This window comes from Paenibacillus mellifer (assembly GCF_023195895.1).
Classification (GTDB): Bacteria; Bacillota; Bacilli; order Paenibacillales; family Paenibacillaceae; genus Fontibacillus; species Fontibacillus mellifer.
On sequence record NZ_JALPRK010000010.1, the window covers coordinates 57,672 to 114,678 of the forward strand.

The 57,007-nt window shown below is 55.9% G+C and carries 57 protein-coding genes and 1 pseudogene (2 of these 58 only partly in view); 51 read left to right on the forward strand and 7 right to left on the reverse strand.

The window, feature by feature from the left end; genetic code table 11:
• Positions 1-17, forward strand: partial view of an oxalate decarboxylase family bicupin gene (locus tag M0651_RS12445; RefSeq protein WP_248552066.1) — the final stretch only. The gene continues 1,204 nt to the left of window position 1, outside the view; 17 of the gene's 1,221 nt are visible here — the last part of the coding sequence; its start codon lies beyond the left edge, outside the window; the stop codon is at positions 15-17.
• Here the strand turns inward: M0651_RS12445 and M0651_RS12450 are convergent.
• The 3 genes from M0651_RS12450 to M0651_RS12460 all read right to left on the reverse strand — a co-directional run bounded on the left by M0651_RS12450 (position 8) and on the right by M0651_RS12460 (position 1,456).
• Positions 8-382 (reverse strand): hypothetical protein, encoded by a 375-nt coding sequence (locus M0651_RS12450; protein WP_248552067.1) that lies wholly within the window; start codon positions 380-382, stop codon positions 8-10. The genes M0651_RS12445 and M0651_RS12450 overlap by 10 nt on opposite strands.
• Positions 383-384: 2 nt before the next feature.
• Positions 385-984, reverse strand: coding sequence for an ImmA/IrrE family metallo-endopeptidase (locus tag M0651_RS12455; protein ID WP_248552068.1), 600 nt, complete (start codon positions 982-984; stop codon positions 385-387).
• 118 nt (positions 985-1,102) lie between these two features.
• Positions 1,103-1,456, reverse strand: a complete 354-nt coding sequence (locus M0651_RS12460) for a helix-turn-helix domain-containing protein (RefSeq protein WP_059044468.1) — start codon at positions 1,454-1,456, stop codon at positions 1,103-1,105.
• Positions 1,457-1,761: 305 nt separating this feature from the next.
• On the opposite strand from M0651_RS12460, the gene M0651_RS12465 reads away from it, so the two are divergent.
• The 33 genes from M0651_RS12465 (at position 1,762) to M0651_RS12625 (ending at position 33,802) form a co-directional block, all read left to right on the forward strand.
• Positions 1,762-2,250, forward strand: a complete 489-nt coding sequence (locus tag M0651_RS12465) for an ArpU family phage packaging/lysis transcriptional regulator (RefSeq protein ID WP_248552069.1) — start codon at positions 1,762-1,764, stop codon at positions 2,248-2,250.
• A 199-nt stretch (positions 2,251-2,449) separates the two neighbouring features.
• A complete protein-coding gene (locus M0651_RS12470) occupies positions 2,450-2,608 on the forward strand; it encodes a hypothetical protein (RefSeq protein WP_248552070.1) in 159 nt (52 codons plus the stop codon).
• 65 nt (positions 2,609-2,673) lie between these two features.
• Positions 2,674-3,114, forward strand: a complete 441-nt coding sequence (locus M0651_RS12475; RefSeq protein ID WP_248552071.1) for a hypothetical protein — start codon at positions 2,674-2,676, stop codon at positions 3,112-3,114.
• Between the two features lie 5 nt (positions 3,115-3,119).
• Positions 3,120-3,344: a YqzN/YkzM domain-containing protein gene (locus M0651_RS12480; RefSeq protein ID WP_248552072.1), complete on the forward strand. Its 225-nt coding sequence runs from the start codon at positions 3,120-3,122 to the stop codon at positions 3,342-3,344.
• 3 nt (positions 3,345-3,347) lie between these two features.
• Positions 3,348-4,805, forward strand: coding sequence for a phage tail sheath family protein (locus M0651_RS12485; protein ID WP_248552073.1), 1,458 nt, complete (start codon positions 3,348-3,350; stop codon positions 4,803-4,805).
• A 29-nt stretch (positions 4,806-4,834) separates the two neighbouring features.
• Entirely contained in the window at positions 4,835-5,251 is a 417-nt protein-coding gene (locus M0651_RS12490; RefSeq protein ID WP_248552074.1) for a phage tail tube protein, read from the forward strand.
• Between the two features lie 329 nt (positions 5,252-5,580).
• Positions 5,581-6,045 carry a phage tail assembly chaperone gene (locus M0651_RS12495; RefSeq protein WP_248552173.1) on the forward strand — a complete coding sequence of 155 codons (465 nt, stop codon included), beginning with the start codon at positions 5,581-5,583 and terminating at the stop codon, positions 6,043-6,045.
• A 460-nt stretch (positions 6,046-6,505) separates the two neighbouring features.
• Positions 6,506-8,098 (forward strand): hypothetical protein, encoded by a 1,593-nt coding sequence (locus M0651_RS12500; protein WP_248552075.1) that lies wholly within the window; start codon positions 6,506-6,508, stop codon positions 8,096-8,098.
• Between the two features lie 19 nt (positions 8,099-8,117).
• Positions 8,118-8,759 (forward strand): LysM peptidoglycan-binding domain-containing protein, encoded by a 642-nt coding sequence (locus M0651_RS12505; protein ID WP_248552076.1) that lies wholly within the window; start codon positions 8,118-8,120, stop codon positions 8,757-8,759.
• A complete protein-coding gene (locus M0651_RS12510; protein WP_248552077.1) occupies positions 8,756-9,754 on the forward strand; it encodes an XkdQ/YqbQ family protein in 999 nt (332 codons plus the stop codon). Before M0651_RS12505 ends, M0651_RS12510 begins: the two co-directional genes overlap by 4 nt.
• Complete coding sequence (locus M0651_RS12515; RefSeq protein ID WP_248552078.1) at positions 9,744-10,145, forward strand: hypothetical protein; 402 nt, start codon at positions 9,744-9,746, stop codon at positions 10,143-10,145. Before M0651_RS12510 ends, M0651_RS12515 begins: the two co-directional genes overlap by 11 nt.
• The gene (locus tag M0651_RS12520; protein ID WP_248552079.1) at positions 10,138-10,599 is read left to right on the forward strand and encodes a DUF2634 domain-containing protein; all 462 of its coding nucleotides are present in this window, start codon (positions 10,138-10,140) and stop codon (positions 10,597-10,599) included. Before M0651_RS12515 ends, M0651_RS12520 begins: the two co-directional genes overlap by 8 nt.
• Complete coding sequence (locus M0651_RS12525; protein WP_248552080.1) at positions 10,599-11,717, forward strand: baseplate J/gp47 family protein; 1,119 nt, start codon at positions 10,599-10,601, stop codon at positions 11,715-11,717. Before M0651_RS12520 ends, M0651_RS12525 begins: the two co-directional genes overlap by 1 nt.
• 103 nt (positions 11,718-11,820) lie before the next feature.
• Positions 11,821-12,360: a YmfQ family protein gene (locus M0651_RS12530; protein ID WP_248552174.1), complete on the forward strand. Its 540-nt coding sequence runs from the start codon at positions 11,821-11,823 to the stop codon at positions 12,358-12,360.
• Positions 12,350-13,774 carry a tail fiber protein gene (locus M0651_RS12535; RefSeq protein ID WP_248552081.1) on the forward strand — a complete coding sequence of 475 codons (1,425 nt, stop codon included), beginning with the start codon at positions 12,350-12,352 and terminating at the stop codon, positions 13,772-13,774. Before M0651_RS12530 ends, M0651_RS12535 begins: the two co-directional genes overlap by 11 nt.
• Positions 13,775-13,845: 71 nt before the next feature.
• Positions 13,846-14,121 carry a hypothetical protein gene (locus M0651_RS12540; protein WP_248552082.1) on the forward strand — a complete coding sequence of 92 codons (276 nt, stop codon included), beginning with the start codon at positions 13,846-13,848 and terminating at the stop codon, positions 14,119-14,121.
• 375 nt (positions 14,122-14,496) lie between these two features.
• Entirely contained in the window at positions 14,497-14,784 is a 288-nt protein-coding gene (locus tag M0651_RS12545; protein ID WP_059044441.1) for a hypothetical protein, read from the forward strand.
• Between the two features lie 320 nt (positions 14,785-15,104).
• Positions 15,105-16,037, forward strand: coding sequence for a peptidoglycan recognition protein family protein (locus M0651_RS12550; protein ID WP_248552083.1), 933 nt, complete (start codon positions 15,105-15,107; stop codon positions 16,035-16,037).
• Positions 16,038-16,051: 14 nt separating this feature from the next.
• Positions 16,052-16,333 (forward strand): holin, encoded by a 282-nt coding sequence (locus M0651_RS12555; protein ID WP_240270325.1) that lies wholly within the window; start codon positions 16,052-16,054, stop codon positions 16,331-16,333.
• 93 nt (positions 16,334-16,426) lie between these two features.
• The gene (locus tag M0651_RS12560) at positions 16,427-16,639 is read left to right on the forward strand and encodes a hypothetical protein (protein WP_372490946.1); all 213 of its coding nucleotides are present in this window, start codon (positions 16,427-16,429) and stop codon (positions 16,637-16,639) included.
• Positions 16,640-16,818: 179 nt separating this feature from the next.
• Positions 16,819-18,408: a DUF4127 family protein gene (locus tag M0651_RS12565; RefSeq protein ID WP_248552084.1), complete on the forward strand. Its 1,590-nt coding sequence runs from the start codon at positions 16,819-16,821 to the stop codon at positions 18,406-18,408.
• A gap of 84 nt (positions 18,409-18,492) precedes the next feature.
• Positions 18,493-19,605, forward strand: a complete 1,113-nt coding sequence (locus tag M0651_RS12570; protein WP_248552085.1) for an amidohydrolase/deacetylase family metallohydrolase — start codon at positions 18,493-18,495, stop codon at positions 19,603-19,605.
• Positions 19,571-20,674, forward strand: a complete 1,104-nt coding sequence (locus tag M0651_RS12575) for a DgaE family pyridoxal phosphate-dependent ammonia lyase (RefSeq protein WP_248552086.1) — start codon at positions 19,571-19,573, stop codon at positions 20,672-20,674. Before M0651_RS12570 ends, M0651_RS12575 begins: the two co-directional genes overlap by 35 nt.
• Before the next feature lies 1 nt (position 20,675).
• A complete protein-coding gene (gene dagF, locus M0651_RS12580) occupies positions 20,676-21,431 on the forward strand; it encodes a 2-dehydro-3-deoxy-phosphogluconate aldolase (RefSeq protein WP_248552087.1) in 756 nt (251 codons plus the stop codon).
• Positions 21,424-22,443, forward strand: a complete 1,020-nt coding sequence (locus M0651_RS12585; protein ID WP_248552088.1) for a sugar kinase — start codon at positions 21,424-21,426, stop codon at positions 22,441-22,443. The genes dagF and M0651_RS12585 overlap by 8 nt, the downstream gene beginning before the upstream one ends.
• 11 nt (positions 22,444-22,454) lie before the next feature.
• Positions 22,455-23,168: a GntR family transcriptional regulator gene (locus M0651_RS12590; protein ID WP_248552089.1), complete on the forward strand. Its 714-nt coding sequence runs from the start codon at positions 22,455-22,457 to the stop codon at positions 23,166-23,168.
• A 253-nt stretch (positions 23,169-23,421) separates the two neighbouring features.
• Positions 23,422-24,441: a glycoside hydrolase family 130 protein gene (locus tag M0651_RS12595; RefSeq protein WP_248552091.1), complete on the forward strand. Its 1,020-nt coding sequence runs from the start codon at positions 23,422-23,424 to the stop codon at positions 24,439-24,441.
• Between the two features lie 325 nt (positions 24,442-24,766).
• Positions 24,767-26,095 carry an extracellular solute-binding protein gene (locus tag M0651_RS12600; RefSeq protein ID WP_248552092.1) on the forward strand — a complete coding sequence of 443 codons (1,329 nt, stop codon included), beginning with the start codon at positions 24,767-24,769 and terminating at the stop codon, positions 26,093-26,095.
• A gap of 141 nt (positions 26,096-26,236) precedes the next feature.
• Complete coding sequence (locus tag M0651_RS12605; RefSeq protein ID WP_178025032.1) at positions 26,237-27,112, forward strand: carbohydrate ABC transporter permease; 876 nt, start codon at positions 26,237-26,239, stop codon at positions 27,110-27,112.
• Between the two features lie 17 nt (positions 27,113-27,129).
• Complete coding sequence (locus tag M0651_RS12610) at positions 27,130-27,960, forward strand: carbohydrate ABC transporter permease (RefSeq protein WP_178025034.1); 831 nt, start codon at positions 27,130-27,132, stop codon at positions 27,958-27,960.
• A 29-nt stretch (positions 27,961-27,989) separates the two neighbouring features.
• On the forward strand, positions 27,990-29,792 hold the full coding sequence (locus tag M0651_RS12615) for a cache domain-containing sensor histidine kinase (RefSeq protein ID WP_248552093.1): 1,803 nt from the start codon (positions 27,990-27,992) through the stop codon (positions 29,790-29,792).
• Positions 29,782-31,440, forward strand: coding sequence for a response regulator transcription factor (locus M0651_RS12620; protein ID WP_248552094.1), 1,659 nt, complete (start codon positions 29,782-29,784; stop codon positions 31,438-31,440). Before M0651_RS12615 ends, M0651_RS12620 begins: the two co-directional genes overlap by 11 nt.
• Before the next feature lie 52 nt (positions 31,441-31,492).
• Positions 31,493-33,802, forward strand: coding sequence for a glycoside hydrolase family 3 C-terminal domain-containing protein (locus tag M0651_RS12625; protein WP_248552095.1), 2,310 nt, complete (start codon positions 31,493-31,495; stop codon positions 33,800-33,802).
• Positions 33,803-34,065: 263 nt separating this feature from the next.
• Here M0651_RS12625 and M0651_RS12630 read toward each other — a convergent pair whose 3' ends face one another.
• The gene (locus tag M0651_RS12630; protein WP_248552096.1) at positions 34,066-34,908 is read right to left on the reverse strand and encodes a helix-turn-helix domain-containing protein; all 843 of its coding nucleotides are present in this window, start codon (positions 34,906-34,908) and stop codon (positions 34,066-34,068) included.
• A gap of 207 nt (positions 34,909-35,115) precedes the next feature.
• Here M0651_RS12630 and M0651_RS12635 point away from each other — a divergent pair, with 207 nt between their 5' ends.
• The 7 genes from M0651_RS12635 to M0651_RS12665 all read left to right on the forward strand — a co-directional run bounded on the left by M0651_RS12635 (position 35,116) and on the right by M0651_RS12665 (position 42,153).
• A complete protein-coding gene (locus M0651_RS12635) occupies positions 35,116-36,906 on the forward strand; it encodes an L-fucose isomerase (protein ID WP_248552097.1) in 1,791 nt (596 codons plus the stop codon).
• Positions 36,907-36,940: 34 nt separating this feature from the next.
• On the forward strand, positions 36,941-37,600 hold the full coding sequence (locus M0651_RS12640) for a class II aldolase/adducin family protein (protein ID WP_248552098.1): 660 nt from the start codon (positions 36,941-36,943) through the stop codon (positions 37,598-37,600).
• Between the two features lie 18 nt (positions 37,601-37,618).
• The gene (locus M0651_RS12645; RefSeq protein ID WP_248552099.1) at positions 37,619-39,181 is read left to right on the forward strand and encodes a rhamnulokinase; all 1,563 of its coding nucleotides are present in this window, start codon (positions 37,619-37,621) and stop codon (positions 39,179-39,181) included.
• Positions 39,175-39,606: an L-fucose mutarotase gene (gene fucU / locus M0651_RS12650; RefSeq protein WP_248552100.1), complete on the forward strand. Its 432-nt coding sequence runs from the start codon at positions 39,175-39,177 to the stop codon at positions 39,604-39,606. Before M0651_RS12645 ends, fucU begins: the two co-directional genes overlap by 7 nt.
• Positions 39,607-39,750: 144 nt before the next feature.
• Positions 39,751-40,479, forward strand: a complete 729-nt coding sequence (locus M0651_RS12655) for an SDR family NAD(P)-dependent oxidoreductase (RefSeq protein ID WP_248552101.1) — start codon at positions 39,751-39,753, stop codon at positions 40,477-40,479.
• 39 nt (positions 40,480-40,518) lie between these two features.
• The gene (locus tag M0651_RS12660; protein WP_248552102.1) at positions 40,519-41,496 is read left to right on the forward strand and encodes an aldo/keto reductase; all 978 of its coding nucleotides are present in this window, start codon (positions 40,519-40,521) and stop codon (positions 41,494-41,496) included.
• 18 nt (positions 41,497-41,514) lie between these two features.
• Positions 41,515-42,153 carry a ThuA domain-containing protein gene (locus M0651_RS12665; RefSeq protein ID WP_248552103.1) on the forward strand — a complete coding sequence of 213 codons (639 nt, stop codon included), beginning with the start codon at positions 41,515-41,517 and terminating at the stop codon, positions 42,151-42,153.
• A gap of 359 nt (positions 42,154-42,512) precedes the next feature.
• Here the strand turns inward: M0651_RS12665 and M0651_RS12670 are convergent, their stop codons facing one another.
• Together M0651_RS12670 and M0651_RS24190 are read right to left on the reverse strand one after the other, a co-directional pair.
• Positions 42,513-43,184 carry a hypothetical protein gene (locus tag M0651_RS12670; RefSeq protein WP_248552183.1) on the reverse strand — a complete coding sequence of 224 codons (672 nt, stop codon included), beginning with the start codon at positions 43,182-43,184 and terminating at the stop codon, positions 42,513-42,515.
• A gap of 60 nt (positions 43,185-43,244) precedes the next feature.
• Positions 43,245-43,490, reverse strand: a pseudogene (locus M0651_RS24190) (transposase family protein); the annotation flags it as partial.
• 361 nt (positions 43,491-43,851) lie between these two features.
• On the opposite strand from M0651_RS24190, the gene M0651_RS12680 reads away from it, so the two are divergent.
• The 4 genes from M0651_RS12680 (at position 43,852) to M0651_RS12695 (ending at position 48,987) form a co-directional block, all read left to right on the forward strand.
• Positions 43,852-45,933 carry a bifunctional aldolase/short-chain dehydrogenase gene (locus M0651_RS12680; RefSeq protein WP_248552104.1) on the forward strand — a complete coding sequence of 694 codons (2,082 nt, stop codon included), beginning with the start codon at positions 43,852-43,854 and terminating at the stop codon, positions 45,931-45,933.
• 84 nt (positions 45,934-46,017) lie between these two features.
• The gene (locus M0651_RS12685; RefSeq protein WP_248552176.1) at positions 46,018-46,746 is read left to right on the forward strand and encodes a (Fe-S)-binding protein; all 729 of its coding nucleotides are present in this window, start codon (positions 46,018-46,020) and stop codon (positions 46,744-46,746) included.
• Positions 46,743-48,263 carry a LutB/LldF family L-lactate oxidation iron-sulfur protein gene (locus M0651_RS12690; RefSeq protein WP_248552105.1) on the forward strand — a complete coding sequence of 507 codons (1,521 nt, stop codon included), beginning with the start codon at positions 46,743-46,745 and terminating at the stop codon, positions 48,261-48,263. Before M0651_RS12685 ends, M0651_RS12690 begins: the two co-directional genes overlap by 4 nt.
• Positions 48,256-48,987: a LutC/YkgG family protein gene (locus M0651_RS12695; RefSeq protein WP_248552177.1), complete on the forward strand. Its 732-nt coding sequence runs from the start codon at positions 48,256-48,258 to the stop codon at positions 48,985-48,987. The genes M0651_RS12690 and M0651_RS12695 overlap by 8 nt, the downstream gene beginning before the upstream one ends.
• A 16-nt stretch (positions 48,988-49,003) precedes the next feature.
• On the opposite strand, the gene M0651_RS12700 is transcribed toward M0651_RS12695, so the two are convergent.
• Entirely contained in the window at positions 49,004-49,759 is a 756-nt protein-coding gene (locus tag M0651_RS12700; protein ID WP_248552178.1) for a DeoR/GlpR family DNA-binding transcription regulator, read from the reverse strand.
• A gap of 256 nt (positions 49,760-50,015) precedes the next feature.
• Between M0651_RS12700 and rhaB the strand changes: the two genes are divergently transcribed.
• The 6 genes from rhaB to araD all read left to right on the forward strand — a co-directional run.
• Positions 50,016-51,473: a rhamnulokinase gene (gene rhaB / locus M0651_RS12705; protein ID WP_248552106.1), complete on the forward strand. Its 1,458-nt coding sequence runs from the start codon at positions 50,016-50,018 to the stop codon at positions 51,471-51,473.
• A gap of 63 nt (positions 51,474-51,536) precedes the next feature.
• Entirely contained in the window at positions 51,537-52,793 is a 1,257-nt protein-coding gene (rhaA, locus tag M0651_RS12710; protein ID WP_248552107.1) for an L-rhamnose isomerase, read from the forward strand.
• A gap of 65 nt (positions 52,794-52,858) precedes the next feature.
• Positions 52,859-53,713 (forward strand): rhamnulose-1-phosphate aldolase, encoded by an 855-nt coding sequence (gene rhaD / locus M0651_RS12715; RefSeq protein WP_308195503.1) that lies wholly within the window; start codon positions 52,859-52,861, stop codon positions 53,711-53,713.
• 348 nt (positions 53,714-54,061) lie between these two features.
• Positions 54,062-55,549, forward strand: a complete 1,488-nt coding sequence (gene araA / locus M0651_RS12720; RefSeq protein WP_248552108.1) for an L-arabinose isomerase — start codon at positions 54,062-54,064, stop codon at positions 55,547-55,549.
• A gap of 108 nt (positions 55,550-55,657) precedes the next feature.
• On the forward strand, positions 55,658-56,755 hold the full coding sequence (locus tag M0651_RS12725) for a GntR family transcriptional regulator (RefSeq protein ID WP_248552109.1): 1,098 nt from the start codon (positions 55,658-55,660) through the stop codon (positions 56,753-56,755).
• Positions 56,756-56,895: 140 nt separating this feature from the next.
• On the forward strand, positions 56,896-57,007 hold the 5' end (the start) of the coding sequence (gene araD, locus M0651_RS12730) for an L-ribulose-5-phosphate 4-epimerase (RefSeq protein WP_248552110.1). Its footprint extends 584 nt past the window's final position; the window shows 112 of its 696 coding nt (coding positions 1-112); it begins with the start codon at positions 56,896-56,898; its stop codon lies beyond the right edge, outside the window.

The following is a 57,007-nucleotide window of genomic DNA, read 5'->3' on the forward strand; positions in this document are numbered from 1 at the left end:
TTAAACCTCACTCATAACCTAGGACTTCCTCCACATCGTCCATCTGCACCACCAGGCGCTGGATTTCGTCCAAATCGCCGCAGCGGGCGGCGATTTGCGGGAGACGAATGCCGAGAACCCGCAGGGATGGAACGGAAAGCGCTAGGCCGAGCTGCGAGCCGCCGGAAAACTCCGGCGGTTCTTTGGGCCGTACGAGGTCTTCCAGCAGGACGGATACGCCCGGCAAATCGCCGAAGTCTTCGGCAGCGAACGGCTCAAACGGGCCGGAAACCGGGATGTAGAGCGTCTTCGACCAATCCATTTCACCCGGCCGGGCATCGACAATCAGTTGCAACGGTCGGGTGGAATCCGTGTAAAAATCGCAATACGCCGCGATCCGCATCGTCACCGCCCTCCCTGTCCGCCGATTTGCCGCTCCAGCTGGGACAACATGCGCCGGGTCTCCGGCGACCAGCCCTTCTCCGCTTCGCGCTGGCGGCGGGTTGCTTCCTGGGCCGCCGCGATCAGGCTGCCGTGCAGCACCCGCCGCTGGATTTGATCCAGCCGCTGCTCCGCCAGCTCCGGCGGAACATGGAATTGCTCGGCGATATAAGCCACCGCCTCGCTGCGATGATCCGGCACCGGCAGCTTGGCGAACATATAAAAGGGGATGGCGGCGTAGAGCACGAACTGTTCGGCTTCGGTCTCCTGGGCATGCATGAACAGCTCCGTCATCCGGCGCTGATCCCCGGCATGGCGCAGCACATGGCATAACTCATGAAAGAAGACGACCCGGGCCTGAACCGTCTCCAACCCTTTGTTCAGAAAAATCACGTTCTCCTCGTTATCCGAAAAGGAAGGGTGATTCCCGTAAACCAGCCCGATGCCGAAGGCTTCGGCGATTCGCTCGATATCGAGATCGGCCGGAGCCGATATCCCATGGTTCAGATATTTGGCGTTCATCCATTGTTCCAGATGGGTCTCATGATAATAGGCATATAACATCCAAATCACCCCGAATCAGAATGTATGTTCGGTTCGTAGTCCGAAATAAGGGCCCTTCAGGAGCAGGGCCGTCGTTACTGGTTTTATATAAGTTAGTTAAACTTCGATCTGAATGGACCTACTTCGCTTCGTCCCCGTTCAGCAGCTTCTTTTTCTGCTCCCGGTACGCTTTCAAAGCGGCCTCCATCATGGCGATTTCATCCGCCGTATACGCTTCGGGACCGCCGAAAAAGGACAAGCTCATGCCTTTTTCCGCTGCAGGTGACGGGTCGGGCGTCCGGCCCAGCAAGTAATCGGCGCTGGTATCCAGAGCGTCGACGATATTGCGCAGCACCTCCGGATCCGGCTTGCGGTCGTTCGTCTCGTACCGGGACAATTGCACGACCGAAATGTCCGCTTGGGAGGCCAGGTCCTTTTGCGTGAGCTGACGTTGTTCACGAAGATATTTGATCCGATCGCCTAGCGTTTGCATGGTTACTCCTCTTCCTTGCCGTTTCATTTAGTGTAGCACAAGTTGCCAAATTGGTAAAGTGCCGGTGAGTTGAATGGAAACATTTTATATTGTCAAATTGGTAATAATGTGGCTTGACATTACCGAAATGGCAACTTATAATCAGGTTACAGTTACCAAATTGGTAAAAAAGAGGAGGTTATAATAGGGTTAAACGAGGCTCCAGGCTGATTCACGCTGATTCATGCATGGACAAGCAAGCGGATAGGGCGAAAGGAATACAACTAAATTGCCAAAATGGCAATAAACTATAGGAGGGACATCAGATGGGGAGAAGACGCATTCATGTGTATCATGCTTTATTCGATTCATTGCCGGTGGACGAAGCGGCAACCCGGGCTGCGGTGGAGAAGCGGCTGGAGGAAGTCAGGCGGTACCGGCAGGTCGGATGGATTCGCAAGGAAGCGTTCATCACTGCTGGATATGAACCCCGGTTGCATGGCGCAACCCACGTTGTCAGCCAACCGACGGAACGACTAGCGATCGGGAACGTGGATAAGGAAGCGGAGCTGATTCGCAAATCGGAACTGCTGGACCTCGCCATGGAGAGGCTGTCGGAAGAGCAGCGAGAGGTCATCCGGCGGAGTTATTTGGATCAGAAAGCCGAATACGATTTCATCAGCTGCGGCGAAATGGGCATCAGTGACCGAACGTACCGCCGCATCAAAGCCAGCGCCATCCGCCTCTTAGCGGCGGCCCTAAAGCTGGAGGTATACCAAGAAGAACCGCATACGTCAAAACACGGGGTCGGCTGATAGCCGGCTTTTTTTGCGACTGAAGTGAGTTTACGCTGTCCGATAGCTGTCCGGCGGGTGTCCGTCACTTGTCCGTTCGTTTGGTTTTACCCATGGTACATTGGTAGCGTGGAAAGGAAAAGGGATTGAACAACCGAATGACCGAAGAAAACCGCTGACGTTCCCGGCGGTTTTTTGCTTTAGGAAGGAGGGGGGGACGATGCGAGATAAGAAGAAAACGCCGCCGTATCCATTCGAACCCGAATGGGTGCAGCCGGCGCGTTGCCGGGGATGCATCTGGGGGCGGTTGGAGGGAACAAAGCAGTTTTGCAGTTTGCCGCGTTGTATGCATGGCGATTCCATGCTGGAAAGGGGGTGATTGCCATTGCAGAAGACGAGATGCTTTTAATTCCGGATCCGGCGCCGATCACGAGTGATTCATGGATGACGGAATTAGCCCAATGGTCGTTGGCGGTGCTAGGACCCGAGTGGAAAGCTTACTGCGGGGCGTGGCCGCCGGACGTAGCCGCTCCGGCCGTCATGTGGCGGATGATCGGCATGGATGTGCGGGCGTTGGGCCCGTCGTCTTTTGAGGTTCAAAAGCGGATGACGGCTTATCTATTAGCGGAAGACGCGGACCGGGAGCATACCGCGGTGCTGCGGTTGCTGGAAGCGCTGGGAACGGCGGTGAAAATCCCGCTGGACTCTGCGGCCAAACGGTATTTGCGGATTGCCGATCCGAAGATGAGCGTGCTGCCGGAGGGAACGGCGGAGGGTAAGCCGGCCCAGGGGCCGCTTACGGTCACGTTGATCCGGCGCACGTCAAAGCCGGCCGCGGAAGCGCCGTTGATGCGATCCGTTTTTTATCAATCGACAATGAGGTGAGTAACGTGGCAGGAAAGAAATCCAGGGCTAGTGATGCTGTACCGGCTTTAGCTGCGGCGGACGTTTCCACGGGATATCGAGTGGAGGAACTGTTGGCCTGCTCCGAGGCGGTGCTGGGCGTCAAACCGGAAATTCTGGCCGGGGCGATGTTGGGAAGGGAACGCAAGTTACTTCAAATGGGCGAAGCCAAACGGCTCGTCGATCAATTTCTAAGGAAGAAGGTGCTGTAAGTTATGGCAGGAGGAACTTGGAATGTAACGGATCAGCCGGTGTTGCCCGGGCTGTATATGAATTTCGTCAGCGCGGCGGGGAACGCGATCCAGGCGGGGGTGCGCGGCGTCGTTGTCGCCCCGGTGAAGGCCCATTGGGGACCGGTGGGACAATTCGTGGAAGTCGGAAATGAGGTGGCGATCCGGGAGTTGTTCGGGGCGGACGAATCGGATGGAGCTACGGCGTTTAGCACGCTGTACCTCGCTTTGTTGGGGGGGCCGAAAAAACTGCTGGCGTACCGGTTGGCCGGGGCTTCCGCAACGGAGGCGTCGTTAACGCTTCAGGATGCGTCGAACGTCGCAACGCTGCGGGTACAAGCGAAATATCCCGGCAAACGCGGAAACGGATTCACCGTGTCGGTTGGAGCCAGCTTGTCGCTGCCCGGCAGCAAGGAGTTGAAGCTCTATGAAGGTACGACGTTGCTGCGCACGTTCCCGTTGGGAGACGGTTCGGCCGTGCAAGCGGCCGCCGCCGTCAACGGCGATCCGGCCAATGCCTGGATCGTTGCCGAAGCGCTGGAGGGCGGCGCGCTGGCGGACGTATCCGGGGCGGCCCTGACCGGCGGGGACAGCGGGATCGCGGGGATCACGAACGCCGAATACGCTTCGGCATTGTCCGCGTTCGAGACGCAGGACTTCCACGTGCTCACGCTGGACGGCGTCTCGGACGCGGCCTTGCGGACCAGCGTCGCCGCTTGGGTGAAGCGCGTCCGCGGTGAAGGCAAAGGCGTCATCGCCGTGCTGGGCGGGTCCGCTGCCGACGATGCCGCTGCCGACGCCGTTGGGAAAGCGGTGGCGCGCAGCGCCGCCATCGATCATGAGGGCGTCGTGAACGTCGGCACCGGCGCGGTGCTGAACGGCCGGGCGTATTCGTCCGCGCAGGTGGCCGCCTGGGCCGCGGGCTTGATCGCCGGCCAACCGCTGAAGGCGTCGACGACGTACGCGGCCGCGCCGTTCGACGACGTGACGCGGCGCTGGACCCGCTCCGAGCAGGAGCAGGCGGTGCAAGGCGGGGTGTTCCTGCTCGTGCACGACGGCCGCCGGGTGAAGGCGCTGCGCGGCGTGAACAGCCTCGTCTCGCCTCGCGAGGGGCAGAACAAGGGCTGGAAGAAGATCCGCAAGATTCGCGTCATGGACCAAATCAACGCGGATCTGCAGCGAACTGCCGAGGATGCCTATATCGGCAAGGTGAACAACACCGAGGAAGGCCGTCTGGCGCTGATTGGCGCAGGGAAGCAGTATCTGCAAACGTTGGCCGCCGAGAACGTGATTGAGGCGAGCGGATTCGACGTGACGCTGGATCCGCGTTTTTATGGCAGCGCGCCGCAATATACGCCGGAGGACGATCAGGTCTTCTTGGCTTGGACGGCGGACGATACCGATGTGATGGAGCAAATTTTCGGCACGTTTTACGTGCAATAATGATTTCAAGTATGAGGAGGAGCTAACCGATGGCACAATTTTTGGATCCCGGCCGCGTGATGATGGGGACGTTTGGCCAGATTTTTATCGAAGGGGTATGGCAGTCGAACCTGAACCACCTGGAAGCGAGCGTTGAGGCGGAGAAGAAGGAGCTGAATCTCGTGGGCACCGATTATACGGTGTACAAGCTGGGGCGCAAAAAAGGCACCGGCACGATGAGCGGCTACAAAGTCACGTCCGATATGATCGCGCGCGGTTTTCAGAAGTTTTCGATCATTCATAAGCTTGACGATCCGGAAGCGTACGGTTTCGAACGAATCCAGCTGAACAATTGCATGGTTGACAAAATCGTGCTGGCCAACTGGACCGCCGGCGAAGAGGTGACGGAGGAAACGCCGTTTACGTTCGAATCGTACGAGCTGCTGGACCCGATCGTGGCGTCTTGATAGATGGTGGCCGTATGGCGAGGAGTCGTGGCTAACCTTAGGACGACGTCCTGGCCCTGACCGGTTCTATCTTCAATTAGCGGACATTTTGGGCGTTATTTCCGTTTATTTGCGCTTGGTGCATGAAATAGCGGACATTTATGGCTCTATTTTCTGCATAGCTGTGGGAAAACGCCTTGTTTGTGCTTATTTCCTTCAAATAAGGCCATGAAATGGTCTTATTTTTCGATTGAGCCTGATTGGAGACGGAATAACGCCCTTTTGTACCGCTATTTTCGAACTACACTTATCATCCGAAGGAGGAAGCGATCTTGGGAGATTATCCATCCATGGATCCGGTTCGTGAACAGGAAATTTTGGACGGGCTTTTCGAAACGGTGGCAAATTTGCCGGAGGAGGCCGTGTTTATCGGGCGATTGGGACTTCGCGTGACGCTGCGCGGACTGACGTCCAGCAAAGTGGACGCGATCCGCGAACGTTGCACCGTGCGCAAGACGAGCAAAGGTCAAGTGAGCGAGAAGATCGACAGCGAGCTGTTTAACGCGGCGTTGATCAAGGAAGCCACTTCGATGCTGGAAGTGGTGAAAAAAGCCGATGGCAGCGATCGCGGCGCGGAGGCGCATAGCGTGAAGCTGAGCGGCTGGGGCGACGAGCGGCTGACCAGCAGGCTGAAGCTGTCCGGCGGGGAAGAGGCGGTCCGCCGCTTGCTGCTGGCCGGGGAGCTGGACGCCGTTGGCGATAAAGTGCTGGAGATTTCCGGGTTCGGAGTCGACATCGAAGACGTAAAAAACTAATCAGCTCCGGCGGCATGACGACGCTGCTGTACCATATGTGGACGCGGCATCATCTTCGCCCCGGGGAATACTGGTCACTCCCTAAGGGAGAGCGCCTACTGCTGCGGGCTTTTTCGGAGCGGGAGTTGGAGATGTCGTGAGGCGCTGAGGCGTTGGTCCTGAAGCCCATGAGCCCTCTAGCCTGGCTCCCTAAGCAAATTTGGCGGGTGAAGAGATTAGTTGTAAAAAGTACTGTTATTTTTTTTCGCGTGATGGAGTAGGGCTCAATTAACTGGATTTCTTACCGTTAATTTTATTGAATTCGGCTATACTCGGGAAAAACGGGCGAAATAACAGTAGGATTTCCAGTTAATTTGCGCGAAAGCGGGATTTTCGAAAAAATAACGGTAGAAAATCCTGTTATTTTTTCGGGACATGGTTTAAACCCGCTCAAAACATGAGAAAGGAGGTAAGCAAACCTATGGCTGAAAATGAAATCTACAAGCTCGATATCGAGACCGACGACCGTGACGTTGATCGAACAGCGAAAAAACTTCGCAGTCTGGACAAGCTGCTGCAACAAACTCAGCGCCGCGTGGCGCTGCTGGGGAAAACCCGCATCAAGCCCACCCTCGCCCTGGATGACCGCCTGATGTCCGCCGCCCGAAAGGCGGAGGAGGCGCTGACCCGCTTACACCGAATGACAGCGAAACCTACGGTGCAGTTTAACGATCGCGTCTCGGCCTACGCACTGAAGCTCCGAGCTTCCCTCGCCGCGCTAGCCGCCGCTCCATGGCAGGTTACCGCTGCAGGGGTAGATTGGGAGGCGGTGATCGGCGACTCTTTTGCTGGACGGGTCAGCTCCGAGGGGAAAAGCACGTTGAAGCGGATATCCTCAGCGGTCGGAGAAACGCTGGGCGAAGGGTTGAAGGTGAAAATCTTTGAGGAGCTGGGGTTAGGAGAGGTAATGGGAAATTCGAGACAACACTTTGGGAACTCGGGAATCATGAAGAAGAAAGAGCCTCTATCTTCAAGTTTATCAGAGATTCCTAGATTTAACGCTTATAATATGCTTACTAGTCGGATTACTGAGATCGCCCCAAAAAGGGATTCTGTCAATTCTAATTTTGCTGGAGCGCCTTCGAATGGATCAATATATACAGAAGCTGGTATCAAGGCAGGAGAAGATTTCTTTCAAGCCTTTTTATCCACGCTTGACTCAAAGCAAATTGGCGATAAGTTGGCTTCAACAAGTACGTCGTCAGCGAAGGGGCAGACAAATAAGAAGTTAGCTAAATGGGAAGAAGGAACACTCGATATATTTAAAGACGTGGCGGTATCGTTATTTTCGGGTTGGTTAGGTGTGAAAATAGATAAATGGAGTGGTAACGCCAGCAAGAAACTTATCGATGATTTGGACAAGGCTCCCAAAAAGTCCGAGATACCTTCAGCAAGTTCAACTAAACCGCCAGGTAAGGCGCCAACTTTTTGGACCAAATGGCTCGGAGAAAGTAAAACCAAAGCCTCTTTAGCTAGTGGAGCAGCTAAGGGGGTGGTCCGATCAGCAGGCCCGATAGGCCTAACACTTTTATTCAACGATGCTTATAACATTTCAGCAGCATTAACTGATTTTGTGTTAGGGCATAAAGCAGGAGACCGAAAATATCGGGATCCGGTATTTGGTTTTCCGAAAGACAACTATACCGATACCGTGTCTCCTTTTCGTTGGAGGGAAGTTAGGGATTTTCTGCGAAAGAATGACAGTGTAGTTAGCTTTTCCGACCGAATCATGGCCCCTAGCGTACAAGGAGTCACACGCCCGGAATCAAACGTGAACGTTCCTAAGGTCATGGGTACTCCGGTTCCGAATTATTATCAGCTTCCAGAAGAAGTTAGGTCTAAGATCGGTGAGGCCAGTTACAAAAAGCCAACACCCCCGGTTAACGTTTCCCTATCAGAGGGTACCATTAATCTAACGGTTAACAAAGAGAAGCTGGATTATCAAAAGTTGGCCGAGACCACCGGATGGAAAATCGCCAACGAGGTGCGGTTCGCCATGCAAAATCTGAAATAGCGGAGGGGAGGAGGACCCTATGGAGATTCACTTGATCGACGGTGCGGGTCAAAATTTCGTGTTTCCCGTCAATCCGGAGGAGATCACGATCTCCCGCGGTAAAGGCTTGGAGACGGTGAATATTGTATCGCTGGGGGAATATGACTTTCCGGCTGGAGAGAAGGTGAAGGAAATCGCCTTCTCTTCTTTTTTTCCGGCGGCCTATGATCCGGGTTATTGCAACTATCAAGAGCTCCCCGATCCGCAGGAGGCGATGAACCGGCTTACGTCCATGATGAACAGCAAGTCGCCGATGCGAATGATCATCACCGATACGGCCGTAAACGTGCTTGTCACGATTGCAACACACAACAGCACGTTTCGAGGCGGGGAACCGGGGGACGTGTACTTCGACCTGACTGCCCGGACTTGGCGGGAGATGAAGGTGCACACAAGTGCGGCTACAGGTGGGGGAGCTTTAGTTGCCAAATCCGCCCGGCCGGACACGAAGAAACCGGTGAAAACCTACGTCGTCAAATCCGGTGACACGTTGTCCAAAATCGCGAAGTTGGAGCTTGGCGACAGCTCGAAATGGCAGCGGATCTACAGCGCGAACCAAAAAACGATCGGTCAAGACCCGAACCGAATCAAGCCCGGTCAAAAGCTGGTGATGCCGCAGTGAGTTACGAAGTGGTGCTGCAAAACAAATTTTACTTGCGGGAGTTGGTTGAGAGTATCTCGTTAAAGGACTCTCTTGATCAAATTTCTTACCAAGGTACGATTGGGCTGAAGCTTCCGGCATCTTTTCCGGGGATCGAACCGGGTCAGGAGATTCGGATCAGCGGCGTACCGTATGACAGTGCGGGCAGCGGCATTGCTGCTGGGGGCAAGATGGTTCCGTTACTGCATCCCGGCGTGGTGTGGGATTGCTCCAGTACGCTGAAGCAGACGAAGCACATGACGGTGACGGTGTATGACCGGACGATTTATTTGGCGAAATCGGAGGATGAGTATCTGTTTCCGGCAGGGGGAACGGCTGCCCAGCGGCTAAGGAAATACGCGGCGGACTGGGGTATTCCGCTTGATACGGTGCCGGATACGAAAACCAAGCTGAAAAAAGCCGTCTATCGCCCGCAAACCCTGTACAACATGATGATGTCCGATCTCAAGGAGACGGTGAAGGCCGGTGGGGACATGTATGTCCCGCGGATGACGCCTGCCGGACTCACCTTGTTCAAGATCGGCAGCAATAACGTGGTCTGGAAGCTGGAGCAGCTGGAGGAAGCAACGCAAAACCGTACGCTGGAGGGTACGGTGACGCGGGTGAAGGTCATCGGGGCCGAGGATCGGGGCGATAACGCGCCTTCCAAAGTGCTGGCCGTGGCGAGCGGGGAGACCGCCCAATACGGCGTACTTCAACGGATCGTGCAGGACGAAAACGTCAAAACCGCAGGTGCCGCCAAAAAATATGCCGAGTCGATGCTGACCGGCCAAGGGCAGTCCTACACCGTAACTTGCCTAGATCTGAACACGATCCGGGCCGGGGATAAGGTGAATTTTAACGGGCTGAATCTCATTGTGACTTCCGTTTCGCATGAGCTGGGAGATCCCGGGCATATGACGCTGGAGCTCGCGACGTTGGACGACGTAAAGAGGAGGTATTATCTTGACCATTGATCCTTATGCGGCATTGGCCGTTTCGCTTCGGGAAAATGCCGCAAAAAAAGCGGCCGAAGCGTTAACCGGTGCGACGGCAGAACTCGGGACCGTGACGGGCTCGGGACTGAAACTGGACAGTTTCAAGCATGAAATCCAAGATTACTTGGTCGCAGAGTTTCCAGGAACGCTGAAGTTGCCGGAGTTGAAGCTGGTCGGCGGCGTTCGCGGACTGAGGGACAGCGGCGGAGGCAACGTGGAGGGCCAAGGGGAGTTTGCGTTTGAGCCTTCGGAGACCAAAGAAACGGTGTTAACCCTAAAATATCAGCCCGGAGATCGCGTGCTGGCGTTGCCGCTGAACGGCGGGAATGACGCGATCGTGTTGTGCAGGGTGGTGAGCGGGAATGGCTAATCTTTTTCCGGAGGCGGCAGGGGATTCTTGGTCGGCTGCGGGATTGGACGAGCAGGAATCGGTTGGGGATGCGGTCGCGTTTGGTCGAAGCTGGCGGTTTGATTTTGATGCTGGGGAGTTCGTGATGACGCCGACGGGAAAAATCGCCCCTGCCGATGAGATCGCCGCCTGGAAGATATGGTGCGAAAAAGCGATCCGTACCCCGCGGTATCGGCACTTGATCTACTCCCGTGCGTATGGCCAGGAGTTCGAGGAGTTGATCGGCCAAGGCTATAGCCGGGCCGTTCAGGAAAGCGAGATCCGGCGGATCGCGACGGAGACGCTGATGGTGGACCCGCGAACGTTGAGCGTGGACGGGTTTGTTTTTGATTGGCAGGAGGATGGGTGTCGATTTGCGTGCAGGGTCAAAAACATTAGGGAGGATGAGTTACTGGTGGAAGGGAGCGTGACGTGATGGCGGAGTTGCCGCTTTATTTGCAGGATCAGACGGAAGCGCGGATTATGCAGCGAATGCTGGACCGGGTACCTTCGGATATCGATAAATCCGAGGGTTCTTTTATTTGGGACGCGGAGGCGCCGGCGGCCTTCATGCTGTCGGAGGCGGCGGTTTGGGCGCAGCAGCTGTTAGCACGCGGGTTTGCGAGTACGACGTACGGGGAGTATCTTGATCTCCGGGCGGCGGAGCATGGAGTAACGCGGCGGCCGGCCGTGGCCGCGACCGGCGAGGTTCGGTTTACCGGGGAGCCGGGGAGGACGGTGCCAGCGGGGACCGTTGTGGCGACGCCGGCGGACGAGTATTCGGCGGAGGCGTCGATGGAATACGAAACGACGTCGGCCGTGACGTTGGATGAGCGCGGCGAGGGGACGGCCCCGATCCGGGCGCTGGTTCCAGGCCGGGCGGGAGTTGTGCCGGCAGGCGTGATTCAGGTGATGGCTACGCCGGTCAGCGGCGTGACCGCCGTAATGAACCCGGAGGCTACGCGGGGCGGTGCCGATACCGAGTCGGATGAGCTGCTGTTGGAGCGTTTTTTCTCGCAGGTGCGCAATCAGGGGACGAGCGGGAACAAGGCACAATATTTAAAGTGGGCCGGGGAGGTGCCGGGCGTGGGCGGAGCCCAGGTGGAGCCGTTGTGGCAGGGGCCGGGCACGGTCGGCATCTATTTGCTGGATGCGGACAAGCGGGCAGCTAACGAGGAGATTATTGCAGCGGCGCAGGCCTATATCGATCCGACCCGGGACGGACAAGGCGAAGGCGCGGCGCCGGCGGGGCCGGTCGTCACGGTGATGGCCGCCGAGGAGGTGCCGATCGATATTCGCGTGAAGCTGACGCTCGCCAGCGGCGTAACGATGGTTGAAGTGAAGAAGAAAATTGAGGATGGCGTGCGCGCGTATTTGAAGCAGCTTGCTTTTGCCGACCCGTTGGTGCGGTTTACGCGGATTGCCGCGATTCTGCTCGACATTCCGCCCATCATTGATTATGCCGAATTGACGGTAAACGGCAATTCGGATACCAATCTGGAGATCTACACGGGCCAGGTTGCCGTGCTGGGGGCGGTGGATGTGTATGAGTGAACCGATGTTGAGGCGGGCGAATGAAGCTTTGCTTGCCAATGGGGGCGAACCTTTACTGGCAAGCTCTAACGTTTCTTTGCTGACCAGCCCCCGAGGGCGCGAAATGTTCTCCTACCTCCCCGGGTACTACGAAACTTCCCGGATCATGCAGGCGGATATGAACGCCAAAGGGGCGGAGATGGACCTGCTCTTCGCGGCGTTGGATGAGACGCTGCAGCAGTTCTTTGTGCGCACGGCCACTTGGGGCCTTGATCGCTGGGAGAGCGAGCTGAGCATAGCGACCGACTCTGCAAAGCCGCTGGATCAGCGCCGTGCTGTCGTCGAATCTAAGCTTCGCGGCAGCGGGAAGTTTTCGGGGCGGTTGGTAAAGAGTGTGGCGGAGGCGTATGACCGGGGGAGGGTGGAGGTTTCTTTTCAGCCGGGGGAGTGGAGTTTTACGGTGAAGTTCGTGGATACTGTGGGAATTCCGCCGAACCTGGATGATTTGAAAGCCGCAATTGAGGAGTTGAAGCCGGCGCATTTGAAAGTAGAGTTTGAGTTTAATTACATGTTGATTCGTGATGTTCACGGAGTTTTGACGCTTCAAGAACTTGAACAAATCCCATTAAACCAATTTGCAGGAGGTGATCCGGTTGGCAACTAACACACCGAATCTCAATTTGCTCAAAAAAGACCCTGTGACCGACGGGAACGAAACCTTTAATATTCAAACAATGTTGAATGACAACTGGGATAAGATCGATGCGGCCGTGGGGGAGATGGATATCCCTGATGCCTCGTTGACGGTGAAGGGGAAGGTGCAGCTTTCGAATGCCATCGACGGCACTCGGGAAGATGTGGCAGCGACGTCTAGGGCGGTGAAAGCTGTTTGTGATAATTTTGCTGCACAGTTGGCGGGTTTAACACAAGATGTGCAAGAGGCAAAGCAAGCTGGCAATGAGCGGAAATCGGAAGTGGTTGCCGCGCTCGTTGCCAAAGGCATTTCGGCATCCACTTTGGAAAGCTGGGATTCGTTGATATCCAAGTTAGCTGCGATCGTCAAGGCGACAGGAAATGCGACCGGGGCAGATTTGTTGGCAGGGAAGACAGCATCGAATGCAAGCGGACTGATAACAGGAACAATTCCAATCCAAAACCCGGATAAGCAGGATCAAATTCTAGCGTCTAGCGCCGTGGTTGGTGCATCGACAACAGGGGATGCGACAGAATATGTGTATTTAGGGATACCAAACGGTAAGTATCTAAATAACGTAAATTGGGTCCGGCATCCCAAATGCGCGCTAGCTAATAGTTTTATCCCTAACTTAGCGAATGTAGGACTTAAAACGATTGAACCGCCAAGTGCATACGAAAACATATGGGGAAGAGACGTTAACCGCGGAATTGCCCTTTTTGCTCAAAATAACACGCAGGCAAGCATTATTCGCTTTCGGTCTAAGGGTATTGCTGATATTATTACAAACTACGGTTCAAACCAGGGGATGGCTATTTCCAACCTTAGGTATATGTTCTATGCCGAAAATATAGATGCTAGTATTTATTGGCGCTGCATTAACGGCGTAGTTGAAAGGTTCCAGTTAGTGCCAAGTGGAAGCGATTTTGTCTCACAAGTTCTATTTAATTTTGTATTACCGTCGGGGAAAATAGCCGACCATCAAACCTCACAAATGTATCAAAATGAATTCATAATAGCCTGCAGGGATAGCGCGTGGAACATGACTATTCATAGGTATGACTTGTCTGGAAATATACAAGGGGTATCAGCGGCTATCTCCATAAACGCTGGGTATGTCGTATTTGCTTTGCCGGAAGGTAAAACACTCCTTAAATATGTAAATACCTCGGCTGGAATTATGCGATATATGGTACTCGACAGATTCGGGAACATCCTGGAAAACTTCAATCCCGAAGTTGCTAAGGGCATAGACTACGCTGCCTGGTATTATACCGGGTGGGCACTACACTTCAAAACCTACGACGGAAATTACAAGTTTTTGTACAACTTAAGCTCCAATTATTACCCTAGGGGTGGATATGACCAAACATTAGTTAAATAAGATCCGTGATTAACGCATCATTTGGAGCCAATCGGGGATGAGGTTCGAAATAAAAGCGAAGGGTGTTGACAATGATTAGAATGTTTAAAAGTAAAGACTACGTACAAGAGATTGAACTCGTAGATTTGGCCTCAATCCAAGCAATTATCCAGCTTACTGGTATGGGCGTGACCGTTATTTTTACGCCAACTGGGGATTTGCAATCAGTAACTTTTATAGAAGGTACAAAGATCATCACCGCTATCCCTGGACAGTTTGTGTACAAAAACAGCACGGGCACCGTCGGAGTTTGTAACTTCGAATATCTGGACGAGAATTACGAAGAAGTCACCGAGCCGACAGCATAATATATAAAACGATCCTTGGATGATCCGGGGATCGTTTTATATAATCTATAGACCAAGCTAATTCTTGCCATAAATCGTGAGAATGTTTGCCAAAAATTTTGAGCGGCTACACAAAGGCAACCAAATAAATTGGGGTAATGGGACTGTGGAAATCACAGGGTCTTCTCCAGGAGGATCATCTATAATAATTAGCAACACATCATCAACGGTACTCACTGCGACAACTAATTATATTATATATATCTAGATTTGTACGGGATAAAGATCAAACGGGGTTACGGTACAGGACGAAATAGTGCAACAACCCCAAATAATTATTCTTCTACCCTCGGTCCCCCGAGGGCTCTTCATTTTCCCCGAAAGAAGGTGTAAATAATGGACATTACGATAATCACTGCGGTGACCTCCGTGCTGGCGGCGGTGAGTGGGGTTGCGTTGGGGTGGGCGGGGCGTGCGAAAGCGGCGAAACGGGAGGCCGAGGAGTCGGCCGAGGCGGAGGCTGTGCAGCGGGCGGATGTAGAATACATCAAGCGGGGCGTTGACGACATGAAAGTCGAACAAAAGCTGCAAGGCCAGCGATTTGAAGCCTTCTCCGAGCGGCTGACGCGCGTCGAGGAATCGGCCAAACAAGCCCATAAGCGGATCGATCGGCTGGAGGAATAAACGCCATGTGAATGATTGAGGTATATGGCAGAGTATGCTAAGATAACAATAGAAACAAGGAGGCTGCGCCACAGCCTCCCCGGTACAACACTTGGGTGGGAAACCTCCAAGATAAGAATGCAGAGAATAACCCGCACCTTGGCGCTAACCTGGGCGGGTTATTTTCGTTTATTCAGGTAAGTAAGCAATTTATACCAGGAGTCTGCTATCTATCGCAGGCTCTTTTCTTTTATTCTGAGGTGCCCTGGAATCGGACAAACAAGCGCACAGGCGAATCGGCACCCATACGGAATAGTATGAATGGAAGGGGTGAAGTGCATATGGATACACGAAAATACCGAATTGAAAGGCGGTACGTCGCGATCCGGCCGAACGTAAGGCCCGGGACGAGGTTATCGACCGGAACGCCGGAGTTTTTTGTGGCCCATGACTCGGGAAATCCGGGAGCAACGGCGGACAATCACTATGCCTATTTCAACTCGCTAACGAATCGCTCCGCCTCGGCCCATGTGTTTATCGACGATACGAAGATTCTTGAAATCATACCGACCGGCACCGGTCCCGAACCGGCGGAAAAAGCCTGGCACGTGCTGTACGACGTCACGACCGACAATGATTTGTTTGGCTATGATGCCAACGATGCGGCCATCGGAGTGGAATTTTGCTACGGCGGGCGCATAAACTTTATCGAAGCGTACAAGCGGTATGTCTGGTATTTGGCTTATTGCTGCAGCAAATGGAACAAGAATCCTTACGTCTTTATCCCGTCTCACCGGCAACTGGATCCGGCGCGTAGGAGGGACCCCGATGAGGCTCTGGCCACGGGCGGGAAATCACTGAACCAATTGCTGGACGATGTCTCGACCGAACTCAACGTGGTACGTACCCCTAGCCTGACCCCAAACACGAGTACGTCGTTTACGCCGCTCCCGGCAACCATCGCGCAGTCACTGATCGACAACTATGTTTCTCCCGCCTGGTTCGCCTCGCAAACCAAGGGAGATCAGGTTGGAATGACGCATTTTCACAATCTGGCAAACAATCTTCGGGTGGCCTCAGGGATTCCGCTGGCCTCCTCATCCTCACCCGGTCCGCTGATCCCGCTGCCGAAAAGCAATGCCCAGGAGATCATTTTTCGCTGGCTGTCGCCGGCTTGGTTTAAGGCGCGGGACGAAGGAAATTCGGCACGGGCGCAGCATTTTAACAACCTGGCGAATTATCTGCGCAGGGCCGCGGGCATCCCGGAGCAATAACAAGGAGGGAAGTCATGCAAAACGAGATTTTAACCAATGTGTTGGCCTTTGCCTCGGTTTTGTCCGTATTCGTATTAGCTTTGGTCCAACTCGTCAAAACGACCATCAACCTGCCCAAAAACCTGATCCCCTTTATCGGAGTCGTCATCGGCGTATTGGTCGGAGCCGCGGCTTACCCTTTTACGGAAATGGAATTAGTGTTGCGGCTGTGGGCGGGAGGTTTGGCCGGTTTGTCGGCCACCGGGCTATTCGAGCTCGGGAATAACCGTCAGGGTAAGACGAAGGAGAAGGGATGAGCCTAGCCCGATTCATTCCCGCCCTGTTTTATTTACCAGTTGAATAAAGAACGTATGTTTGCATATAATAAAAACAAACGTTCCTATTTGGAGATGGTACTGGTGAAAAAATACATCGGCCGGACGGTAGAAATCATCTACGTCGACCGTGCGGGCAAGATCACGCAGCGGCGGATCGAGGTACATGATGTGCGTGATGGTATAGTTCGGGCAACCTGCCTGGTTTCTAACGCGCCTCGGGCTTTTCGAATGGAGAATATTTTGGCTTGGGTTCCCGTGGCAAAAGGACGGCATCATGCTTCCTGAGCCTCTCCTTGTTTTTGGGCCGTTTCGCCTTGGCGAACGGCCCTTTTTGCATTTTTCGGATATTATCGTAAATCCGTGGGATATTTCCTGAACTCCCTGAAGGCTAAGATTACATTAAGCGTACGATGACCCATGCGTTGTTTTTCGATGGAAATCAGGCTAACGGGAGGAGTGGCTATATGGCGAAGGTGGTTTATGTGCCGCTGGACGAAAGGCCTTGCAACGAGGGGTTTCCCAGGCAGCTGGCGCGGATGACGGACGTAACGCTCGTCGTTCCGGACCGTTCGATGCTCGGGGACAAGAAACGCCCGGCGGATACGAATGCGATTCGGGAATGGATGATCGAGGCCGCGGAAGGAGCGGATTATGTCCTCGTATCGATCGATTTGCTCGTTTACGGGGGGATCGTGCCGTCCCGGCTGCATCATTTATCTCTGGAGGAGTGCTTGCGCCGGCTGGCAGTTTTAGGGGAAATCAAGCGTCGGTATCCCGGCGTTAAGATCCATGCCTTTAATCTGATCATGCGCGTGCCGAACAACAACAAGGACGAAGAAGAACCGGATTATTACAAATTTCACGGCGGGCAAATTTTCAAATACAGCTACCTGACGGACAAAGCGGAGCAGGAGGTGCTAACTCCGGCGGAACAACGGGAACTGGAAGACATCACTCGGTTGATCCCTGAAGCCTACTTGAGCGATTTTCTGGAGCGCCGTGCCGTCAACCAGCAAGTGAACCAGCACGCGTTAACCCTGGTTCGCGAAGGCGTGATCGACCATCTGGTCGTCCCGCTGGACGACAATTCCCAATACGGCTTCTCCCGGGCGGAGCAGCAAATGATGGTTGGTCGCGTGGTAGCGCTGAACGTGCTGGATAAGGTCCTGATCTACCCGGGAGCCGACGAGGTCGGCTGCACGATGTTTGCCCGCATCTTCGGGGAATTGAAACAGTACAAGCCGGAGATATTTGTGCGTTATTCTTCAACCCAGGGTCCGCAGATCAAACCGAAATACGAAGACCGCAGCTTGAACGAAAGCGTCAAATCGCATATTATCGCGGCGGGAGCGGTTCTAGCCGACCATTCCGCAGAGACGGATTTAGTGCTCCTCGTCCACTCGCCGGCGGTCGACCAGGCGGGGATGGCCGAGCAAATCCCGTTCCAGGAACGGCATCGCACTTACTTTTCGGAAATCCATTACCGGGAGTTTGCCGAAGCAATGGGGGCCTACTTGCGTAAAGGGAAGATGGTTGCACTGGGGGACGTGGCGACCTGCAACGGCGGGGATCCGGTGCTGATGAACCTGCTGCAGCAGCAAGGGCTGCTGGATCAATTAACGGCCTACGCCGGCTGGAATACCTCCGGGAACACGCTGGGGACGGTGGTTGCCCACCTGGTGATCGCTTCGTACTACGCAAATCGATGGGCGCAGGGCGAATTGGCAAAGGCATATGAGGCGAGCCGCGTCTTTTATTACCACCGTCTGGCGGAAGACTTCCTCTATCAATCGCTGGTGCGGCAAGATATGCTGGCGAACGATCTTCCCCGGCTGAACGCGAGCTACTATGTGCTGGAGCATTGCTTGGAACAGGCTGAAGCGATTCTAGCGGACAAAATGAACCAGGCGGCGGCGCACTATTTTGCGGGAATTAAGGAGAAGGAAGGCCTGATTCGGCTAAGCGGGCTGCATTTTCCGTGGAGACGCATGTTTGAGGTGGGTTTCGAGCTGACGATCGAAGGATTCGGCGCACTTCGCAAACAAACATTATAACGTTATATTCTCAAGAGGAATTTTCCGTGTTATGCTAAACCCAATCGTAAGCATGACAACGATCTATAAAAAGAGGCGAGCAAAGTGAAGGAAAAAGTAGTTCTCCATCATCTGAAGCGAGTGAACGGGGAAGAGATCGACATCGTGATCGAGGACGGAAAAATCGCCGAGATGACCGGAGCCGGCCAGGCTCGCGGCGATCAGGAATGGGATGCATCCTCCCTTTATGTATCCAGCGGCTGGATCGATATGCATGTCCACGCTTTTCCGGAATTCGACCCGTACGGCGACGAAATCGATGAGATCGGCGTGAAGCAGGGCGTCACGACGATCGTGGACGCCGGCAGCTGCGGTGCAGACCGGATCGGCGATCTCGTGGCGAACGGCAAAGCGTCAGCAACCAACTTGTTGGCGTTCTTGAACATCTCGCGGATCGGGTTGAAACGCGTCGACGAACTGTCCGAATTGGCCTGGATCGACCGCGATCGGGTCAAAGAAGCGATCGCGGATTACAGCGACTCCATCGTCGGCCTGAAAGCGAGGATCAGCCAAAGCGTGGTCCGGGAGAACGGCGTGGAGCCGCTGCGCATCGCGCGCGAGCTGTCGCTCGAGACGGGACTGCCGCTGATGGTGCATATCGGTTCGGCGCCGCCCGATATCCGGGAGGTGATTCCGCTGCTGCAGCGAAAAGATATCATTACCCATTATCTCAACGGCAAAGCGAACAATCTGTTCGATGCATCGGGCGAACCGCTCCCGATTTTGACTGAAGCTATCGGCCGGGGCGTGCATCTCGACGTGGGCCACGGCACGGCGAGCTTCTCCTTCCGGGTCGCCGAGGCGGCAAAACGGAACGGCATCAATCCGGATACGATCAGCACTGACATCTACCGGGGCAACCGGCTGAACGGTCCGGTGTACAGCATGGCGAACGTGCTAAGCAAATTCCTTTATCTCGGTTATTCGCTTGAAGAAGTCATCTCGGCGGTGACCTCTCGCGCCGCGCAGTGGCTGGGAAGGCCGGAGCTCGGCCGCATTCGGGTCGGGGACCCGGCCCATTTAACCTTGTTTGCCGTCAAGGAAACACCTGCGGCGCTGATCGATTCGGAAGGAGAACGGCGTGTCTCGAACCGCCATATTGAAGCAAAAGGAGTGATCATCCATGGAAAGTTCATTGAATGCGAAGTACGGGCTTAAGCGCGTCATCAACGCCAGCGGGCGGATGAGCATCCTCGGCGTATCCGCGCCGAGCGATACCGTGATGGAGGCGATGAAGCGGGGCGGCCAAAGCTACGTCGAAATCGCCGATCTCGTAGATAAGGCGGGGGATTATGTCGCCAAACACGTCGGTTCGGAGGCGGCGGTGATCGTGAATTCGGCATCGAGCGGCATCGCCTTGTCGGTAGCGGCGATCGTGACACAGGGCGATCGGCGCAAGAGCTTGCGTTTGCATCAGGAGGAGATTCCCCGCAACGAAATCCTCATCCTGAAGGGCCATAATGTGCAGTACGGCGCTCCGGTAGAAACGATGGTTTACCTTGGCGGCGGCAAACTGGTGGAGGTCGGCTATGCCAACGAAGGCCGGGCGGAACATCTCGAAGATGCGATCGGCGAAAAAACGGCGGCCATCCTCTACGTGAAATCGCACCATGCCGTGCAGAAGAACATGATCTCCGTCGAAGAAGCGTGGGAGGTGGCGAAAAGGAATAACGTGCCGATGATCGTGGACGCGGCGGCGGAAGAGGACCTGCAGAAGTACGTGAAATTCTCCGATTTGGCGATTTATAGCGGCTCTAAGGCGATCGAAGGCCCGACCTCCGGAATCGTCGCCGGCAAACGCGCCTTTATCGAATGGGTGAAGGTGCAGCTGCACGGCATCGGACGGAGCATGAAGGTGGGCAAGGAAACGTCCTTCGGCCTGCTGCAGGCCTTGGACGAGTACGCCGTCAAACCGGATAACAGCGAGCGGGAAAAAGCGGCTTTGCAGACGCTGATGCCGCTCAGCGAACTCCCGGGAATCCGGGTTTCGATCGTGCAGGACGAAGCCGGCCGGGCGATTTACCGGGCCCGGGTGCAGGTCGATCCGCAGCAGGCCGGCATCGGCGCGAAGGAAATGGTTCATGCGCTGCAAACCGGAGATATCGCGATTTATACCCGGGATTACGGAGTCAGACAAGGGTATTTCGATATCGACCCGCGCCCGCTGATGGGGGACGATATCCAGGTGATTGCCGAAAAAATACGCGAATTGGCAGGGGGACGTTAAGATGTCGCAGATCGCAAAACGATTTTATAAAAAACGGGTAGCTCTCAATGTATTGGCCAAAGACATTCCGAACGCGAAGGAAGTGTTCGAAGCCGCGGACGGTTACGTTCTCGTCGGGGTTCTTTCCAAGGACTACCCTACGGTCCAGGAAGCCGTAACGGCGATGAAAGCGTACGGCCGGGAAATCGACGACGCGGTGTCGATCGGTCTTGGCGCAGGCGATAACCGCCAGGCGGCGGTCGTTGCGGAAATCGCCAAGCATTATCCCGGCAGCCACATCAATCAGGTGTTCCCGGCAGTCGGGGCAACCCGGGCCAATCTCGGCGCGCAAGACAGCTGGATCAACAGCCTGGTTTCGCCGACGGGCCAAGCGGGATACGTGAACATCTCCACCGGCCCGGTCAGCGCCGCCCAGGAGAAGCAGGCGATCGTTCCGGTCGAAGCGGCGATCGCGCTGGTGCGCGATATGGGCGGCAATGCGCTTAAATACTTCCCGATGCAGGGGCTCAGCCGCGAAGAGGAGCTTCGCGCCGTAGCGGCGGCTTGTGCCAAGGCGGACTTTGCGCTGGAGCCGACCGGCGGCATCGACCTGGCCAATTTCGAAGCGATCCTGCGCATCGCCTTGGAAGCCGGCGTTCCGCAGGTGATTCCGCACGTCTACACTTCCATCATCGACAAAGCGACCGGCATCACCCGCACCGAAGACGTGCTGCTGTTGACCAAAATCATGAAAAAGCTTGCGGATGCTTATGCCTAAACGCATAGCAGCCTTCGGCGAAGTCATGATGCGCCTGCAGGTGCCGGGTTACGAAACGTTGGCGCAGGGCGATACGTTGAAATATTCCTTTTCGGGCACCGGCGTCAACGTCGCATCGGCCTTGTCCCGTTACGGGCATGCCGGTTCGCTGGTCACGCGGTTGCCGGACAATCCGCTTGGGGACGCCGCTTCCGCCTTCCTTCGCAAACTGGGCATCGATACCGCTCGCGTTCTGCGGGGAGGCAAGTACGTTGGCATGTACTTCTTGGAGAACGGCTTTGGCGTGCGGCCCAGCCGCGTGACGTACTCGAACCGGTTGGAAAGCAGCTTTAATACCGCGCCCGAAGGAACCTATGATTTCGCGGAAATCGCCGACGGCGTCGATGCGGTCCATTTCTGCGGGATTACGCTGGCGATGAACGACGGCGTGCGGGCGCACATGAAATCGTTCGCCGAAGCGGTCAAGCGGCGGGGGGGCATGGTGATTTTCGACTGCAACTACCGTCCGTCCCTCTGGGGGGAAGGCGGATATGCCAAAGCTAAACCGCATTACGAAGCGATGCTGCGGTTGGCGGACATTGTGATGATGAACGAAAAGGACGCGATGCTTACCCTGGGGATGACCACGGCCCGGCAGGAACGGGAGGATCAGCTGGCGCAGCTGATTCCGGCCGTGGCGGAAAGCTACGGCATTTCCGCGATTGCCGGAACGCACCGCCAAATCCACGGCGACAACTCCCACTCGCTGCGCGGGTTTCTGTACAAGGGGGAGCGGTTTGTTTTCTCCGATCGGCTGACGTTTTCCGTCTATGATAGAATAGGGGCAGGAGACGCTTTTGCGAGCGGGATTATCCACGGCGAGCTAGAGGGCTTCGCCCCGGAGCGAACCGTCCGGTTCGCGGCGGCGGCGGGCATGCTGGCGCATACCGTGCCGGGCGACACCCCGATGGCGACGGAGGCGGAAATCCTCCGGGCGATGGAGCAATCCGCCGCCGGCGATGTGGAAAGGTAGGGAACAGGGTCGTGAGTTTGTCCCGCAAAGATAGACCGTTGTATTTGCAAATCAAAAACATTCTGAAGGAACGCATTTTGTACGGCGTTTACCCGCTCGGAGCGAATATCCCTTCCGAGCCTCAGCTGGAGCAAGAATTCGCCGTCAGTAAAATCACCGTCCGCGGCGCGATTCAGGAGCTCGTCCAGGAAGGGTATTTGGAGAAGGGCAGCGGCAAAGGCACTAAAGTGATCCGCAATAAAGCGGCCTCCAAGTGGTCCAAGTGGAAGCACTTCACGGAGATTCTGGTGGAGGAAAACCATCAAATCCGCAAGGAGTGGCTCCGCGCCGAAACGGTGCGAAACGAGGCGGGCTCCGAGCTCCACGGGTTGTTCGGGGAGCGTTGCTTGAAGCTGGAACGCGCGTATTATCTCGACGGCCAGCCTTATATTTTTTACGAGCATTTCGTGAAGACCGCCCGGAAAGAACCGGATCTCGAGGATTTCCGCGACCATTCGCTTTATGAGGTGCTGGAAGAGTGGGGCGTATCGCTGGACAAGCTCAGGGACGAATTTGCGGTGTCCCTTCCGCCGGCCGAGGCGAAGTGTTTCTTGCAGTTGGCCGACGGGGTGCCCGTACTGAAGCGCTCGCGGTATTCGCGGGATGTCCAGGGAAGACTGGCCGAATACAGCGTCGGCTACTACAATACGGAGCTGCAAAATTACATCGTCGACTATGACGCGTAACGCACCTGATCGAATGAACCCCAGATTGTTGCACGGAATCGCAACGGTCTGGGGTTTTCTTTGCGATAAACCGAGTACATCTCGACCCTTGGCGGCGGGTTCAAGGAGTTATGATCCAATGTGGTCTGCGGCCGTCGCCAACCCATCGGAATTATTCAGATATTTTCGAAAGTTTATGGGATATTTCCTCCGGATAGCCAAAGCTATAATAGCATTAAAGCACTTACAAAGGGTTTCATGAGGAGGAGCACAGATGAAGATAACGAGGCATCCGGAAAATCCGATCGTGGTACCGGGAGGTTTCGAATGGAGAAAAGTAACCGTATTCAATCCGGCGGTAATCATCGATAACGGCAAGTTCTATATGATCGAACGGACGGCGGGCTCGCTGACCCCGTGCAAAAACTACCTGGGTCTGCTGGAAAGCGAAGACGGCGTGCATTTCACCCACGTGAAGGACGAGCCGATCGTCACGCCGGACATGCTCGGTTTCCCCTACGGCAGCGTGCAGGACCCGCGGATCGTGAAAATCGACGATACGTTCTATTTGAATTATGCGCTGCGTCCGTGTGCGATGAGCTACTACCCGACGGGCCGGGGCGTGCCGGAGCGTTCGATCCCCGAGTACCCGGACGGGTGGGGCGAGCAGGAAGGCCACTGGTTGACGCGTTCGTCAATCCTCGCTTCTAAAAATCTGATCGATTGGGAGTTCGTGGCCGATACGACGCCGCTTGAGATCAATGACCGCGACAACATCCTGTTTCCGGAGAAAATCAACGGCAAGTTCGTGTTGTTGCGCCGGCCGGAGGAATATGTGGGCGAAGCGTACGGTACGGAGAAGGCGGCGATGTGGATCACCTATTCGGACGATCTGATCCACTGGGAGGAACCGAAGCTGCTGGCGAAAGCGGAAAACATGACGTGGGAATCGCGCAAAATCGGCGGATCGACGCCGCCGGTACGGACGGATCGCGGATGGCTCGTGTTGTATCACGGAGTGGACGACGAGGTGGTCTACCGCGTCGGCGCCATGCTGCTGGATTTGGAGAATCCGGAGAAAGTCATCGCCCGCACGAAAAACTTCATCATGGAGCCGGAAACATATTACGAGAAATTCGGCTACCAGATCCCGAACGTCATTTTCCCGACGGGGAACGTCGTCAAAGACGGATTGCTCTACATCTACTACGGGGTGACCGATACGGCGATCGCGCTAGCTACGGTGCCGGTCGAAGAACTCGTCGACTATATTCTGAATGAGCCGCAGGCCTAAGTTGCTTGCTTTTGAATGACCGCATAAGGCGGTTATTCAAAAAGCAACTCCTGCAAGCGCTTACTGAAACAGGCGAAAAAGGAAAATCGCACCTCCAAGCGAAAAGTCGAATTTTAAATGTTACAATATGTGACATTGATTCGTGGAAATCGCTTAACCGACTTGAAAATCATCTGAATATTTCGGATATAATCGAAGATTTGTGGGATATAGTCAAAGCGAGACCGCTTTTATAATAGGTAATATAACAGGTTGGGAAACGAAAACGATCATTGCCTGTTATGTTTATGGATCTGATCCAAATACCAAGAGAAGAGGGTTGATTATGGGCAAAACACACAGAGGCAAAAAAGCGGTGCTGCTCGGTTTGATTGCGGTGCTGACGCTGTTCGCGGCGGCTTGCGGCAACGAAAACGCGGCGGGCGGCAACAACAATGCCGGCGGCGCGGGCGAGGCGGAGACGATTACCCTGAACATGATGCATCCTTGGACTTCCCCGAACGTGGACAACGAAGTCTACAAAGCGCGGATCGCCGAATTCGAAAAGCAGCATCCGAACATCGTGATCAAGCAGGACGGCGTACCGTCCGCCCAGTACAAGACCAAGCTGCGCACGTTAGCGGCCGCCAACAACCTGTCCGATATCAACGTCGTATGGCCTGGGGCGGATTTGTCGCCGCTTGTTGCCGGTAATTTGCTTCAGCCAATCAACGATCTGATGGACAACTGGGGTTCGATTCTGCCGGAAGCCGCGCTAGCCGGATTTAACGTGGACGGACAACAGTATGCGGTACCGACCAAGCAAAATTTCGTAGACATCATTTATTACAATAAAGAGATGTTCGCGCAAGTGGGTTACGATCAATTCCCCGACACCTACGACAAATTCATCGATGCGGTGAAGAAGCTGAAAGCGGCGGGAATTACCCCGATTTCGCTCGGCAATAAGGAACAATGGCCGCTGCAATCGTCTTACATTTCCATTATCGGCGACCGGTTCACCGGAAGCGATTTCCTTCCGGCCGTGCTTGAAGGCAAAGCGAAGTTCACCGACCCCGAGTTCGTCAAGGCGCTTTCGGTCATCGATGAACTGACGAAGCTGGGCGCCTTCAATACGGACGCCAACAACATGGACTCCGTTCAAGGCCAGGATTACTTTATCCAAGGCAAAGCTGCCATGCATATTTCCTCCGCGACCGTTGATGGACGAGTTCGGATCAACAACGAAGAGGGAGACAAATTCGGCATCGCCCTGTTCCCGAGCGTAGAAGGCGGCAAAGGCGATCCGAAGAAGAGCGCCGGGATCGTGCAATACGGCATCGCCATCAAGAGCGGGCTCGACGAGAAGAAAAAAGCGGCTGCCGAGGAGTTCTTGAAGTTTTTCGTGAGCGAAGATCTGTATAAAGAATTGATCCGCAACGGGGTGGTCGTGCCGGCTAAGGTGGAAATTCCCGAAGACGCCAGCCCCTATCTGAAAGAAATGTTGTCGCTGACCGGCAACGGCACGGCTCCGGTATTCGATAGCGTCATTCCTACGCAAGTGGTGGACGTCCTGCAAAACGGACTGCAAGCCCTGACCGTGGGCCGCGGCACGCCGGAAGAGCTGGCTAAGGAAGTTCAGGAAGCCATGGAGAACTATAGCAGCAGCAATTAACGAAGGCATCCTAAGATCACTAAACAACTCGCGCTTACTTCTTTCAAAATCGATGCGTGAAAGAAAACCCGATTCCCGGGTTTTCTTCATTCATCGGGCTTGAAGCTGGATTCGACATAAAGGAAAAGGAGGGAACCTCTGGTGCAAACGTTACGAGGCACGAAACTGGCGATTTTTATCGGGTTGTTTCCGGCGTTGATCATCTATTTGGGCATTGCCATCGTTCCGATCGGAATGTCTCTGTACTATTCGGTGATGGATTGGAACGGCATCGGTTCGATGAAGTTCGTCGGCCTTGATAATTTCGTGAAGATCCTGGGCGACGACACCTTCTGGCTATCCGTCAAAAATAACGTCATCATCATGGTAACCGGCCTGATCGGCCAAATTCCGCTTGGTTTATTACTTGCGCTTCTGCTGAACCGCGGGCTCAAAGGCTCCGGATTTTTCCGGACGGTCGGCTTCATGCCGGTCGTGATTTCATCCGTCATGGTGTCCCTGATCTGGGGCATGGTTTATAACACGGAGTACGGGATGCTGAACAATCTGCTGGGCATCGTCGGCCTCGACGGCTGGAAGCAAAATTGGCTGGGCGACGACCGGTGGTCAATGCTGTCGATCAGCATTGCGTACATCTGGCAGAACTGCGGATTGTACATGGTGATTTTCCTGGCCGCGTTGCAAAACATCCCCGATGAGGTCAACGAAGCAGCCGAACTGGATGGAGCCACCGGGCTCAAACGCACCTTTCGCATTACGATCCCGATGATTCGCAGCACGCTTATGGTTGGGGTCGTCTACAGCATCAGCAACTCCTTCCGCGTCTTCGACCTGATTCAGATCCTGACGGGCGGCGGCCCGGCGCATCAAACCGAAGTCATGACGATTCACATGTACAACAGCGCCTTCATGAACATGCGTTACGGATACGGCAGCGCGGTGTCGATCCTGATCCTGCTGTTCAGCTTGATCGTCATCTCGCTGGTGAACCGGTTGGGCCGGGAAAAAGAAGCTTAAGGAAGGAGGATATACCCATGAATAAGAAGTCTGCCGGCTTCCGAATATTTGCATACACTTTTCTAAGCCTATTCGCTATGATGAATATAGTCCCGCTGTTCTGGATGGTCGTCAACTCTTTCAAAAATGAACAGGAATACGCGGCCAATCCGTTTTCGCTCCCGGAGGCTTTGCATTTCTCCAACTACGCGGAGGCGTGGAAGGTCGCGAATATGAACGTGTATTTTCTGAACAGCCTTTTCGTCACGTTTGCGTCCTTGATCGTGACCGTATTTTTCGGGGCCTTGGCGTCCTATTTCCTATCGCGGTTTCAATTCAAGCTTCGCGGCATCACTTACGGCGTCTTTCTGCTCGGCATGCTGGTGCCGATCCACGCGACGTTGATTCCGATCTTTCTGATCATGCAAAAATTGCACCTGCTGGATACGCATTTATCGTTAATCTTGCCGTACACGGCGTTCCACCTCTCATTAACGATCATTATACTGGAGGGCTTCATGCGGGGATTCCCCAAGGACTTGGAGGAATCGGGCGTGATGGACGGCGCGGGCATATTCCGGATCTTCTGGTCGATCATTCTTCCGATCACGAGACCCGCGATGGCCACCGTCGTTATCCTCAACTTCATATACAACTGGAATGAGTATTTGTTCGCCTTGGTATTGATCAGCTCTTCCGCACTCAAGACGCTGCCGCTGGGCTTGGCCAACTTCGTCGGCATCGAAACGGCGAGCCTGACCCTGCAAATGGCGGCGCTGACGATGGCGCTCATTCCGATCATTATCTTTTATCTCCTGTTGCAAAAGCAACTGGTCACCGGCATGACAGCAGGAGCAGTTAAAGGCTAAGACACCACGACTAGGCGGAGGTGAAGGCGATGACAGGCTACAAAAGGTTACTTGGCAGCTTTGGCTTAAAGCGGAAGGCGCTTGTCATCTTCCTGATCTTCGTCATCCTGCCGACGTTCGGCGTTGGCGTGGTCGTGCAAATTCAATTTAACGAGGTGCTGCGGGAACAGTTCATCAATTCGACCAAGCGAAATCTGGACAACGTCGCCGGCCAACTCGGCGAGCAGACCAAAATGGTCGAAGATATCGCCAATTACTTGATTTTGAGCCCGGACATGCGGAACTTCCTGCGCACGTCGCCTCCGCTCAGCAGCGAGCAGCACGCCGTTCTAAAGCGGAATATCGAGGATTTCTTGACGTTTCAGCTGATGTCGAAGGGTTACATTCGGTCCATCGAAATTTACGGCTTTAATGGCAGCTTTATCGAAATGGGCGAGCCGTTCAGCGGCGACGAGTCGAAATGGGAACAGGCCGCCAAAGCGCGCAAAGGCGGGATTACTTGGACCGAAGGGTATGCGCTCCATAGCGATTGGAACGGCGAGGTTCGCGTCTTCTCGATGTTCCGCGTCCTCAACTCCTTCAGCCAGATCACCAAACCGCTGGGAAGGCTGATCATCCGTTTGGATGAGGCGAGTATCGTCGGCCTGCTGGAGAAAGGGATATTCAAGGACGGGGCCGGGAGCGTGTTCATCGTCGGCGCGGAAGGCCAGGTGATCCTGGGATCGACGAATCCGTTGCCGGATGTGCTCCAGCCGGGAGCGCCGCTGCTGGACAAGCTGTCGTCCGGACGTGGAGACCTGACGTACGAGGTGAACGGCCAGCGTTATTTAACCTTATATAATCGAATGGAAAATACGGATTGGAAAGTGGTCGCCATGATTCCCGAGGCGAAGGTATCCGAGGAGTTTCGCGGAATCAAGATGACGATGCTGGTCATCCTGACGGCAATCATGCTGCTGGGGTTGACCGCGTTGATCGGGTTCCACTATACAATCATCCGTCCGATTTTGCGCCTCAAAAAGGAAACCAGCAAAGTCACGTACGGCGACTTCAACGCTCGGGTTCCGGTCAATTCCAACGACGAAATTTCCGAATTGAACCGCAAGTTCAATGAGATGGTCGCGACGATTCAGCAACTCATCGAGCATAAATACAAGCTGGAGCTAAGGGAACGGGAATCCGAGCTGAAGCTCATGCAAAACCAGATGGACCCGCATTTTCTGTACAATACGCTGGATATGATCCGTTGGACGGCGCGATTGGAGCAGGCCTCGAAGTCGAGCCAGTTGATCGAAATGCTGTCGAAGTTTTTCCGGTCCAGCATGAATAACGGAAGCTATCAAACCACGCTGCGCAAGGAGCTGGAATTCGCCCAATCCTACTTGTACCTGCAGCAGCGCCGGCTCGGGGAGAAGAAGTTGAAATATTCCCTCCATGCCGAGGCGGGCATCGAGGAGGCCGTGACGTTGAAAGCCACGATCCAGCCGTTGGTGGAGAACTTCATCAAGCATGGCCTGGACCGCGGCAAACCGTATGGAGAGGTCAACGTTCGCTGTTACGCCCGCGAAGGCGAAATCTGGGTGGACGTCATCGATAACGGCAAAGGAATGGATCCCGGCAAGGCGGAAGCCGTCCGGAGCGCCCTGGAACGGTCGGGGACCGGAGGAACCAGGGAGGGAGCCATGCATAACATTCACGAGAGACTTTCGATCTTTTTCGGACAAGACTATGGTCTGGAGATCGTTGATACATCGGCCAAAGGCACGTGGGTACGGCTTCGTTTCCCTTTTGCCGAGGCTTGCCATCCCGGAGGTGAACCCCATGAATCCTGAATTTCGAAACCCGAGTATAGATCCTGCCGGCGCAGGCAAACGCGTGAAAATGCTGATCGTCGACGACGAAGCGGTCATCTGCGAGGGGCTGCGTTATACGATCGACTGGACGAAGCTTGGAGTGGAAGTCGTAGGCGAGGCGTATGACGGCAAAGAGGCGCTGGCTCTGATCGAGGAGCACGGCGTCCAACTTGTGCTTTCGGATATCCGCATGGACGGCATGGACGGGCTGGAGCTGGCCAAGCAATTGCGGCAACGGCATCCCGCGGTGCAGGTCGTCATGATCAGCGGTTACGAGGATTTCGAATATGCGCGCCAAGCCATCCGTTTAGGCGTGGGCGACTACTTGCTGAAGCCGGTCGACATTGAGGAATTGAGTGCCGTCGTGAATAAAATCGTTGCCGGCATCCGATCCGCCGACAAGGAGGAGAAGGCCCGGGAAATCGAGCTGTGGCTTTCGGGCATGGCCCGGCACGGCTCGGCGTACGGCAAAGAGCCGCCACCTTCGCTGGATGGCGTCCAATTCCGCATCGTAGCGACCCAGCTGGCCGACTTTCACGAACGCTTTGCCGATATGGAGGCGGATCGGTACGAAACGATTCAAGAGGCTTGGTTGCTCGGATTGAATCGCAATCTGGAGGGAGGCCCGCTTCGGGCGGTATCCGTTTTCGACCATGAAAATTTGCTAATCACCTTGCTGGCTTCGGCGGAACGAGCTGAACCGGATGCGTGGGACGAATGGCTGGCCTCGACTTTGGGGTCGGTTGACCCTGGAGCGGGAGTACGCATTTATGGCGGCGCTTCCGCCGTGTACGAGGACCTGGGGGAAACCGCGGAGCGTTGCGCCGAAGCGGTACGTCTGCTGGCGCTTCATGTGCTGGACGGCCGACGTATCCTGACGGCCGATTACGGAGTAGCGGCGATGTCCGGCCGGGCACTGCCGGGCTTCGACATCACGGAGACGGTGCAAGGACTCGTATCCGCGTTTTTCAAGCAGGATCGGGAGGAAGTTCGCCGGACGGTGGAGGACCTGTTCCGTTTTTGCCGGGAATCGGGTTATCTGCTGCCGGAAGTTTGGAACCTGTATGAGGAATTGTTCGCGCTGCTCCGCCAACGCTTGCGCAAAAGCGGCATGACCGGGTTGGATTACGCCCGCCGGGGGCAGCCGGACCCGAATATTTTCAACTCCTATGCCGGACTCGAAACGGTGGTTCTGGAGGATATGGAGGAACTGCAGCGGTTAATCGATCAGAACGGAATCGACAAATCTTACTGGATCGTCGAAAAAGCGAAAAGATTTATCATCGACCGTTACCGCACGGACCTCAAGGCTTCCGAGGTCGCCGCTTGGCTGAAAATCACTCCAAGCTATTTCAGTTATATTTTTAAGCAAAGCACGGGAAAAGGGTTTACGGAATACATGAACGAGATGCGGATCGATCAGGCCAAAAACCTGCTGGCCACGACGCAAGATAAGGTGTTTGAGATCGCGGACAAGGTCGGTTATAAGGAATACAAGTACTTCGTGTCCGTGTTCAAAACGTATACGGGCATGACGCCGAAGGAATACCGCGGCCTGCGCGTCTGCAAGGAGGCGTCCGAGGGCGGCGGAGATATGACGGCCGGCATGGAACCGGCCAAAGACTAGGAGGCGGCCGGATGGCATTTGGGCCGCCGGCCGATAAGCGGGGGGAACACGGATGGAAACTTACAAACTGCCGTCCGCTCCGTTGGAAGAACGGGTGGCGGATTTGCTGGCCCGGATGACGCTCCGGGAAAAGGTGGGTCAACTCAATCAGCGGATGTACGGCTGGGACGCCTACGTCCGCAAGGGCGATACGTTCGAGCTGACCGATGCGTTTAGGGAAGAAGTAGCCAAAGGCGGCGGGATGGGGGCGCTGTACGGCTTGTTCCGCAGCGACCCCTGGTCTGGCGTGAATTACGGGAACGGCATCTCCGCGGCGGACAGCGCGAGGGTGGCGAACATGGTGCAGCGGTACGTGCTGGAGCATACCCGATTGGGCATTCCCGTCCTGCTGACGGAAGAATGTCCGCACGGCCACCAGGCGCTCGACGGGACGCTGCTACCGGTCAATCTCGGCGCCGGAGCAACCTGGAATCCGGAGCTGATGACGCGGGCGTACGCCCATGTGGCGGCGGAAATCCGCAGCCGCGGCGCGCACGTGGGACTGGTCTCGGCGCTCGATATTTTGCAGGAACCGCGCTGGGGGCGTTCCGAGGAGTGCTACGGCGAGGATCCTTATTTGGCCGCCCGCTTCACGGAAGCGGCGGTGCGCGGCATGCAGGGCGACGACCCGCGGAAGCTGGATGCGCCGGACCGCGTCGCAGTCGTCCTGAAGCATTTATGCGCGCAGGGGGCGGCTCAAGGCGGGCGCAACGCCGGTCCGGCGGCCATTGGGCCGCGGGAGCTGCGGGAGATCCATCTCCCGGCTGCCCGGGCGGGAGCGCTCGCCGGAGCCGAGGGTTTCATGGCGGCCTACAACGAAATCGACGGCGTGCCATGCCATGCCAACCGGGATTTGCTGACCGGCATCCTGCGGGAGGAATGGGGCTTCGAAGGGCTGGTGATGGCAGACGGCTGCGCGGTAGACCGGCTGCTGGCGCTAACCGGTACCCATGAGTCCGCGGCGGCCCTCGCTTTGGCGTCGGGCGTCGATCTTAGCTTATGGGATACCGCCTTTTCCACGCTGGAAGAGGCGGTACGCCTAGGACTGGTGCAGGAAGCAGATATTGACCGTGCGGCCGCGCGCGTGCTGCGGCTGAAATTCCGGCTGGGGCTGTTCGACCGGCCTTACGTGCCGGAGCTCCGGGCGATTTCCGTTGTCGGCAGCCCGGAATTCCGGGACGTGAACCTGCAGGTCGCCCGCGAATCGGCCGTGCTGCTCAAGAACGAAGGCCGTTTGCTGCCGATCGTCGGCCGGCCGCGGCGGATCGCGGTGATCGGCCCGAACGCCGACCGCTTGTACAACCAACTGGGCGACTACACGAGCGTCCAGCGCGAAGGGACCGGCACGACGTTGCTGCAGGGCATCCGTTCGTGCGCCCCGGAAGATACCGAGGTCGTGTACGCCCTGGGATGCGGCATCCGCGACCGGTCCAAGGCGGGCATCGCCGAGGCGATTGAGGCCGCGCAAGGCGCGGACGTCGCGGTTCTCGTGCTCGGCGGGAGCAGCGCCCGGGAATTCGGGGGCGACTTCGAAGACAATGGCGCGGCGATCGTCAAAGAGGGCAGCCCGTCCGAGATGGACTGCGGCGAAGGGGGCGACTTGGCCGACCTGTCTCTCGGCGGGGTGCAGCAGGAGCTGGTCGAGGCCGTCGCCGCCACCGGCACGCCCGTCGTCGCCGTGCTCATTCAAGGCCGCCCGCATGCGCTCACCGATGTCGTCGACTTATGCGGCGCCGTCCTCTGCGCGTGGTATCCCGGGACGGAAGGCGGCCGGGCGATCGCGGAGCTCTTGTTCGGCAAAGCGAATCCGAGCGGCAAGCTGCCGGTGACGCTGCCGCGGTCTTCAGCCCAGCTCCCCGTATATTACAACCAAAAGGATCCCGGTCGAACCCGAAATTACGTCGATATGCCCTCCGCGCCGTTGTACCCGTTCGGTTACGGGCTGAGTTACACGCAATTTACCTATGCCCATTTATCCTTGTCCCGCGAGGTCGTCTCGGCGGCGGAGCTGGAGAACGGGGAGCGGGTGACGGTTCGCGTTGAGGTGGAAAATACGGGGGACAGGAGCGGGGCGGAAACAGTCCAGTTGTACATCCGGGCCCGGGAATCGGGCATCACCCGGCGAATCGCCGAGCTGAAGGGGTTCCGCAAAATCGAGCTGAACCCGGGAGAACGCCGTGTCGTCGAGTTCGTGTTGGGCCGGGAGGAACTGGGGATCTGGAACCGGGAGCTGCGTTTTGCGGCGGTTCCGAGCAAAGTCGCAGTTCAAGTCGGGGGCAGTAGCCGGGACACGCTTTCCGCTGATCTGACCGTGACAGCATAACTTTAGGAGACAAGTTCGTAGTTTACAGCGCAAGGTTCTGAGGGCAGACGCCCCGGTACTTTGCGCTGTTTTGTTTTGATGGGGAAGGGTAAGCGGCTTTGGCGCCAGAGAATACCCTTTGTCGGACGCTTTGCAGCATTATCCCTTTTAATCAGACGATAAGATTACAACAAGAAACGGGCTAACTCGGGTGAACAAACTGATGCCCCCTGAACAAAAGGGATAATGGTGAAAAACGCCTGCAGAGAGCACAAGCTCCCGGCTTATTTCGTTTCCCGGAAAGCGCTGGGCGACTGGCCTGTTACCTTCTTGAACAGCATGGAGAAATATTTGTCGTTCCCGTAACCGACTCGGGCGGCGACTTCATGAATCGGCGCATTGGTTTCGCGGAGCAGTCGCTTGGCCTCTTCGATCCGTCGGGTGATGAGATAGTTGACGGGCGAGTCGCCAAGTTCTTTTTTGAACAGATGGGATAAATAATGTTGACTGACGTAGAGGGTATCGGCAATTTCCTTGAGCGTGATGCTGCGGGTGTAATTCTTATCGATGAACTGCTTGGTGCGAACAGTGATTTCGTTCTTGTCCTTCAGCGGATCAAACGGATGCTTCACGTCCACGATCCGATACAGGAGCGTGATCAGCGACATGAGCAGGTTGTTGCTGAGCGTCTCGTAACCGAGCACCTGGGAATCGCATTCCTGGAGCATTTCCGACAGGTAGCTCTCGACTTTGTAGGCGTATTTCTCGCACGGGATCACCGGATCGACGGAGGCGGGCAGCAGTTGCCCCGGCGGTACGCCGTCGACGTGCACGTTGCCAACGCCGCAGTAGATCAATCTGAACGGTTCCGGACTCACGGAACGTTCCTCATGCGGAACGCCTGCGTTATAGACGGCTACATCGCCGGGATGCACTTCGTAGGTCGTGCCGCCGATGCGGAATTCCCCGCGGCCTTCGACGATATAGATGATCTCGCAATAATCGTGGATTTGCGGCGGGGCGTAAAAGCGGTGTTCGTCCACGACTTGGCCGGCGTACAGCAGCTCGGGCGTCTTCTTGAAACGGAAGCGGTCACTTTTGCGATGAGGAATTTCGATTTTCGGCACGATGGGCTCCTCCCGAACAATGGTTAATCCCATTATAGCGGAAGCAAAGGCGGATGGGAGGAAATTGCAGGAAAATTTCGCGTAGGAGCGACGGTTCACTATTTTGCGATGTTGCGATGGTAAGAGGGCAATATAGTAGGTTCTCGAACGCACCGGGCCAACGATAGAATGGGACTATAATTCATTGTCCAAGGAGGCAAAATGGGTATGGTTGAAAACGGTTACAGATGGCGGGACGGATTCCCGAAAATCGGCATTCGTCCAACGATCGACGGCAGAAGACGAGGCGTGCGCGAGTCCCTGGAGGAGCAGACGATGAACCTGGCCAAGGCGGTGGTCCGGCTGCTCGAGGCAGAGCTCCGCTACCCGAACGGTCAGCCGGTGGAATGCGTGATCGCCGATACGTGTATCGGCGGCGTGGCGGAAGCGGCGGCAGCGGCGAAGAAATTCAAGGCGGCTGAGGTGGGCGTATCGATCACCGTGACGCCTTGTTGGTGCTACGGCACAGAAACGATGGATACCGATCCACAGATTCCGAAGGCGGTATGGGGCTTCAACGGCACCGGTCGTCCGGGTGCGGTCTATTTGGCCGCTGTGTTGTCCGCGCACGCGCAAAAAGGACTGCCGGCGTTTGGCATCTACGGTGAAGACGTGCAGGACGAAGGCGACGACCGGATCCCGGCCGACGTGCAGGAGAAGCTGCTGCGGTTTGCCCGAGGCGGGTTGGCGGCGGCATTGATGCGCGACCGGGCGTATCTGTCGATGGGCTCGGTGTCGATGGGGATCGCCGGCTCGATGGTGAACGATTCATTTTTCCAAGAGTATCTAGGCATGCGCAACGAGTACGTCGATATGACCGAGTTCACGCGGCGGATGGAGGAAGGGATCTACGATCCCGAGGAATACAAAGCGGCGTTGGCTTGGGTGAAGGAGAACTGCCAGGAAGGTCCGGACAATAATCCGGCCCATCTGCAGACCTCGCGGGAACGCAAGGACCAGGAATGGGAGACGGTTGTGAAAATGACGCTGATCACGCGCGACCTCATGATCGGCAACCCGCGGCTCGCCGAGCTGGGCTACGAGGAGGAAGCGCAAGGACATCACGCCATCGCCTCCGGCTTCCAGGGGCAACGCCAGTGGACGGATCACTTCCCGAACGGCGATTTCATGGAGACGCTGCTGAATTCGTCGTTCGACTGGAACGGCACGCGTGCGCCTTACCTCGTAGCGACGGAGAACGACAGCCTGAACGGCGTCGGCATGCTGTTTGGGCATTTGCTGACGAATACGGCGCAGATTTTTGCCGACGTGCGCACGTACTGGAGCCCGGCCTCCGTGGAGCGGGTGACCAGCCATAAGCTGGAGGGCCGAGCGGCGGGAGGCCTCTTGCACTTGATCAACTCCGGTTCGGCCGCGCTCGACGGGACCGGTGAGCAAATGAAAGACGGCATCCCCGTCATCAAGCCGTTCTGGGAGATCAGCGAGGAGGAAGTCGAACGCATGCTGCAAGCGACGCAGTTCCGTCCGGCTTCGCTGGAGTATTTCCGCGGCGGCGGGTTTTCCACCGATTACTTGACCCGCGGCGGCATGCCGATGACGATGACCCGGCTGAACCTGGTCAAAGGGCTCGGGCCGGTGCTGCAAATCGCCGAGGGTTACTCGGTGGACCTGCCGGAGCACGTGCACGACACGCTCGACAAACGGACGGACCCGACGTGGCCGTCGACCTGGTTTGCGCCAAACCTGACCGGCAGCGGCGCGTTCGCCAGCGTCTATGACGTGATGGACCACTGGGGCGCGAACCACGGCGTGATCAGCTACGGCCATATCGGCGCCGACCTGATCACGCTGGCGTCGATCCTGCGCATTCCGGTCAGCATGCACAACGTTCCGAAGGAGAAGGTGTTCCGTCCGCGGGCCTGGGGCCTGTTTGGCACCGAGGATACGGAGAGCGCCGACTTCCGGGCCTGCACTACGTTTGGGCCGCTGTATAAGTAGACCGTTACTCAAGCCAATAAAGGAGCTAAACGAGATGCAAAACATAGAAACACGCCAGGAGCTATGCAAATATGCCCGCAAAATCGTGGACAACGGGTTGGTCGTTGGGCCAGGCGGTAACATCAGCGCTCGGGCCGGCGACAAGATGTATCTGTCGCCGAGCGGCTTCGCACTCGAGGAGATCGAGCCGGAGCAGTGGATCGAGGTGGACATTCCGACGGGAGAGGTGACCGAGATCGGCCTGCGTCCATCGTCGGAGGTGCTGATGCATCTATACGGCTATCGCCAAAAGCCGGATATGGGAGCCATGGTGCATACGCACCCCTCCCATTGCATCGCTTTTACGCTGATTGAACGGGAACTTCCGATTATGTTCCCGGACCAGGCCGCATTGGTCGGCCGTACGGCATTTATCCCTTATTTGATCCCGACGACGGATCTGTTAGCGAATGCGGTGGCTGAGAAGGTGAACGGGGCGAGTTCGATTTTGCTGGGAAACCATGGGCTGGTGACGACGGGCCGCAATTTGCGGGAGGCTTACTACCGGACCCAGGTCGTGGAGGAGAGCGCGAAAATTTACTTAAGCGCGAAGGCGGCGGGAACGCCTGTCCCGCTAACGGATCAGGAGGTCGCGGATATCGCCGCACTCGAAAGCGAAGATTACCGGATCACGCTGCTGCAAAAAATGAAGTGATCGGACGGTGTAAGGCTTATGTCATCGGAACAACAACGAAATCCTTGCGTTCTCGCGTTTGACTTAGGTGCCAGCAGCGGTCGGGCGTTCGTTGGCGAAATCATCACTGAGACCCCTCGTGACGCTTCTATTACCGGCATCGGTACTGGAAATTCCAGTGTTCGGAAGCTGCAAATCACCGAGGTTCACCGTTTCTCGAACGTGCCGGTTCAAATCGGCGGGCATCTGCATTGGGATACGCCGATGCTGTTGCGGGAGATCAAGACCGGTATCCGCAAAGCGTTTCAGACTGGGTACCACCCGGAGAGCTGCGCCATCGATACCTGGGGCGTCGATTTTGGCCTGTTGGATCGAAACGGCGAGCTGCTAGGCATCCCCTACCATTATCGGGACCGTCAAACCGATGGGGTGGTCGAGGAGGTATCCGCCTTGGTCGGCGTGAAGCGATTGTTCCGCGAAAGCGGGCTGCAATTTATGCCCTTTAACACGCTATATCAGCTGTATGCGATGAAAAAGGCCGGCTCCCCTAAGCTCGACCTGGCCGAAACGCTGCTGTTAACGCCGGATTTGCTGAGCTATTTTCTGACCGACCGGCGAGTCTGCGAATTTACGATGGCAACCACAACGGGGTTGTTCGACCCGGGACGGGGTGTGTGGAACGACGCGCTGATGGAGCAGTTGGGCATCCCAAGCGCGATCTTCCCCGATCCGGTACCCCCGGGTACCGTGATCGGCGAATTGACAGCGGAGGTCTGCGCTGAGCTTGGCGTGCCGCCAATCCGGATGATCGCCGTCGCCTCGCATGACACGGAATCAGCCGCTGCGGCCGTGCCGGCGGATTCGCCGGCGTTCGCTTACCTCGTCAGCGGCACCTGGTCGCTGCTGGGAACACAGATGGCGAAGCCGCTGTTGACGCCGGCAGTGCTGGAGCGCCAGTTCTCCAACGAGGGCGGCGTGGACGGCACGTACCATTTGCTCAAAAACATCATGGGCCTGTGGATCCTCCAGGAGTGCAAGCGCAAATGGGAGCAACTCGGCGAAGCCTATTCCTTCGCCGAGCTGGTGCAATTGGCGGAACAAGCTGAGCCGCTTTGCACCTTGATCGACCCGGATGATCTGAGGTTCATGAATCCGGCCGACATGCCGGAGGAGATCCGTACTTACTGCCGGGAAACGGGTCAGCCGGTACCGGATTCGCCCGGCGCTTTCGCCCGCTGCATCCTCGAAAGCTTGGCACTTCGCTACAGTCAGGTGCTGGAGCAGGCCGAGGAGCTGACCGGCTCGAGATTTACCGGACTGCATATGGTCGGCGGCGGCATCCAAAACGAGCTGCTCTGCCGGCTAACGGCCGGAGCGATCGGCCGCCCGGTCTGGGCAGGGCCAGTGGAAGCCAGCGCGATCGGCAATCTGCTCGTCCAGCTGCGAACCGGCGGCTGGATTAAAGATTCGCAGGAAGGTCTTGCACTGGTCAAGACATCGTTCCCGCTTCGGATTTACGAGCCGGAGTTTGAGGAACACCGGGCAGCTTGGGCCGCTGCCTATAAGCGATTCGAACAACTGGGGAGGTCGATGAAATGTTAAAAGGCATATCCAGCCTCCTTTCGCCGGAGCTGCTGAAGATTTTGATGGAAATGGGGCATTCGGACGAGATCGTGCTTGCCGACGGCAATTTTCCGGCAGCCAGCCACGCCCAGCGCTTAATCCGCTGTGACGGCCATGGCATCCCCGAATTGTTGGAAGCGATCCTGCCGCTGTTTCCACTCGACGTCTACGTGGACCATCCAGTTGCGTTGATGGCAGTCATGCCCGGCGATCCGGTCGAAACGCCGATCTGGGACGAGTACCGCCGGATCGTCAGCCGCCATCACTCGGTAGATCAGCCGTTTGTGGAGGTCGAACGGTTCGCCTTTTACGAGCGAGCCAAACAGGCGTATGCGATTATCTCCACCGGGGAAAAAGCGCTGTACGCTAATGTGATCCTAAAAAAAGGCGTGGTTACGGCCTAGAAGAACAAAATGAACATCGCATAAAGCAGGGGCTGCCGGAGGGCATGCCCCCTTTTATCGTCGGGAAAAAGCGTTTACAATAAAAGAGACCGCGGCCTCAGACAGGATGAGTAGATAGGCTTCGGAGAAGGGGAGTGGACGGCAATGAGTTATACGGCAGTGGTGACCGGCGCCGATCACGGCATCGGACTTGAGCTGGTGCGCAAGCTGTTGGAGGACGGACAACGGGTATTTGCCGGGAGATTCAATTCGGCGGATCAAGGGCTGCTGGAGCTGGTTTCGGCGTACGGCGAACAATTGATTCTTGTAGATCTGGACGTGGGCAGCGATGCCAGCGTGCAGGCGGCAGCCGCTAAGGTGCGGGAGCATACGGATTCTCTAGATCTTTTGATCAATAATGCGGCGATTCTGGGCGATATCGAAACGACAGTGCTCGGCGAATTGAACTTCGAAGAAATGCTGCAGGTATTCAACGTCAACGCTTTGGGTAGCCTGCGGATGACGAATGCGCTGATCGGGTTAATCCTGAATAGCAAAGCTCGCACAATCGCCAATATTTCCTCAGAAGCGGGAAGTGTCGGTCAATGCTACAGGGATAGCTGGTTCGCTTATTCGATGTCAAAGACGGCGATCAATATGCATTCGAACGTCGTACATAACGGCGTGAAGGCGCAGGGCGGACAAGTGCTGGTGCTACATCCGGGATGGGTACAGACATTTATGCGCGGGGAAAAAGATTCCGCCGCTACCCTCACACCCGAGCAATCGGCTGGTAAGCTGTGGGGGATTATCCGCGAGGCGATGGAGCGGCAGGGCGAACCGGCGGAGGCGCCGGTATACCTTGATGTGGATGGCCATACACTGCCATGGTAGAAAAGTAGGATCCCTAATCGAAAATGGAGGAATCGACAAATGGAATATACGTACTTAGGACGTTCTGGAATAAAAGTGAGCAAGCTGTGTCTGGGCACGATGAACTTCGGGGTGAACACCGATGAGAAGGAGGCGTTCCGGATCATGGATGCGGCGCTGGATGCAGGCGTGAACTTCTTTGATACAGCCAACATTTACGGATGGGGCGAAAACGCTGGGAAGACAGAGGAGATCATCGGTCGTTGGTTCGCTCAAGGCGGAGGACGTCGCGAGAAAGTTGTGCTGGCCACCAAGGTTCATGGCGATATGAGCGATCCCCTGGACGGACCTAACAGCCCAGCCGGGTTGTCGTCGTACAAAATCCGCCGCCATCTGGAAGGCTCGCTTCGCCGGCTGCAAACCGACCATATCGAGTTGTACCAAATGCATCATATCGATCGCAACGTTTCCTGGGATGAGCTATGGGAAGCCTTCCAGGTATCCATCCTGCAAGGCAAGATCGGTTATGTGGGCTCAAGCAATTTTGCGGGCTGGGACCTGGTGAAGGCGCAATATGAGGCGAAAAACCGCCATATGCTGGGCCTCGTCTCGGAGCAGCATAAATACAATCTGCTCTGCCGTTTGCCGGAGCTGGAAGTGCTGCCGGCGGCCGAGCATCTTGGCATCGGCGTCGTAGCTTGGAGCCCGCTCGAAGGCGGATTACTCGGCGGTAATGCTTCGAAGAAGCAAGCCGGATCTCGCACGGCGAACGATAACCGCTACGAGCAGTTTCGTCAGCAGCTTGAAGCATTTTCAGCGCTATGCAAGGAGCTGGGCGAAAGCGAAGCGAATGTGGCTTTGGCCTGGACGCTGGTAAATCCGGCGATGACTGCGCCGATCATCGGGCCGCGTACGTTGGAGCAGTTCCAGGACACCCTGCGGGTTGTCGACATCAAGCTGGAGGAGTTTGTACTGAAGAGATTGGATGAAATCTTCCCGGGCCCGGGCGGCTCGGCACCGCAAGCATACGCTTGGTAAAAGGGAGGGTTCTTGGAGATGAGTAACACGCGGAAAAACGCATGGGTGATCGGCAATAACGACGACGCGCCGTACCATCCGCTGAATGTGGTGCAAGAAGAGCTGAAGCAGATTCTGGAGGATGAATTCGAGCTTACCGTCAGCCTGGATTATGATCACCTAGCCGCGGGTAAGTTGGATTCGTACGATCTCTGCATCTCCTATACGGACCGCTGGGAAGAGGCGGTCAGCGCGGAGCAAGCGGCAGGGTTGCTCACCTATGTGGCAAGCGGCGGGGGGCTGCTCGTCGTGCATAACGGCATTTCGTTGCAGGTTCGTCCGGAGCTTGCCCAATTAATCGGCGCCAAGTTTACGGAACATCCGCCTTATACGGAGCTTGAATTTCAGGTAGTGGCTGGAACCGGGCATCCGGTTGTGGAAGGGATTGAACCGTTTGTTTTGGCGGAGGAACCTTACCGCTTTGAATTCGATCCGTTTTGCGCCAAAGAGGTACTGCTCACATACCGCCATGAAGGCCAAGATTGGCCGGCGGCCTGGGCGCATTCTTACGGGCTAGGCAAGGTCGTATTCTTAATGCCGGGGCATCATCTGCCTTCGTTCCAGCATCCCGAGGTAGCGAAGCTGCTGCGGGGTGGGGCGAAGTGGGCAGCTAGATGAGTAAGAGAGAACTGGTCTTGGGCCAGTTCTTTTTTTATGGACATGAACCTCTTTATCGTTCCCTTTTGATGATTATCCCGTTAGGTCAGGTTAAAGTTATGGAGCAACAGATAGGCTCGGAGAGGTAAATAAACTGAGGAACACCAGATAGATAGTAGGATGTAACTCTAGGATTTAGTTAGTAACGATGGTCTAAGAACATTTCTAGTTGGGCGTGTTAAAGGGACGGCCCCGTCTGGGTACAAAATACACTGATATTAAGGCTGCGTAGGTTTAGTTTTCCCTTGATCTTCTGTATGCTCACTTAAAACTACATAAACTCGTTGCACACACCACCACTGACTTGGACCGCGATTTAATTAGGCCGCAGTTGAAAGTTGCGGGTGCTTTTTCTGTGTGATCAGTTGGTGGTAAGAGATTGACGGAATCTCCATACACATGTGAAGTAACTCTAGTAACATCTGTTGCATCTCTCCCGATTGGAATTGACGCAGTCGGCGGCGTACGGTGAACTCGTTCAGATACGCTTGCAAATACTTAATCCCCAAGGCTACATACGTACTCTTCAGGGATTCCCACGCCGTTCTTACGACTCTCCGCAAGGGCAAATATAGACGAAAAGCCAGCGGGAAAGCCTGAAATACCGAGCTATGGGCATCTACATACCTATTTATGAACGTGGTAATCTCGTGACGGTTTGCTTGAACCCCGTCGCCTCTTTTCTGCGAAACTAAGTGGATCTTCACCTGTTCCGGTTCTCCCGATTCCGTCACCGTACAGCCGGCCACAACCGCAGTGGCGAAGGAGTGAGGCAGCCGTTGGTGCCGGAACTGGTCTACCCCATAGTGATCGCAGTTTACCTTCACCTCTCCGCTCAAAAGCTCCCTAGCATCACATTCGCCGAGGGTGTACCGAATTTTGTGCAGCATCAACCAAGCGGTCTTGTAGGTGACACGAATCACCTGACTCAGTCGCATCGCCGAAATGCCATCGGGGAGAAGGAATAACTCCAGAGCTTGAAACCATTTCAACAGGGGAAGATGTGTCCCTTCAAAAATCGTACCAACCAAAGGGGATGTCTGATGTGCGCATCTTCTACATTCAAATAAAGGGATCCGGCGGGAGGTCAAACGGGTACAGCGGGTGAATGCGCAGAGGGGACAGACGAAGCCATTCGGCCACTTCATAGCGACTACAGCCTCTATACAGTCCTCTTCACTATGGTATCGACTGTTGAATGTTGGCATTCCATGCACCATGTTTGCTCCCATACTCAATAACCTCCCTGGAAAAGAAAATAAGTACATACGTTCGCTTTTCTTCATTATACCAAACATGTGTTCTCAAAACAAGAAGAAAATTCCACATTGATCCATTCATTCTTGATCTCCGCTCTTAATGATTTGTACATCGTTTTCTCACTAGGCATATCACTTTGAAATGGGCTAAATCCTGAATAAAAGGGATAATCAAAACCCCTCAGAATCCTGAATGAAAGGGATAATCACAACCTCTCAGAACTATGTGTCCCTGAACGAAGGGGATAATCGTGGAAAGAGGGGCGAAGGGACATCCAACATGAGGGAATTTCTATTTTTTATGAAAGCGCTATACCCAAAACAAACCAAATCGTTTAAAATTAAAACAAACAAAAATAAAGGAAAAACCAACAAATCAAAAACGGAGGTAATCAGGATCATGTTGCAGAATTTATGGGACTCATCGAAATCATCGGCTTTATCCACGGGTTTGGAGCAACTCGTCTACCGTTCTAATCTGCTTGGAACAGACCGGCGGGTGTGTAACTGGGGTGGCGGCAATACGTCGAGCAAAACAATGGAGAAAGACTTCCGTGGCCGTGATGTTGAAGTGATGTGGGTAAAGGGCAGCGGTTCGGACCTTGCCACGATGAAAGCGGGGAACTTCACTGGGTTACGTATGGAGGACATTCGCCCCCTTTTTGAGCGGGAAGAGATGTCGGATGAAGAGATGGTAGCTTATCTGGCGAACTGTATGATCGACGCCAAGCATCCGCGTGCATCGATTGAAACGCTGCTGCATGCGTTCCTCCCATTCAAGCATGTGGACCATACGCATCCGGACGCAATCATCAGCTTGTGTTGTGCCGATAACGGCCAAGACATAGCACGGGAAATCTACGGCAACCGGTTTGTATGGGTTCCGTATATCCGCCCAGGGTTCACGTTGTCCAAAATGATCGCCGAAGGCGTACTAGGCAACCCGAATGCGGAACTGGTGCTGATGGAGAAGCACGGGTTGGTGACCTGGGGCGAGACGCAGGAGGAATGTTACGCCAAAACCATTGCCATTATCAATGAGGCAGAAGCGTATATTGAAGCGAAAAGCAGAGCGCAAGCGGCAGAAGGACGTGTGTTTGGCGGGGCATTGGAGGAGTCGCTCGAATCCGAGCAGCGTCGGGCGATCGCCGCAGAAGTTATGCCTCTGGTTCGGGGGTTGGCGAGCGGAGAGAAGCCGGTCATCGTCACATTCGACGATGAGGCAGACGTGCTCGAATTCACCGGCAGCCGGAATGCAGGCGAGTTGTCGCAGGTTGGAGCGGCTTGCCCCGATCACTTGGTGCACACCAAGGTGGTTCCGCTCTTCATCGACTGGAAGCCGGATGCCGCAGACATCGCCGGGCTGAAAGAGAAGCTGGCGGCAGGTATTGCCGATTACAAAGCGCGTTACCAAGCTTATTTTGTGCGTAATAAACAGGCGAATGATGTCATGTTCGACGCGGCGCCACGCGTTATCCTGATACCAGGTGTGGGCATGCTGAACACGGGCAAAAGCTGGGTCAACTCCAAGCTGAGCGGAGCGTTGTATCATCGGGCGATCGCGGTGATGAAAGGCGCAACGGCGCTCGGTCGGTTCGTGTCGCTCAGCGAGAATGAGTCCTACAACGTTGAGTATTGGCCGCTTGAGCTATACAAATTGTCATTGGCTCCGGCAGAAGCGGAATTCTCCCGCAAGGTTGCGTTCGTTACCGGAGGCGCTGGCGGGATTGGCAGTGAAACGGCTCGGCGACTGGCTGGAGAGGGAGCTCATGTCGTGCTCGCTGACCTCAATCTGGAAGGTGCGCAGAGGGTTGCTGCCGAGATTAATGCCCAATATGGTGAGTACCGTGCGCTGGCGGTGAAGATGGACGTAACGAGTGAGGAGCAGGTCGCGGCGGCTTACGCCGAAACGGCGTTGACCTACGGAGGCGTCGATATCATTGTAAATAACGCCGGATTAGCAACGTCAAGCCCATTCACGGAAACTACGCTGAAGGAATGGAACTTGAATATGTCGGTGCTGGGGACGGGATATTTTCTCGTCGCGCGGGAGGCGTTCAAGCTGATGAAGGAGCAAAACCTTGGCGGCAGCATGGTGTTTATCGGCTCAAAAAACTCGGTGTACGCCGGCAAAAACGTTACCGCTTACAGCTCGGCTAAAGCGCTCGAAGCTCATTTGGCCCGCTGCATCGCGGCCGAAGGCGGGGAGCTGGGCATTCGGGTGAATACGATTTTGCCCGATGCCATTTTGCAGGGCTCGGCCATTTGGAATTCCAACTGGCGGAATGAGCGGGCCGCCGCTTACGGGATTGAGCCGGACCAACTGGAGGAGTATTACCGTAAGCGCACGACGCTGCTGGTGAATATTTATCCGCGTGATATCGCGGAGGGCGTCGCTTTCTTCGCATCATCCAAGGCAGCAAAAACGACCGGCTGCATGTTGACGATCGACGGTGGTGTCCCGGCGGCGTTTGTAAGGTAAGCCAGATGGCATTCGAACAAACCTATGGGAGGTGCGAGGATGGAGCTGCTGAATAAAGCGGACATGGGAACGACCGGAACCGGCATGAAGGTTTCGATGTTTGTCACTTGTATCGGCGACGCGGTGTATCCGCGGATCGCGGAAGCGATGGCTCGTTTGCTGGCGCGGGTCGGCGTGAAGCTGGAATTTCCGCAGGGGCAAACCTGCTGCGGTCAGCCGGCGTTTAACAGCGGGTATTGGGCTGAAGCTCGCCGGTCGGCAACCACGCTGCTTGAGGCTTTTGCTGACAGTGATTTCGTTATTGGACCTTCCGGCTCATGCATCGGCATGATTCATCACTACCCGAAGCTGTTTGAACAGGACCCGGTTCGGCTGGCGATGGCTGAGGATTTGAAGGCGAAGTCGTATGAATTTACCCAATTCCTCGTTCAGGTGTTGGGCGTAAGCGATCTTGGAGCGGTTTTTCCGCATAAGGTCACGTATCATCCGTCCTGTCATGGCAGTCGGTTGCTCGGGATCAGGGAGGAGCCGATGACACTGCTTCATAACGTGAAGGGCATGGAGCTCGTCCCGCTCCCTTTTGCGGAGGATTGTTGCGGTTTCGGCGGGACGTTTGCGGTGAAGATGGCCGATATATCCGGGGCGATGGTGACGGAAAAAGCCGACCATGTTCTGGACACTTCCGCCGAAGTGCTGACCGGGCTGGACATGGCCTGCCTGATGAATATTGCCGGCCAATTACGTCACCGGCGCCAGCCTGTTCGTGTCATGCATCTGGCGGAGCTGCTGTATGAGGGGGTGAGCGGGGCATGAGCAGCGTAAAGGAGCGGGCGGATCTGGCGCTGAACAATGATTTCTTGCGTAAGGCGGTGCGCTTTACGACCGAACGTCTGCGCGACGGGAAGCGGAAAGCCGCCGATGACCATGGGAACTGGGAGGAATGGCGGGAACGGGGGCGACAAATTCGCTTGCATACGATCGCTCATCTCGATTACTACTTGGATCGGTTTGCCGAGCAGGCCCGGGCGAATGGAGCGCATGTTCATTTTGCTTCGACTGGCGCAGAGGCGGTGCAGATTGCTTTGGAGGTTGCGGCTCGCAAGGAGGCACACACCGTCGTGAAGTCGAAGTCAATGGTCAGCGAGGAGCTGCACATTAACCGGGCGTTGGAGGAAGCGGGCGTTGAGGCGGTCGAAACGGATTTGGGCGAGTACATTATTCAGCTTGCGGGGGAGGCTCCCTCACATATCATCATTCCCGCGATTCACAAAAACCGCTACCAAATCGCCCAGCTGCTGTCCCGTGAGGCGGGGGAAGAGCTTCCCCCCGAAACGAGCGTCCTGGCGGGCTTCGTACGCCGGAAGCTGCGGGCCAAATTTCTGGAGGCGGACATCGGCATGACGGGCTGCAACTTCGCTATTGCCGAGACAGGGTCGATTGTGTTGTTCGAAAATGAAGGAAACGCCCGCATGGTGTCGACCGTACCGAAAACGCAAATTACGTTTATGGGCATGGAACGCATCATTCCCTCCTGGAGCGATCTTGAGGTGATGGCGACGTTGCTGCCGCGCTCGGCGACTGGTCAGAAGCTGACGGTTTACATGTCCGGCATCACCGGCCCGCGCCGCACAGCCGATGGGGACGGGCCGGAAGAGATGCATATCATCATCCTTGATAACGGCCGGTCCGAGCAGCTTGGCGATCCGGAGTTTCAGGAGCTGCTGAACTGCATTCGCTGCGGCGCTTGCCTCAACGCTTGTCCGGTATACCGTCATATCGGCGGCCACGCTTACGGCGGAACGTACAGCGGCCCGATCGGAGCGGTCTTAACGCCGGCGCTGAACAAGAATGTAGCGGAATGGGACGATATCGCTTCGGCTTCCAGCTTATGCGGCGCCTGTTATGAAGCGTGTCCGGTCAAAATCCCGCTGCACGACATGCTGGTCTATTTGCGCCGGCGCAAGGTCGAGCAGGGCTATGGGAACAAGCTGGAGACGGCTGGGATGAAGGGCTTCGCCGCTGTGACGTCGAACTCCAAACGCTTCCATCGTGCGTTGAAGGCGGGAAGGGTATTGCAGCGAGTTGTCGTGCGCAACGGCGAAATCTCGGCGCGAATCGGCCCGCTCAAAGGCTGGAACCGCTACCGTGTCGCACCAAGCCTGGCGAACCAGCCGTTCCGCGAGCGCTGGGACACGCTCCAGCATGAGTTGCGCGCTTCCGTAGCGCAAACCGTGACCGGCGCGGCCGCGCAAGAGCGGATGAAGGCGGCGCTGCATAAGCGTGCGGCTAGGCCAATCGACCGGAAAGAAGGTCACTCCTATGATGAATAACGAATATAATGATTGGCTGAAAACGAAAGAAGCGGAAGCGCGGAAGAAGCAGGAGCAGTTCATGGACCGGATCGCCGGGAAACTCAAGCGATCACGACTTCGGGAGGCGCCGGAGCATCCGTTTCGAGGAGCGCCAATGTATTGGCGGGAGCTGGAATGGAGCCTGGAGGAGCGCTTGGCTCGATTTGAAGATAACTTTACGGCAGCGGGTGGGCATGTCGCCCGGCCGGCCGATCTTGAAGCGGCCAAGACGTATATAATGGCCAAGGCGCAAGCGCTTGGCGCCCGATACATTTTGCGTCAAGACGATCCAACGCTGGCCGAGCTCGGGTTGGATGAGGCACTTGCCGCGACTGGCGCTAAGGTGTCCGTGTGGAACGGTCATCGCTCCGAGGCATGGATTGCCCGAGCGGCGGAAGCGGACTTCGGCATTGTAACGGCAGATCATGCCGTCGCCTACACCGGCTCGCTGGTCGTTCAGTCTGCTGCGGAAAAGGGGCGCTCAGTTAGCCTGCTGCCAACGACGCTCTTCGCGATCGTTCCCGTGGAGCGGCTGATAACCCGCTTGGGCGAGGTGTTACAGACGTTCGACGCGGCGGGTCGCGAAGCTTTGCCCGCCGGCATTCACTTTATCTCCGGCCCCAGCCGCTCGGCGGACATCGAAAACGATCTGACGATCGGTGTGCATGGGCCGGGCATCGTATTTGCTCTGCTGGTTGGTTAAGCAAAGCGAGGTAACGTTAATACAGCACTTCGATATTCTTGCCCTGCAGCAGTTGAAGCCAGGCGTCGGAGGGGCGCTCGTCTGTGATTAAATAGTCGATTTGCTCCCAATCGGCCAATTTGACGAAAGCGTTCTTGTCAAACTTGGTGTGGTCGGCCAGCAAAATGACTTTGTCGGCATGGCGAAGCATATGCTTTTTCAGCTCGCATTCCGGCTCGTTCGAATCGGAGATGCCTTTGTCCGGCGACATGCCTTTGCAACTAATGATCGCGGTGTCGACATTGTATTTCTGCACCGTTTCCTGGGCGGCGGGGCCGACCAGTGACAGGGAGCGCGCACGCAGCGAACCTCCTGTGGAGATGATGTTGAGGTTCGAGCCGGCGAATTCATGCAAGACACTGACGGAATTGGTGATGACGGTGAGGTTGTTTTTGGAATGCAGCGTCTTCAGAAATTCAAAGCAGGTCGAGCTCGGATCGATCATCAGCGTGTCTCCGTCATTCACCAGGTCGATGGCTTTAAGCGCGATGTCCCGCTTGATCTCTACATTCAGGGTGTTCCGGGTCGTATACGGCAAATCTTCGTTTGTGTGCCGGTTGAGCATGGCACCGCCGTAGGAGCGGGTCGCGATGCCTTCTTTCTCGAGCTTCTCTAAGTCGCGGCGGATCGTCTCCTCCGTCACTTCGAACATCCGGCTGAGCTCGGATACCAGGACACGCTTGTCCTGATGAAGCAAGTCAATGATTTTTTGTTTTCGTTCTGCCGCCAGCATGGCGTTCACCTCGGGATCCGATCGTAATGTCAAGACACGGGGTCTTGCTTCCCTCCCATCATAGCGAGAAAAAGGGGACCTTGGCAACCGTATTCCAGGAATGAAGCGGGTTAGGAAGACGGAATTCCTTCACGAAATAGACATAAACAAATATAAAACAACATAATTTATCTTTGTTTATGTTGACCGAAAAAGAAAACGGACATAGGATAGAAGTAAGAACAGGCCGTATTTTCAGAGCGAGGAGCGCTGAACGATGAGAGATTACGTTGCCGTTGATATCGGCGCCTCCAGCGGTAGGCTGGTAAGGGGAGAAATGCAGGACGGACGGTTGTCGCTGCAGGAAATCCACCGATTTGACAATGGCTTTCACGAGCATGATGGGCATTGTTATTGGGATATCGATCATTTATATCGGGAAATTCTCCGTGGGCTGCAGCAGGCCAGACAGCTTGGCATCGAGCGCTGCACGCTAGGGATCGATACGTGGGCAGTCGATTATGTCCTGCTGGACGGGAAAGGGGAGCGGATCGGCGAGGTTTATGCCTATCGCGATTCCCGCACGCTTGGGGCTGTCCCTCCAGTTCACGCGGTCCATCCGTTCTCACGGATTTACGAGAAAACCGGCATTCAGCATCTGACTTTTAATACACTCTATCAATTGTACGCGCACGATCGGATGGAATTGGCGGAGGCCCAGGATATCCTGCTCGTGCCGGATTATCTATATTATTTGCTGTCGGGACGGAAGATGAACGAGCTGACGAATGCTTCGACAACCGCTTTGCTGAACCTGAAAACCCGTGATTATGACCCGGATTTGCTGGAGTTGTTGGGGTTGCCCCGATCGAAGTTTCCGTCCCTGACGGAGCCCGGAACGCGGCTTGGGGCGATCAAGCCGGAGCTGGCGCAGGCTTACGACTTGCCCGAATGCGAGCTGATCGTCGCAGCAACGCATGACACGGCCTCGGCCGTACTGGGCGTGCCGGCCAGCGGCGCCTCGTGGGCGTACCTCAGCAGCGGGACGTGGTCGCTGATTGGCGTTGAGTTACAGACGCCGCTGGCGACGAAGGAAGCGATGGAGCGCAACTATACGAACGAATGGGGTGCTTACGGGACGTTCCGTTTTTTGAAAAACATCATGGGCATGTGGCTGATCCAGGAGGTCCGTAAGGATTACGGCAAACAACACAGCTACGCCGAATTGGTGAAATTGGCGGAGGCAGTGCCGCCGTTTCGCTCCTTGATCGATAGTAACGACGACCGATTCCTGAACCCGGCGAATATGACCGAAGAGATTCGGCGGTTCTGTGCGGCAACGGACCAGCTGGTTCCGGATACGCCGGGCGAAGTGGCGCGGTGCATTTTTGACAGCTTGGCCTTATCCTATGACGTTTACTTAAAAGAGCTTGAGCGGCTGACCGGCCAAAAGCCGGAGACGCTGCATATCGTCGGCGGCGGTGCCAACAACGCGTTGCTGTGCCAGTGGACGGCGGACGTATCAGGCATTCCGGTCGCGGCCGGCCCGACGGAGTCCACGGCGCTAGGTAATCTACTGGTGCAAATGATCAGCAGCGGCGCGATTCGTGATATCGGCGAGGGGCGGGAGCTGATTCGGCGGTCTTTTCCGATCCAGACGTATGTTCCTCGGGGGTTAAATACCGGCCGGATTACAGAGGCGCGGAGACGGTTTGCGGATTTGCTGGCACGGTGACGGTTGGTTGGTGCATTAACCGATGAGATAGGTTATTAAAGGTAGCCATGAGGAGGAGCAAGCATGGACAACGCAATTCAAACCAGCTATAACGAAGCGAAAAAGCTATATGAGCGCCATGGAATCGACGTCGACGCTGCATTGGCCCGACTGAGTCAGATCAGAATTTCGCTGCATTGCTGGCAGGGGGACGACGTTAAGGGATTCCTGCGTAAGGATCAGGAGCTGGGCGGCGGCTTGGCGGTGACCGGAAGTTATCCCGGCCGGGCGCGGAGGCCGGACGAACTGCGGCAGGATCTGGACGAGGCGCTTCGCCTGATTCCAGGTCAACATAAGGTTAATCTTCACGCGATTTACGCCGATACGGACGAACAGGTTGAGCTTGACGCTCTGGAGCCGCGGCATTTTGCCGGTTGGGTAGATTGGGCGAAGGAGCGGGGACTGGGGCTGGATTTTAACCCGACTTGCTTCTCACACGAGAAAGCCAAAGACGGTTTTACGCTTAGCCATCCGGATCCGGAGATCCGCAGGTTCTGGATCGACCACTGCAAGGCGTCGCGCAGGATCGCCGAATCGTTTGGACGGGAGCTTGGCCAGCCATCTGTGACCAACGTCTGGATTCCGGACGGCTTCAAGGATTCGCCGGTGGATCGGCTGACGCCGCGGGCCCGTTTGATGGAGGCGCTTGATGAAGTCTTCGCCGAGCCGATCGATGAGAAATACAACATCGATGCGGTGGAGAGCAAGCTGTTTGGGATCGGTTCGGAAAGTTATGTTGTCGGCTCGCATGAATTTTACATGGGTTATGCGTTGTCGCGCGGCATAGCAGTTTGCTTCGACGCCGGACATTTCCATCCGACGGAGACAATCTCCAACAAGCTGTCCTCCTGGCTGTTGTTTGGGCGCGAGATGCTCTTGCACGTTAGCCGCCCGGTACGCTGGGACAGCGACCACGTCGTCACGATGGACGACGAGCTGTTGGAAATTGCCCGTGAGCTGGTGCGCGGCGAGCTGCTGGACCGTACGCATATCGGTCTGGATTTCTTCGACGGCAGCATCAATCATATCGCGGCTTGGGTCATCGGGACGCGCAATACGCAAAAAGCGCTGCTGCGGGCGATGCTGGAGCCGATTGGCGAATTGAAGCAGCTGGAACTGGACGGCGACTACACGTCCCGTCTGGCGCTGGTTGAAGAATTCAAATCGTATCCGTACGGCGCGATTTGGGATTACTTCTGCGCATCGCAAGGCGTGCCGGTACGCGAAGCATGGCTGACGGACGTGAAAGAATACGAAACGAACGTGTTGTCGGCTCGATAAAGCAACCAAGGTAATCCACATGATTTTCAAAATATAAGCTTGACCTAAAAGGAGAGGAACCTACTGTGAGTACGACATTAACGGAAGTGGAGCAAGGTCGGCGGGCCCCGGGATTGGAAGTCCCTTTTATCCGGGAGATGGCGGAAATCACGTACCATATGTGGCGGATGGGCTGGGATGAGCGCAATGGAGGGAATATCAGCTATCTGCTGGATGAAGCAGAGGTAGCGAAATATCTTGGAGCAGCTTCTGTAACGGAGCGCCGTAAGCTGCAACTTGCGTTTCCGGTAAAGGAGCTGGCGGGACGTTATTTTATCGTGACGGGCTCGGGCAAGTATTTCAAAAATGTGATCTCCGACCCGGAAGCGAATCTGGGCGTGTTGCGGGTGACTGAAGGCGGCGATCAAGTTGAAGTGTTGTGGGGCCTGCGGGATGGGGCGGTGCCCACCAGCGAGCTGCCGGCGCACTTCATGAGCCACATCGAGCGTTTGAATGTGGACCCGGCTCACCGGATCATTATACACTGCCACGCGACCCATACGCTGGCGATGACGTTCGTCCATGAGTTGGACGAGAAAAAGCTGACGAAAACGCTGTGGGAAATGTGCACGGAATGTCTAGTGGTGTTCCCTGACGGCATCGGGATTGTGCCGTGGATGGTGCCGGGCAGCCCGGACATCGGGCGGGCGACCGCGGCGAAGATGCGCGAGCATCGCGTCGTCGTTTGGCCGCAGCACGGGATTTTTGGCACCGGTACGACGATGGATGAGGCATTTGGTTTGATCGAAACGGTGGAGAAGGCAGCGCAAATCTACATGCTGCTTGGCGACCGTCCGGTGCTGCAAAAGATCACGGACGCCCAATTGCGCGATCTGGCCGTAGCGTTTGGTGTGACGCCACAGTCGGGGATTTTGAACTAAGGATTATCGCGGAGGAGCAGAGGCTAGGCGCACGGGCTAAAAGCTGTGAGTGGAGAGCAAGAGGGATAGCGATGGAGAGCTAGTATAGAGCATAGACGATCTCGATGGTAGAAAAGAGACGATAGTTGCTAGAATACAGATCAAGACTCCGGTGCCCGGGGTCTTTTTTTGCCTGTTGACGGCGACCACGAGAGGACGTTATGAAATCCTATTGTCATTTTGAGCGGCGGGCAGTACAATGAGGGTAATTCAACTTGTACGTACAATTAGAGTGAATTTGTCGAAAATACCGCTATGGTATGTACAAGTTAGCGAGCAGTTATTCATGATGAGGAGGCGCTTAGGTATATGAATTTGAAACCGCATTCTTTTTGGTTTGTGACCGGAAGTCAGCACTTATACGGCCCTGAAACGTTGGAAGAGGTGGCCGCGCATTCTCGTATTATCGCAGAGCAACTGGATCATGATCCAGCGATTGGATTCCCGGTTGTGTTCAAACCGATCGTAACGACACCGGACGAAATCTATAAGCTGATTCTGGCCGCGAATGGCGATGAGACTTGCGCGGGGATCATCACCTGGATGCACACGTTCTCGCCGGCCAAAATGTGGATTGCCGGCTTGTCCCAGCTGCAAAAACCGCTGCTGCATTTCCATACGCAGTTTAACCGCGATATTCCGTGGGAAACGATCGATATGGACTTCATGAACTTGAACCAGTCCGCCCACGGCGATCGCGAGTATGGACATATCGGCGCCCGGCTGGGTATCGCCCGCAAAATCGTCGTCGGCCATTGGGAAGACGGCGAAGTGCGCGGCTCGATCGCCGGCTGGATGCGGACGGCGGCTGCTTACGCCGAGAGCCGTCAGCTCAAGGTGGCCCGCTTCGGCGACAACATGCGCGAGGTGGCGGTAACGGAAGGCGACAAGGTCGAAGCGCAAATCAAGTTCGGCTGGTCGGTGAACGGGTATGGCGTCGGCGATCTGGTGCAGGTGCTAAACGAAGTCAGTGATGCGGAAGTAGAGGCGCTGCTGAAGCAATACGCCGAGCAATACGCGATAACGCAAGCAGGCTTAAGCAACGGACCGGTTCGCGACTCCATCGCCTATCAGGCGAAGCTTGAAATCGCCATGAAGCGGTTTTTGGAGCAAGGCGGCTTTGGCGCGTTTACGACGACGTTCGAGGATCTGCACGGGCTCAAGCAGCTTCCGGGTCTCGCCGTGCAGCGGCTGATGGAAGCCGGATACGGCTTCGGCGGCGAGGGAGACTGGAAGACCGCAGCCCTGACGCGTGTGCTGAAGGTGCTGGCGAACAACCAAAGCACCTCGTTTATGGAGGATTACACGTATCACTTTGAGCCGGGCAACCATATGATTCTCGGCGCGCACATGCTGGAGGTGTGCCCGACGATTGCCGCGACGAAGCCGACGATTGAGGTACATCCGCTGGGTATCGGCGGGAAAGCCGATCCGGCGCGGATCGTGTTCGACGGCCAGGCCGGTCCGGCGGTCAACGCTTCGCTCGTTGATCTGGGCCATCGTTTCCGGCTGCTAGTGAACGTGGTGGACGGCGTGAAGGTAGAGAAGCCGATGCCGAAGCTGCCGGTCGCCCGCGTGTTGTGGAAGCCGCAGCCTTCGCTGCGCGAATCGGCGGAAGCATGGATTTTAGCCGGAGGGGCGCATCATACGGTGTTGTCTTACGCCATTTCGGCGGAGAACCTGTCCGACTGGGCGGAAATGACCGGCATCGAAGCGGTCATCATCGACAAGGATACCTCGGTACCGCGCTTTAAGAATGAGCTGCGCTGGAGTGATGCGGCTTACCGGCTGCGTTAATCGTAGCTGCAAATCGGCCGATGATTTCGGTCCGATGCGTTCGCCCGGCCTATGTTACAATAACGGGTAGTCAATAGAACGGTGGCATTGGTGAAGGGTGGACGAAACATGAATGACCGGAAGATTCCGAAATATATGCAGTTAAAAAACGAATTGTTGTCATGGCTCGAGCAAGGGAAGCTCCAGCCCGGAAAGCAGGTTCCGTCGGAGAACGAGATCGCGGAGCAGTTCGGCTTAAGCCGGCAAACGGTTCGGCAGACGTTCGGCGAGCTGGAGAAGGACGGCTGGCTGGAGCGCATCCAGGGCAAAGGGACGTTCGTCCGGCATCCCGGACGGCGGGACGGCGAAGCGGTCAAAACGATCGGGATCATAACGACGTATATTTCGGATTATATTTTTCCCCATATCGTTCGGGGGGCGGAAGCGGAGCTGCGCCAGCAGGGTTATCGCTTGCTGCTGTCGAGCACGGACAACACGAAGGAGAAGGAAATGGACAGTCTGCAGCTCATGACGAGCCAGCCGCTCAGCGGGCTGATCATCGAGCCGACGAAAAGTGCGGAGGGCAACCCGAATTTGGGGTATTTTTTGGAGCTGCAGGAGAAAGGCATTCCGTATTTGATGATCAACGAGAAATACCATGAGTTGGAATGTCCTTGCCTGAAGGTGAACGATGAGGCGGGGGGCCGGAAGGCGGCGCGTTACCTGCTGGAGAAGGGGCACCGGCTAATCGCCGGGTTCTTCAAAAGGGATGACCTGCAGGGCGTGAACCGGCTGAAGGGGTTCCTGTCCGCCCATCGGGACTTTGGGAGCACGGTGTCGCCGCAGCATGTGGTGACGTTTACGACGGAGCAAAAAGGTGATTACGTTTATGAAAAAGCGCTGGGATTGCTTCGGGGAACGCCGGACCAGCGGCCAACAGCACTGGTATGCTACAACGACGAGCTGGCGGTGTTGCTGATGGATGCCGCGGCCGCGTGCGGCTTGCGGATTCCTGAGGATGTGTCCGTCATCGGCTTCGATGATTCCAGCCTGGCGGCGGCTTCAGGCACGAAGCTGACGACGCTGACCCATCCCAAAACGGCGATGGGAGAACTCGCGGCCCGCCAGCTGATCGGGATGATCGAGCGGGGGGAAACGCCGAGCGATACGGTGTTCGAGCCGGAGCTGATTGAACGGGATTCGGTGCTGGAGCTGTCGGATCATTAGTAAACTGGAATGAGACAACTTAGCGGTGTCATCGTCCTGCTGAAGTTCGGCGGGGCGGTGCCGCTTTGGGTTGAAGCCGGTGCTTGGTAACTTGTACGTACCTTTTTTTAACGGGATGAGGAAAGGGGTTGGATCAAGAGATGTTAGAAGCCTTAAAGCAGCAAGTGTGGGAAGCTAATTTGGAGCTGCCGAAATATGGTCTGGTCACGTTTACGTGGGGAAACGTCAGCGGGATTGATCGGGAAAGCGGAT

What these genes read in the sequence shown, in the direction of transcription:
- M0651_RS12665 (WP_248552103.1), top strand. Translation starts at nt 41,515, where the DNA reads ATGAGTAACACGCGGAAAAACGCATGGGTGATCGGCAATAACGACGAC.
- M0651_RS12660 (WP_248552102.1), top strand. Translation starts at nt 40,519, where the DNA reads ATGGAATATACGTACTTAGGACGTTCTGGAATAAAAGTGAGCAAGCTG.
- M0651_RS12640 (WP_248552098.1), top strand. Translation starts at nt 36,941, where the DNA reads ATGCAAAACATAGAAACACGCCAGGAGCTATGCAAATATGCCCGCAAA.
- M0651_RS12585 (WP_248552088.1), top strand. Translation starts at nt 21,424, where the DNA reads ATGCCTAAACGCATAGCAGCCTTCGGCGAAGTCATGATGCGCCTGCAG.
- araA (WP_248552108.1), top strand. Translation starts at nt 54,062, where the DNA reads ATGAATTTGAAACCGCATTCTTTTTGGTTTGTGACCGGAAGTCAGCAC.
- M0651_RS12475 (WP_248552071.1), top strand. Translation starts at nt 2,674, where the DNA reads ATGACGGAATTAGCCCAATGGTCGTTGGCGGTGCTAGGACCCGAGTGG.
- M0651_RS12490 (WP_248552074.1), top strand. Translation starts at nt 4,835, where the DNA reads ATGGCACAATTTTTGGATCCCGGCCGCGTGATGATGGGGACGTTTGGC.
- M0651_RS12610 (WP_178025034.1), top strand. Translation starts at nt 27,130, where the DNA reads ATGAATAAGAAGTCTGCCGGCTTCCGAATATTTGCATACACTTTTCTA.
- M0651_RS12600 (WP_248552092.1), top strand. Translation starts at nt 24,767, where the DNA reads ATGGGCAAAACACACAGAGGCAAAAAAGCGGTGCTGCTCGGTTTGATT.
- M0651_RS12560 (WP_372490946.1), top strand. Translation starts at nt 16,427, where the DNA reads ATGGTACTGGTGAAAAAATACATCGGCCGGACGGTAGAAATCATCTAC.
- M0651_RS12500 (WP_248552075.1), top strand. Translation starts at nt 6,506, where the DNA reads ATGGCTGAAAATGAAATCTACAAGCTCGATATCGAGACCGACGACCGT.
- M0651_RS12460 (WP_059044468.1), bottom strand. Translation starts at nt 1,456, where the DNA reads ATGCAAACGCTAGGCGATCGGATCAAATATCTTCGTGAACAACGTCAG.
- M0651_RS12545 (WP_059044441.1), top strand. Translation starts at nt 14,497, where the DNA reads ATGGACATTACGATAATCACTGCGGTGACCTCCGTGCTGGCGGCGGTG.
- M0651_RS12525 (WP_248552080.1), top strand. Translation starts at nt 10,599, where the DNA reads ATGGCGGAGTTGCCGCTTTATTTGCAGGATCAGACGGAAGCGCGGATT.
- M0651_RS12685 (WP_248552176.1), top strand. Translation starts at nt 46,018, where the DNA reads ATGAAGGTTTCGATGTTTGTCACTTGTATCGGCGACGCGGTGTATCCG.
- M0651_RS12530 (WP_248552174.1), top strand. Translation starts at nt 11,821, where the DNA reads ATGTTCTCCTACCTCCCCGGGTACTACGAAACTTCCCGGATCATGCAG.
- M0651_RS12565 (WP_248552084.1), top strand. Translation starts at nt 16,819, where the DNA reads ATGGCGAAGGTGGTTTATGTGCCGCTGGACGAAAGGCCTTGCAACGAG.
- dagF (WP_248552087.1), top strand. Translation starts at nt 20,676, where the DNA reads ATGTCGCAGATCGCAAAACGATTTTATAAAAAACGGGTAGCTCTCAAT.
- M0651_RS12455 (WP_248552068.1), bottom strand. Translation starts at nt 984, where the DNA reads ATGTTATATGCCTATTATCATGAGACCCATCTGGAACAATGGATGAAC.
- M0651_RS12540 (WP_248552082.1), top strand. Translation starts at nt 13,846, where the DNA reads ATGATTAGAATGTTTAAAAGTAAAGACTACGTACAAGAGATTGAACTC.
- M0651_RS12620 (WP_248552094.1), top strand. Translation starts at nt 29,782, where the DNA reads ATGAATCCTGAATTTCGAAACCCGAGTATAGATCCTGCCGGCGCAGGC.
- M0651_RS12465 (WP_248552069.1), top strand. Translation starts at nt 1,762, where the DNA reads ATGGGGAGAAGACGCATTCATGTGTATCATGCTTTATTCGATTCATTG.
- M0651_RS12495 (WP_248552173.1), top strand. Translation starts at nt 5,581, where the DNA reads ATGGATCCGGTTCGTGAACAGGAAATTTTGGACGGGCTTTTCGAAACG.
- M0651_RS12655 (WP_248552101.1), top strand. Translation starts at nt 39,751, where the DNA reads ATGAGTTATACGGCAGTGGTGACCGGCGCCGATCACGGCATCGGACTT.
- rhaA (WP_248552107.1), top strand. Translation starts at nt 51,537, where the DNA reads ATGGACAACGCAATTCAAACCAGCTATAACGAAGCGAAAAAGCTATAT.
- M0651_RS12470 (WP_248552070.1), top strand. Translation starts at nt 2,450, where the DNA reads ATGCGAGATAAGAAGAAAACGCCGCCGTATCCATTCGAACCCGAATGG.
- M0651_RS12450 (WP_248552067.1), bottom strand. Translation starts at nt 382, where the DNA reads ATGCGGATCGCGGCGTATTGCGATTTTTACACGGATTCCACCCGACCG.
- M0651_RS12485 (WP_248552073.1), top strand. Translation starts at nt 3,348, where the DNA reads ATGGCAGGAGGAACTTGGAATGTAACGGATCAGCCGGTGTTGCCCGGG.
- M0651_RS12725 (WP_248552109.1), top strand. Translation starts at nt 55,658, where the DNA reads ATGAATGACCGGAAGATTCCGAAATATATGCAGTTAAAAAACGAATTG.
- M0651_RS12555 (WP_240270325.1), top strand. Translation starts at nt 16,052, where the DNA reads ATGCAAAACGAGATTTTAACCAATGTGTTGGCCTTTGCCTCGGTTTTG.
- M0651_RS12690 (WP_248552105.1), top strand. Translation starts at nt 46,743, where the DNA reads ATGAGCAGCGTAAAGGAGCGGGCGGATCTGGCGCTGAACAATGATTTC.
- M0651_RS12645 (WP_248552099.1), top strand. Translation starts at nt 37,619, where the DNA reads ATGTCATCGGAACAACAACGAAATCCTTGCGTTCTCGCGTTTGACTTA.
- M0651_RS12700 (WP_248552178.1), bottom strand. Translation starts at nt 49,759, where the DNA reads ATGCTGGCGGCAGAACGAAAACAAAAAATCATTGACTTGCTTCATCAG.
- M0651_RS12595 (WP_248552091.1), top strand. Translation starts at nt 23,422, where the DNA reads ATGAAGATAACGAGGCATCCGGAAAATCCGATCGTGGTACCGGGAGGT.
- M0651_RS12550 (WP_248552083.1), top strand. Translation starts at nt 15,105, where the DNA reads ATGGATACACGAAAATACCGAATTGAAAGGCGGTACGTCGCGATCCGG.
- M0651_RS12520 (WP_248552079.1), top strand. Translation starts at nt 10,138, where the DNA reads ATGGCTAATCTTTTTCCGGAGGCGGCAGGGGATTCTTGGTCGGCTGCG.
- rhaB (WP_248552106.1), top strand. Translation starts at nt 50,016, where the DNA reads ATGAGAGATTACGTTGCCGTTGATATCGGCGCCTCCAGCGGTAGGCTG.
- M0651_RS12680 (WP_248552104.1), top strand. Translation starts at nt 43,852, where the DNA reads ATGTTGCAGAATTTATGGGACTCATCGAAATCATCGGCTTTATCCACG.
- fucU (WP_248552100.1), top strand. Translation starts at nt 39,175, where the DNA reads ATGTTAAAAGGCATATCCAGCCTCCTTTCGCCGGAGCTGCTGAAGATT.
- M0651_RS12505 (WP_248552076.1), top strand. Translation starts at nt 8,118, where the DNA reads ATGGAGATTCACTTGATCGACGGTGCGGGTCAAAATTTCGTGTTTCCC.
- M0651_RS12635 (WP_248552097.1), top strand. Translation starts at nt 35,116, where the DNA reads ATGGTTGAAAACGGTTACAGATGGCGGGACGGATTCCCGAAAATCGGC.
- M0651_RS12695 (WP_248552177.1), top strand. Translation starts at nt 48,256, where the DNA reads ATGAATAACGAATATAATGATTGGCTGAAAACGAAAGAAGCGGAAGCG.
- M0651_RS12575 (WP_248552086.1), top strand. Translation starts at nt 19,571, where the DNA reads ATGGAAAGTTCATTGAATGCGAAGTACGGGCTTAAGCGCGTCATCAAC.
- M0651_RS12615 (WP_248552093.1), top strand. Translation starts at nt 27,990, where the DNA reads ATGACAGGCTACAAAAGGTTACTTGGCAGCTTTGGCTTAAAGCGGAAG.
- M0651_RS12625 (WP_248552095.1), top strand. Translation starts at nt 31,493, where the DNA reads ATGGAAACTTACAAACTGCCGTCCGCTCCGTTGGAAGAACGGGTGGCG.